The sequence below is a fragment of the Leucothrix mucor DSM 2157 genome, assembly GCF_000419525.1.
Lineage (GTDB): Bacteria > Pseudomonadota > Gammaproteobacteria > Thiotrichales > Thiotrichaceae > Leucothrix > Leucothrix mucor.
Window position 1 is genome coordinate 2,761,414 of record NZ_ATTE01000001.1, and the last position, 57,671, is coordinate 2,819,084.

At 47.3% G+C, this 57,671-nt stretch carries 52 protein-coding genes (2 of these 52 only partly in view); 15 read left to right on the forward strand and 37 right to left on the reverse strand.

The window, feature by feature from the left end; translation table 11 throughout:
* A protein-coding gene (locus LEUMU_RS0112475) for an ATP-binding protein (protein ID WP_022952620.1) crosses the window boundary here: on the forward strand, positions 1–1,881 show its 3' portion. It extends 969 nt beyond the left edge of the window; only the last 1,881 of its 2,850 coding nucleotides appear in the window; its start codon lies beyond the left edge, outside the window; it ends in the stop codon at positions 1,879–1,881.
* Positions 1,882–2,014: 133 nt separating this feature from the next.
* A complete protein-coding gene (locus LEUMU_RS0112480) occupies positions 2,015–3,643 on the forward strand; it encodes a glycerol-3-phosphate dehydrogenase/oxidase (RefSeq protein ID WP_022952621.1) in 1,629 nt (542 codons plus the stop codon).
* A 76-nt stretch (positions 3,644–3,719) separates the two neighbouring features.
* Here the strand turns inward: LEUMU_RS0112480 and LEUMU_RS0112485 are convergent, their stop codons facing one another.
* The 4 genes from LEUMU_RS0112485 to LEUMU_RS0112500 are packed head-to-tail and all read right to left on the reverse strand — an operon-like array spanning position 3,720 to position 8,625.
* Positions 3,720–5,267, reverse strand: coding sequence for a sulfatase family protein (locus LEUMU_RS0112485; protein ID WP_022952622.1), 1,548 nt, complete (start codon positions 5,265–5,267; stop codon positions 3,720–3,722).
* Between the two features lie 20 nt (positions 5,268–5,287).
* Positions 5,288–6,169, reverse strand: a complete 882-nt coding sequence (locus LEUMU_RS0112490) for a carbohydrate ABC transporter permease (protein ID WP_022952623.1) — start codon at positions 6,167–6,169, stop codon at positions 5,288–5,290.
* A 3-nt stretch (positions 6,170–6,172) separates the two neighbouring features.
* A complete protein-coding gene (locus LEUMU_RS25905) occupies positions 6,173–7,075 on the reverse strand; it encodes a carbohydrate ABC transporter permease (RefSeq protein WP_022952624.1) in 903 nt (300 codons plus the stop codon).
* A 35-nt stretch (positions 7,076–7,110) separates the two neighbouring features.
* Entirely contained in the window at positions 7,111–8,625 is a 1,515-nt protein-coding gene (locus LEUMU_RS0112500; protein ID WP_022952625.1) for an ABC transporter substrate-binding protein, read from the reverse strand.
* 108 nt (positions 8,626–8,733) lie between these two features.
* On the opposite strand from LEUMU_RS0112500, the gene LEUMU_RS0112505 reads away from it, so the two are divergent.
* Complete coding sequence (locus tag LEUMU_RS0112505; RefSeq protein ID WP_022952626.1) at positions 8,734–9,657, forward strand: LysR family transcriptional regulator; 924 nt, start codon at positions 8,734–8,736, stop codon at positions 9,655–9,657.
* Positions 9,658–9,696: 39 nt separating this feature from the next.
* On the opposite strand, the gene LEUMU_RS0112510 is transcribed toward LEUMU_RS0112505, so the two are convergent.
* Both LEUMU_RS0112510 and msrB read right to left on the reverse strand, forming a co-directional pair.
* On the reverse strand, positions 9,697–10,251 hold the full coding sequence (locus tag LEUMU_RS0112510; RefSeq protein ID WP_022952627.1) for a phosphoribosyltransferase: 555 nt from the start codon (positions 10,249–10,251) through the stop codon (positions 9,697–9,699).
* A gap of 82 nt (positions 10,252–10,333) precedes the next feature.
* Positions 10,334–10,852, reverse strand: coding sequence for a peptide-methionine (R)-S-oxide reductase MsrB (gene msrB / locus LEUMU_RS0112515; protein ID WP_022952628.1), 519 nt, complete (start codon positions 10,850–10,852; stop codon positions 10,334–10,336).
* A 224-nt stretch (positions 10,853–11,076) separates the two neighbouring features.
* On the opposite strand from msrB, the gene LEUMU_RS0112520 reads away from it, so the two are divergent.
* Positions 11,077–12,303: a glycoside hydrolase family 26 protein gene (locus LEUMU_RS0112520; protein WP_022952629.1), complete on the forward strand. Its 1,227-nt coding sequence runs from the start codon at positions 11,077–11,079 to the stop codon at positions 12,301–12,303.
* A gap of 30 nt (positions 12,304–12,333) precedes the next feature.
* Here the strand turns inward: LEUMU_RS0112520 and LEUMU_RS0112525 are convergent, their stop codons facing one another.
* From LEUMU_RS0112525 to LEUMU_RS25910, 3 genes are read right to left on the reverse strand one after another with little or no spacing between them, the layout of a single operon-like run.
* Positions 12,334–13,248: an ABC transporter ATP-binding protein gene (locus LEUMU_RS0112525; RefSeq protein ID WP_022952630.1), complete on the reverse strand. Its 915-nt coding sequence runs from the start codon at positions 13,246–13,248 to the stop codon at positions 12,334–12,336.
* Complete coding sequence (locus LEUMU_RS0112530; protein WP_022952631.1) at positions 13,245–14,051, reverse strand: ABC transporter permease subunit; 807 nt, start codon at positions 14,049–14,051, stop codon at positions 13,245–13,247. Before LEUMU_RS0112530 ends, LEUMU_RS0112525 begins: the two co-directional genes overlap by 4 nt.
* 41 nt (positions 14,052–14,092) lie before the next feature.
* Complete coding sequence (locus LEUMU_RS25910) at positions 14,093–16,201, reverse strand: glycoside hydrolase family 3 protein (RefSeq protein ID WP_084708096.1); 2,109 nt, start codon at positions 16,199–16,201, stop codon at positions 14,093–14,095.
* Between the two features lie 430 nt (positions 16,202–16,631).
* On the opposite strand from LEUMU_RS25910, the gene LEUMU_RS25915 reads away from it, so the two are divergent.
* Both LEUMU_RS25915 and LEUMU_RS0112545 read left to right on the forward strand, forming a co-directional pair.
* On the forward strand, positions 16,632–18,227 hold the full coding sequence (locus LEUMU_RS25915) for a peptidoglycan DD-metalloendopeptidase family protein (RefSeq protein WP_169446423.1): 1,596 nt from the start codon (positions 16,632–16,634) through the stop codon (positions 18,225–18,227).
* Entirely contained in the window at positions 18,220–19,341 is a 1,122-nt protein-coding gene (locus tag LEUMU_RS0112545) for an anhydro-N-acetylmuramic acid kinase (protein WP_022952634.1), read from the forward strand. The genes LEUMU_RS25915 and LEUMU_RS0112545 overlap by 8 nt, the downstream gene beginning before the upstream one ends.
* Here the strand turns inward: LEUMU_RS0112545 and panC are convergent.
* The 7 genes from panC to pssA form a co-directional block, all read right to left on the reverse strand.
* Positions 19,338–20,186, reverse strand: a complete 849-nt coding sequence (gene panC, locus LEUMU_RS0112550; RefSeq protein WP_022952635.1) for a pantoate--beta-alanine ligase — start codon at positions 20,184–20,186, stop codon at positions 19,338–19,340. The two genes, LEUMU_RS0112545 and panC, sit on opposite strands and share 4 nt — an antisense overlap.
* A gap of 31 nt (positions 20,187–20,217) precedes the next feature.
* Positions 20,218–20,709 carry a 2-amino-4-hydroxy-6-hydroxymethyldihydropteridine diphosphokinase gene (gene folK / locus LEUMU_RS0112555; protein WP_022952636.1) on the reverse strand — a complete coding sequence of 164 codons (492 nt, stop codon included), beginning with the start codon at positions 20,707–20,709 and terminating at the stop codon, positions 20,218–20,220.
* On the reverse strand, positions 20,706–22,007 hold the full coding sequence (gene pcnB / locus LEUMU_RS0112560; RefSeq protein ID WP_022952637.1) for a polynucleotide adenylyltransferase PcnB: 1,302 nt from the start codon (positions 22,005–22,007) through the stop codon (positions 20,706–20,708). Before pcnB ends, folK begins: the two co-directional genes overlap by 4 nt.
* 69 nt (positions 22,008–22,076) lie before the next feature.
* Complete coding sequence (rimI, locus tag LEUMU_RS0112565; protein WP_022952638.1) at positions 22,077–22,550, reverse strand: ribosomal protein S18-alanine N-acetyltransferase; 474 nt, start codon at positions 22,548–22,550, stop codon at positions 22,077–22,079.
* On the reverse strand, positions 22,550–23,434 hold the full coding sequence (locus LEUMU_RS28065) for a uracil-DNA glycosylase (protein ID WP_022952639.1): 885 nt from the start codon (positions 23,432–23,434) through the stop codon (positions 22,550–22,552). The genes rimI and LEUMU_RS28065 overlap by 1 nt, the downstream gene beginning before the upstream one ends.
* Before the next feature lie 9 nt (positions 23,435–23,443).
* Positions 23,444–24,991, reverse strand: coding sequence for a 2-isopropylmalate synthase (locus LEUMU_RS0112575; RefSeq protein WP_022952640.1), 1,548 nt, complete (start codon positions 24,989–24,991; stop codon positions 23,444–23,446).
* Between the two features lie 56 nt (positions 24,992–25,047).
* Positions 25,048–25,866, reverse strand: coding sequence for a CDP-diacylglycerol--serine O-phosphatidyltransferase (gene pssA / locus LEUMU_RS25925; protein ID WP_022952641.1), 819 nt, complete (start codon positions 25,864–25,866; stop codon positions 25,048–25,050).
* 160 nt (positions 25,867–26,026) lie between these two features.
* Here pssA and LEUMU_RS0112585 point away from each other — a divergent pair, with 160 nt between their 5' ends.
* The gene (locus tag LEUMU_RS0112585; protein ID WP_022952642.1) at positions 26,027–28,105 is read left to right on the forward strand and encodes a S9 family peptidase; all 2,079 of its coding nucleotides are present in this window, start codon (positions 26,027–26,029) and stop codon (positions 28,103–28,105) included.
* A 64-nt stretch (positions 28,106–28,169) separates the two neighbouring features.
* Here the strand turns inward: LEUMU_RS0112585 and LEUMU_RS0112590 are convergent, their stop codons facing one another.
* The 5 genes from LEUMU_RS0112590 to trhO all read right to left on the reverse strand — a co-directional run bounded on the left by LEUMU_RS0112590 (position 28,170) and on the right by trhO (position 31,791).
* Positions 28,170–28,715 (reverse strand): DUF937 domain-containing protein, encoded by a 546-nt coding sequence (locus tag LEUMU_RS0112590; RefSeq protein WP_022952643.1) that lies wholly within the window; start codon positions 28,713–28,715, stop codon positions 28,170–28,172.
* A gap of 80 nt (positions 28,716–28,795) precedes the next feature.
* Positions 28,796–29,317, reverse strand: coding sequence for a hypothetical protein (locus tag LEUMU_RS0112595; RefSeq protein WP_022952644.1), 522 nt, complete (start codon positions 29,315–29,317; stop codon positions 28,796–28,798).
* A 49-nt stretch (positions 29,318–29,366) separates the two neighbouring features.
* The gene (locus LEUMU_RS0112600; protein WP_022952645.1) at positions 29,367–29,864 is read right to left on the reverse strand and encodes a GNAT family N-acetyltransferase; all 498 of its coding nucleotides are present in this window, start codon (positions 29,862–29,864) and stop codon (positions 29,367–29,369) included.
* 103 nt (positions 29,865–29,967) lie between these two features.
* Complete coding sequence (locus LEUMU_RS0112605) at positions 29,968–30,708, reverse strand: TerC family protein (RefSeq protein WP_022952646.1); 741 nt, start codon at positions 30,706–30,708, stop codon at positions 29,968–29,970.
* 87 nt (positions 30,709–30,795) lie between these two features.
* Positions 30,796–31,791 carry an oxygen-dependent tRNA uridine(34) hydroxylase TrhO gene (trhO, locus tag LEUMU_RS0112610; RefSeq protein WP_022952647.1) on the reverse strand — a complete coding sequence of 332 codons (996 nt, stop codon included), beginning with the start codon at positions 31,789–31,791 and terminating at the stop codon, positions 30,796–30,798.
* Positions 31,792–31,976: 185 nt separating this feature from the next.
* Between trhO and LEUMU_RS0112615 the strand changes: the two genes are divergently transcribed.
* The 6 genes from LEUMU_RS0112615 (at position 31,977) to LEUMU_RS0112640 (ending at position 37,584) form a co-directional block, all read left to right on the forward strand.
* A complete protein-coding gene (locus LEUMU_RS0112615) occupies positions 31,977–32,819 on the forward strand; it encodes a CvfB family protein (protein ID WP_022952648.1) in 843 nt (280 codons plus the stop codon).
* Positions 32,820–32,821: 2 nt separating this feature from the next.
* A complete protein-coding gene (ylqF, locus tag LEUMU_RS0112620; protein ID WP_022952649.1) occupies positions 32,822–33,754 on the forward strand; it encodes a ribosome biogenesis GTPase YlqF in 933 nt (310 codons plus the stop codon).
* A gap of 240 nt (positions 33,755–33,994) precedes the next feature.
* On the forward strand, positions 33,995–34,561 hold the full coding sequence (locus LEUMU_RS0112625; protein WP_022952650.1) for a hypothetical protein: 567 nt from the start codon (positions 33,995–33,997) through the stop codon (positions 34,559–34,561).
* 11 nt (positions 34,562–34,572) lie between these two features.
* Entirely contained in the window at positions 34,573–35,967 is a 1,395-nt protein-coding gene (locus LEUMU_RS25930) for a hypothetical protein (RefSeq protein WP_157474331.1), read from the forward strand.
* A gap of 33 nt (positions 35,968–36,000) precedes the next feature.
* Positions 36,001–36,531, forward strand: coding sequence for a Rab family GTPase (locus LEUMU_RS25935; protein WP_022952652.1), 531 nt, complete (start codon positions 36,001–36,003; stop codon positions 36,529–36,531).
* 6 nt (positions 36,532–36,537) lie between these two features.
* Complete coding sequence (locus tag LEUMU_RS0112640; protein ID WP_022952653.1) at positions 36,538–37,584, forward strand: HD-GYP domain-containing protein; 1,047 nt, start codon at positions 36,538–36,540, stop codon at positions 37,582–37,584.
* A 3-nt stretch (positions 37,585–37,587) separates the two neighbouring features.
* Here LEUMU_RS0112640 and asd read toward each other — a convergent pair whose 3' ends face one another.
* Positions 37,588–38,433, reverse strand: coding sequence for an archaetidylserine decarboxylase (gene asd, locus LEUMU_RS0112645; protein ID WP_022952654.1), 846 nt, complete (start codon positions 38,431–38,433; stop codon positions 37,588–37,590).
* A gap of 82 nt (positions 38,434–38,515) precedes the next feature.
* On the opposite strand from asd, the gene prmB reads away from it, so the two are divergent.
* Positions 38,516–39,418: a 50S ribosomal protein L3 N(5)-glutamine methyltransferase gene (gene prmB / locus LEUMU_RS0112650; protein ID WP_022952655.1), complete on the forward strand. Its 903-nt coding sequence runs from the start codon at positions 38,516–38,518 to the stop codon at positions 39,416–39,418.
* 18 nt (positions 39,419–39,436) lie between these two features.
* On the opposite strand, the gene lnt is transcribed toward prmB, so the two are convergent.
* From lnt to miaB, 11 genes are all read right to left on the reverse strand, one after another.
* The gene (gene lnt / locus LEUMU_RS0112655; protein WP_022952656.1) at positions 39,437–41,014 is read right to left on the reverse strand and encodes an apolipoprotein N-acyltransferase; all 1,578 of its coding nucleotides are present in this window, start codon (positions 41,012–41,014) and stop codon (positions 39,437–39,439) included.
* 11 nt (positions 41,015–41,025) lie between these two features.
* Positions 41,026–41,868, reverse strand: a complete 843-nt coding sequence (locus LEUMU_RS0112660) for a CorC family transporter (protein ID WP_022952657.1) — start codon at positions 41,866–41,868, stop codon at positions 41,026–41,028.
* Positions 41,849–42,328 (reverse strand): rRNA maturation RNase YbeY, encoded by a 480-nt coding sequence (ybeY, locus tag LEUMU_RS0112665; protein WP_022952658.1) that lies wholly within the window; start codon positions 42,326–42,328, stop codon positions 41,849–41,851. The genes LEUMU_RS0112660 and ybeY overlap by 20 nt, the downstream gene beginning before the upstream one ends.
* A gap of 3 nt (positions 42,329–42,331) precedes the next feature.
* Positions 42,332–43,225, reverse strand: coding sequence for a PhoH family protein (locus LEUMU_RS0112670; protein WP_084708205.1), 894 nt, complete (start codon positions 43,223–43,225; stop codon positions 42,332–42,334).
* Positions 43,226–43,502: 277 nt separating this feature from the next.
* Positions 43,503–44,726: an NADH:ubiquinone reductase (Na(+)-transporting) subunit F gene (nqrF, locus tag LEUMU_RS0112675; protein ID WP_022952660.1), complete on the reverse strand. Its 1,224-nt coding sequence runs from the start codon at positions 44,724–44,726 to the stop codon at positions 43,503–43,505.
* A gap of 12 nt (positions 44,727–44,738) precedes the next feature.
* Positions 44,739–45,335: an NADH:ubiquinone reductase (Na(+)-transporting) subunit E gene (gene nqrE, locus LEUMU_RS0112680; protein WP_022952661.1), complete on the reverse strand. Its 597-nt coding sequence runs from the start codon at positions 45,333–45,335 to the stop codon at positions 44,739–44,741.
* Entirely contained in the window at positions 45,335–46,006 is a 672-nt protein-coding gene (locus LEUMU_RS0112685; protein WP_022952662.1) for an NADH:ubiquinone reductase (Na(+)-transporting) subunit D, read from the reverse strand. Before LEUMU_RS0112685 ends, nqrE begins: the two co-directional genes overlap by 1 nt.
* Before the next feature lie 2 nt (positions 46,007–46,008).
* Positions 46,009–46,809 (reverse strand): Na(+)-translocating NADH-quinone reductase subunit C, encoded by an 801-nt coding sequence (locus LEUMU_RS0112690; RefSeq protein WP_022952663.1) that lies wholly within the window; start codon positions 46,807–46,809, stop codon positions 46,009–46,011.
* Complete coding sequence (locus LEUMU_RS0112695) at positions 46,806–48,041, reverse strand: NADH:ubiquinone reductase (Na(+)-transporting) subunit B (protein ID WP_022952664.1); 1,236 nt, start codon at positions 48,039–48,041, stop codon at positions 46,806–46,808. Before LEUMU_RS0112695 ends, LEUMU_RS0112690 begins: the two co-directional genes overlap by 4 nt.
* Positions 48,041–49,390: a Na(+)-translocating NADH-quinone reductase subunit A gene (locus LEUMU_RS0112700; protein ID WP_022952665.1), complete on the reverse strand. Its 1,350-nt coding sequence runs from the start codon at positions 49,388–49,390 to the stop codon at positions 48,041–48,043. The genes LEUMU_RS0112695 and LEUMU_RS0112700 overlap by 1 nt, the downstream gene beginning before the upstream one ends.
* Positions 49,391–49,433: 43 nt before the next feature.
* Complete coding sequence (miaB, locus tag LEUMU_RS0112705) at positions 49,434–50,807, reverse strand: tRNA (N6-isopentenyl adenosine(37)-C2)-methylthiotransferase MiaB (protein ID WP_022952666.1); 1,374 nt, start codon at positions 50,805–50,807, stop codon at positions 49,434–49,436.
* A 160-nt stretch (positions 50,808–50,967) separates the two neighbouring features.
* On the opposite strand from miaB, the gene LEUMU_RS0112710 reads away from it, so the two are divergent.
* Entirely contained in the window at positions 50,968–51,648 is a 681-nt protein-coding gene (locus LEUMU_RS0112710; protein WP_157474333.1) for an SH3 domain-containing protein, read from the forward strand.
* 281 nt (positions 51,649–51,929) lie between these two features.
* On the opposite strand, the gene LEUMU_RS0112715 is transcribed toward LEUMU_RS0112710, so the two are convergent.
* From LEUMU_RS0112715 to LEUMU_RS25940, 4 genes are all read right to left on the reverse strand, one after another.
* Complete coding sequence (locus LEUMU_RS0112715; RefSeq protein WP_022952668.1) at positions 51,930–52,478, reverse strand: recombinase family protein; 549 nt, start codon at positions 52,476–52,478, stop codon at positions 51,930–51,932.
* A gap of 422 nt (positions 52,479–52,900) precedes the next feature.
* Positions 52,901–53,752 (reverse strand): Lcl C-terminal domain-containing protein, encoded by an 852-nt coding sequence (locus tag LEUMU_RS0112720; RefSeq protein WP_022952669.1) that lies wholly within the window; start codon positions 53,750–53,752, stop codon positions 52,901–52,903.
* 229 nt (positions 53,753–53,981) lie between these two features.
* Entirely contained in the window at positions 53,982–57,254 is a 3,273-nt protein-coding gene (locus tag LEUMU_RS0112725) for a type I restriction endonuclease subunit R (protein ID WP_022952670.1), read from the reverse strand.
* Positions 57,251–57,671: the 3' portion of a restriction endonuclease subunit S gene (locus LEUMU_RS25940; RefSeq protein WP_022952671.1), read on the reverse strand. The gene runs 917 nt beyond the window's last position; the window shows 421 of its 1,338 coding nt (coding positions 918–1,338); the start codon falls outside the window, past its right edge; its stop codon occupies positions 57,251–57,253. Before LEUMU_RS25940 ends, LEUMU_RS0112725 begins: the two co-directional genes overlap by 4 nt.

The following is a 57,671-nucleotide window of genomic DNA, read 5'->3' on the forward strand; positions in this document are numbered from 1 at the left end:
CTGGGTAAAAACATTAGAGTATTGGTGGGTGATGAGCACCGTGATAAACACGATGGCTACCTTGAAAACTATGTAAAAACTGGCGAAGCCCATGTCATTGGTATGCGTCGTGAGTTATTTGCCGTTAAAAAAGACGGCACCCGCTTCCCCATCGAACTCGCGGTGAATGATGCACGAGTAGATAGCCAGATTTTATTCACTGGTATCATCCGCGATATTACGCATCGCCGTAAAAACGAAGAACAAATTGCTAAAGCGCACAAAGCGGCTATTGAATCAGCCAATTTAAAGTCGGAGTTTCTGGCTAATATGAGCCATGAAATTCGCACACCAATGAATGGCGTTATTGGTATGACTGAAATGCTGCTGGACTCCGGTCTTTCACCCGAACAGCGCAACCTCACCCGCACCGTGCACGAAAGTGCTGAATCGCTGCTGGTAATTATTAATGACATTCTCGATTTCTCAAAAATCGAAGCTGGCAAGCTGACCATCAAGCCACACCCCTTCCGACTAGTGCATACGCTGGAAGCCGTGATGGATTTACTGGCTGAAGAAGCTTCGCGTAAACAGGTCAACTTAGCTTTATTTATCGATGGCGATGTACCGCAAGAATTAGTTAGTGATGCCGGCCGTTTACGACAGATTCTGATTAATTTACTGGGTAATGCGCTCAAATTTACCGAGCAAGGCTATGTGCTGCTGCACTTATCACGACTGGCCGATGGCAGTATTCATTTTGATGTGAAAGACAGCGGCTCAGGTATTCCGGAAGAAGCACAAGCGACCTTATTTGATGCATTCTCTCAAGTGGATGGCTCCAGTACTCGTGAACATGGCGGCACCGGGCTTGGCCTCGCGATTTGCAATCAACTGGTTTCACTGCTGGGTGGCGAGCTGTCGGTTAACAGTACTTTAGGCGAAGGCTCTTGCTTCTCCTTCACTATACCCGGTGGCCCAATCGATAAGGATGCCCAACCGTTTATTCAAGCCAATCAAATGTCGGTATTGATGTATAGCACCGATGTAACACTGAATCGCTATCACGAACATCAAATGCGGGAATGGAATATCCAACCTAAAATCGTTACCACATTAAACCAGTGCTTTAGCCAGATTGAAGCGCAAGATTATCAAATGATTGCGATTGATGCGGATAATCTCTACTACGACCCTGAGCATGCTTTGGGTGCACTGAGCTTAGTGCGTTCCATCCGCCAAACCACTGACACGCAAATTGTGCTGTATGGCAGTATGCAAAGCTTTATGAGCTTAGAGCTGGTGAAGCTGGGCGATAATGTGACGCTGATGCAAAAGCCACTTAAGCACTCCGAAATACAGTTAATGGTGGATCAGGAACAGCTTTCTGCTCAGAAAACGGCTCAGCTTAAACCACAACAAGTACCGGTTGCGCCCGCGCCTGAAGTTGCACCACCCGCTACTGAAGTAACTGCCAGCCCCATTATGTTTGATCTGCTGCTGGCCGAAGACAATAGTGTGAATCAAATGGTTGCCACTACTATGCTGAAGAAACTCGGCTATCAGGTTGATGTGGTCAATAATGGCCGTGAAGCGCTGGATGCCATTCAGGAAAAGCAATACGACTTAATCTTTATGGACTGTCAGATGCCGGTACTGGATGGCTATGCGGCAACTGGTGAGATTCGCCAACTAGACGGTGAGCAAAGCAAGATTCCAATCATCGCCCTCACCGCACATGCCATGATGAGCAATGATCAGAAGTGTTTTGATGCGGGTATGGATGACTATCTGGCTAAACCTGTTCGCATCAATGAGCTGAAAAACGTACTGCTAAAATGGCAACCGAAAATGCTGGAGCGTCGTCAGGCTCGTGAGGCAGAAACACGCAGTGATGGATAGTCAACCATGAGCTCGAATTGCGAATCCTTTAGCTGATACTTAAGGATTCGCAAGAAACGAAAATAATATTGAAAAAACGAAACAAACCGAAGATAATGATTTTCAGACGAAATAAATCATCTTCGGAATACTCATGGATTTAAGAAACAGCAATATCGAACGGCTTAAGCAGGAAGACCGCATTTTTGATGTGCTGGTCTTAGGTGGCGGAATTAACGGTGCAGTCTCAGCGGCATCGCTGTCGGCCAAAGGCGCAAAGGTAGCACTCATAGACCGTGGCGACTTTGCAGGCCTCACCAGCTCTAACTCCTCTAATCTGGCCTGGGGCGGCATCAAGTACCTTGAGTCGCATGAGTATCTGCTAGTCAACAAGCTATGCAAAAGCCGTAATCACTTAATGCGCAGCTATCCATCGACTGTTAAAGAGATTCGCTTTTTAACGACTATTGCGAAAGGCTTTCGTTTTCCTTCATGGTTTGTCTATCTCGGCACTCTCTTTTATTGGATGATTGGCCGCTTTTTCACTCAACGCCCCGACTATATGAGCGTGAAAGAAATTCAGTCGCGCGAGCCTGCGATTAATACCGACAATGCCGAAGGTGGTTTCGAGTATTCCGATGCCTACCTCTATGATAATGACGCGCGGTTTGTATTTAACTTTATTCGCTCCAGCATGAATTACGGCTGTGTGGCAGCGAACTATGTCGAGTCGCAAGGTGCGGTTCGGGAAAATGGCATCTGGACCATTTCTGCGCGTGACACCATTAGCGGCGAGACTTTCACCATTAAATCGAAAGTGTTGATCAATGCTTGTGGCCCATACGTTGATAAGCATAATCAAATGACGCATCAGAAAACAGATCATCAGCATCTGTTCTCTAAAGGTATCCACCTGATTATTGATCGGGTGACAGAGCAAAACCGCATACTGACGTTCTTTGCCAGCGACGGGCGCTTGTTCTTCGTTATTCCAATGGGAAACAAAACGTCAGTTGGCACGACGGATACTCAGGTTGCTAGCCCGGAGGTGACAGTAACAGAGGAAGATCGCGAGTTTGTATTGAGTAATATCAACTCCCTACTCAAGCTGGATAAGCCGATTACAAAAGATGACATTATTGCTGAGCGCTGTGGCGTACGCCCGTTGGCCCAAAAAGGCGGAGATGGCATCGCAAACTGGGTACAGCTATCCCGCAAGCACGCGGTTGACACCAACCATAAAGATCAGCACATCAGTATTTTTGGCGGTAAAACTACTGATTGCATCAATGTAGGTGATGAAATTGCTGGCTTGGTGAGCGAAATGGGCATTACCCTGCCCCATCGCAAATTCCAATGGTATGGCGAAGATGGCGATGCGGTACGTGATGAATTTTACCATCAGGCTAAGCTGATGGACTTGGACTCGTACACCGTGGAAGGCTCCTCAGAGCCATTAACTCAACGCTTATGGCGTCGTTATGGTGGCCGCTCTCTTGAGCTATTAGAAGATATTCGTCGCGACCCACGTCAGGCTAAACGCTTGATGAAAAATGCAGAATATTTGCGTTGTGAGATTGAATACACCGCGCGGCATGAAATGATTACGAAGCTTGAAGACTTCCTGCGTCGTCGTTCGAAGATCTCTCAGGTCGTACGTCATGAGGACATTATTGATGCGCCCGGCTTGAAGCAGGCTTGTGAGATTTTCTTTGGTGATCAGGCTGAGGAAAAACGGCAGGAATATATTGCGTCGGTTAGGAATGAAGGTCAAATTCAGTAAGTGATATAAAATGGCAACCGCTCTGAAACCTCAGGAGCGGTTGCCGTAACTTTCTAGTCTCTAATCAAACACAGTATCAGGCATGTGCTACTCGCGGCATTTTCATGGGCTCTGAAGCCATCATTCCCTGAATCATTTCGTACATTAGACGCTGCTTTAGTGGCTCCATCTCCGGCTTGTACCAGAGATTATTAACCTCATACTCATCCTCCAGCAGATCAAAAATCTCCCCATCCTCGCCCTGCTTATAAATCGTAATCTTATAGCGATCACTTATATACGTCGTCAAATGCGGCATATTAGGATTATGGCGATTTTCGCAGAACACAAATGAGCGTGCCGAGTCGGCTTTGCCACACCAAACATCCAGCTGAGAGACGCCTTGTACATGTGGCGCAGGCTCTGCTCCTGCAATATCTAACAGGCTCGGCATCACATCAATCAGGCTCTGCAATGCATCACTCGTACGATTCGCCGGAACCTTACCCGGCCAACGCACAATAAACGGAATTTTCAGCATATCCTCATAATGAAATGGCCCTTTAGCAATCAGTCCATGCTGACCTAAAAAGTGCCCATGGTCGGTAGTAAACACAATCGCAGTGTCATCCGCGATGCCCAGCTCATCCAAGTGATCCAAAATACGTCCGACTTGCTCGTCAACAAAGCTCATCATCCCATAGTAAACCGCCATATCTTCACGCAACTCCTGTTCATCAAACAGGTGACTTGCGCAACCATGTGCTTCAAAGGGCTTATGCCAAACGCCGAAGTCTGGGTTAGTTTCCTGCGTTTTCGCAAAATGCGGTGGATTTAATTCATGCTCACCCGCCACTAAACGACCGGGTACCATATCCTCCGGTTTATATTTAGACGCCCAAGGCTCCGGAACGGTGTACGGAGGGTGTGGGTCATGAAAGCTAGACCAGAGAAAGAATGGCTTTTCCTGCTTCACGCTGTCATCTAAAAACGCAATTGAGCGATCAGCCGTCCATTTACTGTAATGCAACTCAACAGGCAACTGCCAAACCCGATCATGCCGCGCCCAGTAACCACGCTCATGATTGACTCGTGGTGCAAACGCCGAGGTATCGCCAGGCAGTGGTTGAAAATAGTCACGCCAGTTATCCAATCCCTGCTGCTCCAGCCAGATGGCATAATGCTGCCCGACATGACTTTCATCCGCATGATTTCTGGATAACTCAATATGCTCAAAACCATACCAAGGGCCATGAAACTTTCTCCAGAAATCCAAATCTCTCAACTTAGGCTGAGCCTCTAATGACTCAGCACCCTTGCCAGATTTCAGCGGATGAAAATGCGCTTTACCAATCAAGCCAGTCGAATAACCCGAGGCTGTTAGGTGAGCACCGATGGTATCCACCGTTTTAGGCACCTCAACACCAATGGTCCACGCGCCATGCTGTGACGGGTATAAGCCGCTAATCAGGCTTGCCCGCGAAGGCGTACACACCGGACTCGGGCAATAAGCACGATCAAAACGTGTGCCTTCTTTGCACAGCCGGTCCAGATTAGGCGTGTCGATATTAGGATTGACCGAACCCAGCGCAGAAAAATGCTGCTGGTCGGTCGTAATCAGCAAAATATTAGTCGGTTTTTTCATGAATCATTACCTGAATGTTGTTAGCCTTTTACCGCACCGCTTAAGCCGTTAATGAAGTAGCGCTGCAATAAAATGAAAAGCAGAATAATCGGCAATACCGAAATCGTTGATGCCGCCGCCATACCAGACCAATCAATAATTTGTTCACCCTTAAACGCGTAAACACCGACGGACAAGGTACGAATCGCGGGGTTGGCCAGCGTGATAACCAATGGAAGTAAGAAGTCATTCCAGGCATGCAGTACTTGCATAATGATCACGGTCACCATCATCGGGCGCGCCAGCGGTAACATCACATACCAGAACACTTTCAGAAAACTGACCCCATCCATCACCGCCGCTTCTTCTAGCTCGTTAGGCATTTGACTGAAATAGCCTGCGAATAACAGCGTGTAAATCACAATCCCATGACCACTCGTGGCTAGCGTGAGGCCAAATAAATTACTGGAGATATCCAGAAACGTGAGGAGTTCGAAAATCGGAATAATAGTGAAGCCTTGTGGCATAAAGACTGCCGCCACAAAGATGATGAAAATCACTTTACGACCGGGGAATTGATAGCGACCTAAGACATAACCCAATAAGGCAGCCGAAAGGCTCACCATTGCCACCGAGCCAATTGTAACAATCAACGTATTGATGAAGTACTGCCCCATGTGCGCTTCAGTCCAAGCCCGAATATAATTCGAAAATGTTGGAGCCTCTGGAATTAATCCAGTCGCAGCAAACAGCTCTGAATTAGGCTTCAGACTGGTTGAAAGCATCCATAGGAATGGGTAAATCCAGATCGCACAAAAGATCGCAAGGCCAGCACTCGTGAGCGCAATCGTCCAGTTAGAACTACGATCTCCAAACACTAAATGCTTAAGTAAACTGAGCGGTGAGTAGTTATGAAGTTTCATGGCTTAGCTTACCTCCGAACGTTTTCTGATAATGGCTTGCATAATTGTGAGCACTAACACCACTAATCCAAACAGCACACCAGCCGCTGCGGCGTATCCTAAGCGAGGCAAAGAGCCATCTCCGGTTGCAAACGCAGTACGATAAATAAAGACCTCAATAACTTCGGAGGTAAAGAATGGCCCACCGTTAGTCATACTCATAATTAACGGGAATACATTCAATGCACTAACCGCCGAGATCACCAAAATCACAAAGGCAAAGGGCTTAATAATCGGTAAAATCACATGCCAAATTAATTGCCCGCCTTTACAGTTATCGAGCTTTGCGGCGTCATAAACATCGGCAGGGACCGTTTGAAGCGCCGCCATCCAATAGATCATGGTCAAGCCCAACCATTTCCACACATACACGAAGATCAGTGATGGCATCACGGTTTCAGATTCGCCCAAAAAGTCGATAGGGCTACTGATCAAGCCAATATCGAGCAACAATCCATTAATCGGACCATTGAAAGGGCTTAATAAAAAGGTCCAAACAATGCCGATGATGGCTGCCGGTGTAACCACCGGTAAAAAGACAAAAGTTCTGAATAGCGGTGAGAGCTTAAGCAACTGATTATTAAGAATGACCGCCAGCACTAATGAGATAAACATTTGTGCTGGCACGGTACCCAGCAGGAAAATCAGGGAGCGTTGAAATGCGCCCCAAAACAGGGGATCACTTAATAGCTTTGAGTAATTATCAAAAGCGACATAAACCAGTGCACTGTTAAAACCAGTCCACTCCTGTAATGAGAAAAACACGGCGGCAACCAGCGGATAAAAAACAAACAATCCACCAAGCAGCAGCCCGGGAACCATGGCCATGTAGCCATGAATGCCCGCAGCATCTGATAATTTACGCACGATAAGGCTCCGCTGAAAATAAACTAAGTTCTGAATTAGCTCGCTGAGGTATAGTCGACGTCAGGATTCCAATCAGCAAAGACCAAATCATCCCGACTGACATCGGCACCCGCTTTTCTGGCTTTTTCAAACGCCTTATCCATCGAATCGTTGTAGCGCTGTTTCAGGGCTTTCATCTCTTTACTAACGTCTTTGAGTTGTCCGCCGACTAAGCCTTGCACAGTTTGCGCAAAGCTCACATCCGGCGCTTGGAAACGATTAGCCACTTCAGCCAAAGCAGGCTTGCGTACCAAAGGATTCGGCCCGACTTTAATCGCTTCATCAAAGTGTTTAAGAATGGATTTAGCCCGAGGAGACATATCGGCTTTCTCAATCGCGGCAGACATAATGGGTGGGTCACCCGCGCCAACAATATTCGCCCATGCAATTTGCCCTTCCAGACTGCCAAGATAATGGAAAATATCACCCGCGATTGCGCCATTTTCAGAGCCACTGTACAGCCACATGGTATTGGGTAAAGAAGCTCCCTGACCAATACTCAGCTTACCAGCCGGCCCCTCATCGGGCACGGGTCCAGACACGATACCGAAGTCAAAGTCTGGATGGGCTTTCTCCCATTGCGGGATATTCCATGGGCCTTGTAAAATCATGCCAGCAGCTCCTTGAGGCACATACGCACGAGCTTGTGGCGCATTTAGCCCCATGGTTCCAGGGAAGAAGCTGCGGTCTTTCTTCATCGCAATAAATAGCTCAACCGCACCAATATACTGCTCACTATCAAACACATACTCGCCGGTACGGAAGTCAATATCAGAGTCCAACACACCATCACCACCGGCACTTGCGCCAGCCATACGGCCCATATCCCGCACGGCAAACGACCAACGGCCCAGCTGACTACCACCAATAATAAAACCGAAATAACGACCTTTGCCCTGCTCGGTGATTTTCTTAGCCGCACCTCTGAATTGAGACCAGGTTAGCGGTGAGCTATCTGGGTCAAAACCCGCCTGCTTCATGTACTTACGATTGAATAAAAGCTGTGTGGTGTAACGCTTATTAGACGTGAACGGCAAACCGTATGTTTTACCCTCGAACTCATTCACACCCGGCAAAAATGCACCGGCTGGAAATTTCGCTTTCCAAGCGGCCATATCTGGAATGAAATCATCAAAAGGCTGTATCCAGCCCTGAGCCATCGCATTGGCAGGATTGTCATTTTGAGGCAGCGCAAACACATCATGTGCCGTTTTATTGCGAACACCTAGCGGCACAACCTGCGCGATTTCTTTCCATGGCAGAGGGTCGTAAACCACATCGATATTTCGAGCCTTGGCGTATTCTGCAAAAAACTGCTTATAAAAAACGGCCTTTTGGTCGCCACTATCAACCCAACGTAATTTGGAACCTGCCTTGATGCTATTAATCGCTGAAGGTAGCTGGGAGTCGGCATAGGCAAAACGACTACCGAGCGCTAAACCAGCAATACCGCCCGCAGTCGTTTGTAAAAACCGTCGACGGGACAATGACAATCTTGGTGAATGGCTCATGATTTTCTCCTCTGGGTGTATTGCTACAGTGGGATTAAGCTTGCCATAGCTATAGCGATAATGTCTAATCAATGATTCTCAGTAATTCATGACTAAAGCTGATCACTCATGTTCTCAAATATTGAAAATCTTCGACGCTTTATCGTCATCGCAGAACATGGCAGTATGCGCAGTGCCGCAGAAGTGCTGTCGGTAACCCAGCCCGCCCTCAGCCGCACCCTGCATTTACTGGAAGAGCAATGTGGTTCGCCCTTGTTTGAGCGACATGGACGTGGTCTGCGCCTCACGCCAACCGGTGAAAGCGCCCTACGCCACTCCCGTCACTTGTTAAGAGAAAGCCAGATTGCTCGCGATGATATTGTCGCCTCGGCGATGGGTGATGTCGGCTCACTACGAATTGCTGCAGCACCTGTCTGGATGAGCGCCATCTTACCAACCGTCATTTTACAACTACGCATTGAGCACCCCAAACTGCATATTCGCTTGAGGACACTCAACTTTCCGGAAGCCATTGTCGGACTGGATCAAGGGGAACTGGATATTTTTTGTGGCGGATTTCAGGTAAAAGAAGAGCTACCAGGCTTTCTGATTAAAAAGCCAATGTTTATGAGTAAGTTGACTATTGTGGCTAGACAAGACCACCCGCTTTTTAAACAACCGCTGCAAAGTATGACTCCACTGATCGACTACCCTTGGGTATCATATCTTAGCAATCGCGCTTATTTTAATATGATTATGGAGCGTGTTCGCGAAGCCACTGGGCAACACTGCGAAGCCAGCATTCAGTGCGACTCGATGCTGACTTTACTCAACCTCATTCAGGAAGGTGATTACTTGTCGTATTTACCGGCCAGCTTTGTAAATATGCTGCCAGAGGGGAAAGTGAAAGTCCTGCCTTGCCCCGAAGCGGAGATACAGTTTCCTTCCGGGCTTATTTTCAGGCGTAGTTTAGCTGGGGTGAAAGCATTCAATAATTTTGTAATGCACGCAGAAGAGTATGTGGAGGGGTCAGGGTTTACTGCCCTGAGCTGAGCAGCATCAGAAAAGATGCTACTCAAGCAGAACAACGTGTTACAGCAAATCCAAAATCTCAGTCAGATCGGTTTTGCCTTCTTTAATTTCATCCGGCGTCAGGCCTGATAATTCATGCGGAAACACCAGCCATTCATCCGTCTCAGTGACAAAGTAATCCGGCGTCATAGTGACCGCTTTATTCGAAGGCTTATACCAAGGGCAAGCAATACGAATATCAGTCGGCATATTCTTACGAGACAGCTTGGAAATTTCTTTCATTAGCGCATCAATACTGCGGCCTGAATCAAACACATCATCCACGATCAGCAAGCCATCATCAGCATTCGCATTTTCAATCAGATAATGCAGGCCATGAACCTTAATTTCTTTGTGTTGCTTATTAATGCCGTAGTAGGACGAGGTACGAACCGCAATGTGGTCAGTCTGCACCTCTTTATAATCGAAGTACTCCTGCACTGCGATACCGATCGGTGCGCCACCGCGCCAGATTCCAACAATAAATTGAGGACGGAAACCGTCCTCATACACTTGCGAAGCTAATCGAAAAGAATCGCGAAGTAATTCTGCAGCGGTAATATACCGTTTACTCATAATAGGGCCCTGTGCGGATCATTTTTTAACGGGGACTATTATTTCACAGGAGCAACGGCATAACCACACGCGATATCAGGTACTAAGCCACCGGTTTAAAGGTAATCGCCAAACCATTCAAGCAATGACGTTTACCAGTTGGCTTAGGGCCATCGTCAAACACATGACCAAAATGCCCACCACAACGACGGCAATGTACTTCGGTACGTACTGAGAAGATCAATTTACGGTCTTCACGAGTGCCGATTGCATTGGGTAGCGCATCGTAAAAACTTGGCCAGCCGGTACCGCTCTCATATTTAGTTTTTGAAGAGTAAACCGGCAAATCGCAACCGGCACAGTGGTATGTCCCTTCGCGCTTCTCTTTCAATAAAGCGCTAGTACCCGGACGCTCAGTGGACTCTTCACGTAAAATCTTATAACGGTCAGGCCCTAACTGAGCCAGCCACTCTTTATCTGTCTTAATAATCTCAAAGGCTTTAGAGGTTTCCTTAGCGTATACCGTATGGCTCGCTAACAAACCGCCACCAGCGCCAGCCGCAGCCAAGCCCAAAGTATTTCTTAAAAATGCCCGTCGTGCCGGAATGTGTTGTGTGCTCATTTGGATGACTCCTAATATTTAGTATTTAATCGTGCGTTGTAGTGATATACGCAAACGCAGCCTGTTTAGATTTATTCAAACGGTTAAACGGTGCAATAACCCCTAGTAATTCTGCTTACTCTCCTATTCCGATAAACGGCAACGCTGGAGTGTAAGGAAGCTTGCATTACTGTTCGTTAATAATTAAAGTGGAATGAATAATTAATAAAAACAGGCACAACACTTTGAAGTTACCTCAGTATCAATCACTGATAGCCCTGCTGACGCTCGCCCTGCTCCCCATGATTAGCGGCTGCCAAGGCGGCAGTTCAAGCGAGAGCTTACCCGCCGTTAGCGCTTACTCTGTCGATAAAATACAACAACGCACCTTGCTCGGCGCTTACCTTGATCAGGATGCGTGGGACACTGACATAATCGATAACTACAACTCAGACACTGACAAAGCACTTTCGTTTGTTAACATTTTTTCAAGCTTTGATATGGACTGGAATTACTTGTCGATTCAAAGCAGCAATATCGTCGCCCGCGATGCCGTGCCGATCATCAGCTGGATGCCAACCATCAACGCCCGTCAAGATGACAGCCTGCTAATCGAGATCAGCAATGGTGAATGGGATGAATACATTGATGGCTGGATTAACGGCTTTCGAGTTTGGCGCAACCAATATGATGCTTCAGGTCGCCCTACGATTCTGATTCGCTTTGCACATGAGTTTAATAGCGATTGGTTCTCGTGGAGTAACCAGCCAGCAGCATTAAAACAAGCTTGGCGTCACCTACACCAACGTTTCGAATATGCGGGCATGGATAAGCATGTCGAATGGGTTTGGGCGGTAAATAACGTTGATGTGGATGATTACAATGATTTCACTGAATATTATCCCGGTGACGATGTGGTCGATTGGGTAGCAATTGATGGCTATAACTGGGGCAGTAATTACCATTACTCTCAGTGGAAAAGCTTTAATGAAACCTTCAGCAGCGCTTATGTGAAAATGGTCACCAGCTTTCCAAATAAGCCCGTGATGATTGCTGAAGTGGCCTCTGCTGAGCCTGCTGACCTCCCTGATGCCGAGCGCTACCAATACGGCGATGACACTGACAGCTTAGAAAGTAAGGCTGAGTGGGTCGCAGATATGATGCAAATCATTAAGAGCGATTACCCCGCAATCAAATCTGTGATCTGGTTTAACAGTAATAAAGAATTGAGCTGGGGCTTAAACGCCGACCACAATACCGGTTTAGCGGCCTACAACTCTGCTACTGAAGGCAGTCATTATATTGGTTTAGCTGATCTATCGATTGAGACAGTGCTAGCCGCTAAGCCAGAGCTTGATCAACGCCTGCCAACAGTGACTGGTGTGGAGTTGTTGAGATTTGAAGCTGAGTCGTTAAAGCAGCTCAGCCGCGATGAACGCCGTGCTCTTCGGATATCACGCTTTACTCAGTAAGTGAAACTGCTCCTTTCTACAAGGGAGCATTTAGAAATACAGTTGGTCTTCCAAGCTGCGGCCGTTAATTAATTGGCGGTATACCCAGCCTTGGGAGGCCAAATGTTGCAGCAAGACCAAATCAAGCCCCGCATGATTAATAGCATCGTACTCGATCACAAATCGCGATGGCGCACTAAAACTTACCTGTTTAACACCCGACAAACTCGCCAGTGATTGACTAATCATCGTTTCAGGTTGATCTAAACGCCCCATTATCAGCGTCAGGTAACTAGCCGCATCAGCAGCCTGCGACTGAGAAATATCAACGACGGCTTTTAGCTTGCCGTGCTCCAGATGCACCACGGTTTGGCACACTTTTTCCAACTCATCCAGATTATGAGAGCTGATAATAAAGGTTGCCTGTGTCGCCGCTTCACCAATCAATGCTCGCATCTGTTTTACATTTGGCGGATCAAGGCCTGCGGTTGGCTCATCCAGCAAAATCAATTCAGGACTGCCCATTAAGGCTTGCGCCAACATAACGCGCTTACGCATACCATGACTCAGCGCTTCAGGCTTTTGACTATAGGTTGCAGCCAGATCGACTTGCTCAAGCACTCGCATCACTTCTTTGTGAGCTGCGGCTTTGGAGAAGCCCTGCAAGCGAGCAAATAACTGCAATTGATGCCCGACACTAAAACGCGGGTCCAGTTGCGCATCTTGAGGCAATGCGGCTAAACGCCCACGTAGCGCCGTCGACCCCGGAGCCTGCCCTAATATTTTCAATTCGCCCGATGACGCTCGAAGATACCCACAGAGCAAACTAAATAAAGTCGTTTTACCCGCACCGTTTGGCCCGATTAGCGCAATTGGCGCGCCTGCTTCTAAACTTAAATCAACACCATCCAAAGCCAACGTACTGCCATAACGCTTGGTGAGGTTGTTACAGGTTAATAAGCTCACCAGTCACTCCGTTGCATCATGGTTCGACCCAAGCCGAGTAACACCAAGGTCTGAATTATCGGGATGGCGGCTAAACTCAAGGTATTCCATCCGGAAAGTTGTAGTAAAGCCGGAATCTGTGCGCCCGGTAATACCATGTCTAACAGCCATAACCCCGGAAACTGCACAGACAACCAACGGGTTGCAATAGAGAAAACAATCCAGATAATCACCGCATATAACGTGGCTTGACGAGCTGATTTAGCCATGGCGGACACCCAGGCCATTAGCGCGGTGTAAGGCAATAAAACCAAGAGTAAATTGACGAATAAGACACTGGCTAACTCAAGTCCCGGCAATAACAGGTTACTTTGTCGCGACCGGACTAATAAGAGCGTACTCGCGAGTGCCAAGATAATTAAGATTGCCAGAATCAACATCTGCCCCACAAAACGGCCAAGGAAAATACCATCCCGACTGGCTCGTAAATGTAGTAATCGCAATGTGCCCCGCGCTCGATCAGAGGCGGTTTGATCAGCAGTTAGCAGCACACAAAAAATGGGGAGCAAATACAAAGCAACTACCCAAAACACGGCCAACTCAGGAATCTGCCAAGACAGCAGATTATTAATTATTGTCGAATTAAAAAAGCTGACAATAATACCGCCCGGCGCATCGGCTGTGAAAAACTGCGCGGCACCATAAATGGCATAACGCAGTACCAAGGCCCACACCAGCGCAAATGCAGTCAGTGACAGCAGTCCACGTCTGGTTAAAAATAGCCGAGCTAGCTCATAGCGAGCAATAATTGCAATACTGTTCAAGGCTTCACCTTAGGAATTATCTGCTCGCATCATGCCGTGCTTCAGGGCTTACCGCAACCTTGAGGCATGGTGTTCACAGGCAAAGTAGCCAACGGTTTGTTCGACTGATCGGCATAGCTTAAACCGTAGCCATATTCAAATAAGGGCTTATTCTTACCTGTTAGTGCTTGCTCAAAGGCTGGCAATTTAAACTGTTTGATATGACTAGGCACACGGTTAATTGTGGTGGAACAAGGATGTCCCGGCCAGCTATACGCTAACCTGCCCTTAAAGTCATAACGCACTTTGCCATTCGCATTCTTAAACATAACATCACTGATTCCATCGGCTTCGGTGCCCGGTAACCAGGCCGCGATAACGGCGTCAGAGGCATTCAGGTAGTCGTTAATATATAAGGGTCTACCAGAGTACAGCACCGTGACGACCTTAAGCCCTTTTTGCTTGAGCGAGCGAATCAGCGCCAGATCTTTCTTATGAGTATCGCTTAGGGTAGATAACTGCAGTGTTTTCTTGCCCTTGATGTCACCAAAGAACTCGGTATAAGGCCTCTCACCAATCACAACTACTGCCGTATCAACACCATTCAGTTTTTCAGTGTCAGTCACAACTTTTGATTGCCCTACTAGTTTTGTCACGGCTTGTTTTAGTGTTTTAGAGCCGGGGAAATCTTCTTGTGTATTCTTGGTTCCCTGCCATGTCATGCTCCAGCCGCCGGTTTGCTTGCTGATATCTTCGAGCGCACTGCCAGCCAGTAATAGCTTATTATCTTGCGCCAGTGGTAGTACTGATCCATTGTTTTTCAGCAGCACCAATGATTTACGAACAGCTTTACGAGCCAGAGTTCTATGCTCGGCAGCTCCTATCAAAGCCTGATTACCTGCCAATGTGCGCTTTGATGGGCGTGACTTATTCCACATGCCCGCTCGTAGCTTCATTCTCAGGATACGGCTGACTGCATCATCAATTCGACTCATCGGGATTTCGCCAGTAGACGCTTGCTTAATCAAGTTCTCACGAAACGCTTTCCAGTCCTTATTGGCAGTCACCATCACAATATCAATACCAGCATTAATTGCCGCTGCGCAGGATTTAACGCTACACCCCTTGAGTGCCTCATGGCCATTCCAATCTGAAATCACCACGCCATCGAAACCCATTTTTTCTTTTAGTACTTCTGTAATCAAATAATGGCTACCATGAATCGGCAAGGCTTTCGCAGGTGAGGTGTTGTCAGCTTTCGAGTTATCGGGATGTACCCACTTATTAAATGACACCATGACCGCTTGCGCACCAGCATCCAATCCCGAAAAATAGCCTGAGGCGTGAAGGTTTCGGAGCAAATGTTCGTCGTAACGATTATTGCCTCGGTCTTTACCGAACTCAGTGCCGCCATCGCCAACCCAGTGCTTTACCGTCGCCAATAAACGCTGATCAGTTTTTAACTCTGCCGGCGTGCCTTGAAAACCTTCCACGACTTTTGAAGCATACTGATACACGCGCTGAGGGTCTTCAGAGTAACCCTCATAAGTACGCCCCCAGCGGTCATCCCGAGGAACGGCAACTGTTGGCGAGAAAGTCCAATCTAATCCCGTTGCCAAGACTTCTTTAGCTGTCGCTCGTGAAATGCGATACACCAAATCAGGGTCATTAGCGGCACCTAAGCCGATGTTATGTGGGTACAGCGTCGCACCATAGACATTATTATGACCATGCACCGCATCGGTCGCCCATAACAATGGCACACGGAAACCGCGCCCTTGGTAACCCTTCTCCAAGGCCAACCAATATTGATCGGCAAGGCTCACCCAATCGGCTGCTGAAGCATGCTTATTTTTACCCGGCCAGCTTCCGCCACCACTTAATATGGAACCAACTCGATATTGTGCTGCCTCACCAGGGGATATTTGCTGCAACTCTGGCTGAATCATTTGCCCGACTTTGTCATCAAGCGTCATTTTTTTAAGCAAGACTGAAACAGTCTGTTCAATTTTAAGATCCGCATACAACGATTTGTCCGCAACAGGCCAATCAGCATACTCCTTAAGGATCGGCTGATCGGGCTTACTGATTTTATCCAAGGGACGTTTTGGAAGAGATCCACACGCTGCAACGGATAATCCTAAAAATACGGTAATAAACGGTCTTAACATTTTCAGCCCTGATTAATATAGTTTTGTTTATCATTCGTTCTACCATCAGGGCATTAATACACGATGAATAATTGATGCTTGAGATGTTTTTTGGATTTTTTAAGGCAAACAATGAACCTTAACGCGTCCTTGTACGGGAATCTCCCCACTGACTAAATCGAATTTACGCCCAGCTGTCTAATGAATAAACAATGCGTCGAGGGAAATATTTACTTCCTCGAAACATAGCTTTATTATGGCATCGCTTGTGTAGGGAGTAGATTCGATGAACACTAGTTACAAGGTGATTTCGGATTATTAATTTTTTTATGGAGCGTGTTAAATTGCACAGCTGATTTGATTCATATTATGAGTCATTCCGGCGTTGTACTTGGTATTTGTAGATGCCATAGCAAACAATACGCTTTAAACTAATATGGAGCTGCCGATTTTGATTTCTCGATCAACAGAATCGTCAATCAATAACAAAAGCTGGGATGATGTTTTAGCTCGTTTTGATATTCAAGACCAAGAAGTTGGCCAAATAGGTATCAATGACACTGAAACCACAGACTCGGTTATTACTGACAAGGAGGGAAAGCAATCTCCTCGTTGGGCAGCACGTGCTATAGTACTGGTTGGTTGTACCGCCGCATTGGGAAATATCCCGTTGCAGTCGTTCATTCCAGGTGCCCCTACTGGCAATCACTTCGAGATAACTCTCGGCGACGAACAAGCGATTGCACCTCAAGCTGACACTAAAGCAGCTCCGGCTATCCAGCAGGCTAGCATCGCTATGCCTCCTCAGAGAACGCCGGTCTCCATTGCTTTGTCAAAAGAGCTTCCGGTAATTGACAGTGCTAAAGAGCTGGCTTTGCCAAGCAAAGCACTGGAAACTTATGTCGGACATGAGCTAATTAATACTCAGAGCGTTTGGCGTACATATACCGTGCAACGCTATGATGACCTGAACAACATCTTCACCAAGCTAAAACAGCGCAAGGCTCTCAGCACTCTTAAGAAAGATAAAGAAATTGCTAAAGCCCTTGAAGCGATGAAGCTTGGTACTATCGTTCGTGCTAAGTCACACAACGGTAAGCTTGAAGAGCTAGCATTCACTCCAGACAACAAGCAAAGCTTTGTTGTGATGCCAGACGCCGAAGGCAACTTCACCGGCAAGTGGCAAGAAAAAGTATTTGAAGTTCGTCAGGCCCGCGCTACGTTTGTGGTTAGACAGGGTTTATTTAATGACGGACGCAAACTGGAAGTACCTGACAATATTATTCGTCAAGTCATCAGCGTATTTGACTGGGATATCGATTTCTCCAAAGACGTACGCACTGGCGATCAGGTGACGGTTGTTTTTGAAAACATCTATCACCACGGAGACTTAGTGGGCAGCCAAAATTTATTGGCCGCAGAATTTATCAATAAAGGTAAAATTCACCGCACTATTCGTCATACCACTGCTCGTGGCTTAACCGACTACTTTACGCCGGAAGGCCGTGAAATGAAGCGTGCATTTATCCGGACTCCGGTTGCACATGCTCGCGTTTCTTCACGCTTTAATCCAGGCCGCTTCCACCCTGTATTGCATAAAATTCGTGCTCATAAAGGCACAGACTTTGCTGCAAAGACTGGCACCCCGATTATCGCAACAGGCGATGGTGTGATTCAGTTTAAAGGCACTAAAGGCGGCTACGGTAGAACAATTATCCTTAAGCACCGCGAAGGCTACAAAACGCTTTACGCACATATGTCTCGTTACAAAGACAGTCTAAAGCAAGGCCAAGTGGTTGCTCAAGGTGACATTATTGGCTATGTTGGCGCCAGCGGCTTGGCGACCGGCCCTCACTTACATTATGAGTTCAGCCATAACAACACACCGGTTGATTCAATGACCGTTGAGCTGCCCAACAGCATGTCACTCACATCTAAAGAGTTAATACACTTCAGAGCCGACGCGATCAATATGAATCTGCAGCTGGATGTTTTACACCGCTTCGCGATGGAAAACTTCGATATAAACAGCGCTACAGGTGGCTGAACAAGCTAATACCGACTACTTCATTGGCATCATGTCTGGAACCAGCATGGATGCCATTGATGCGGTGTTAGTCGGTTTTAACGAACAAGGTCACCCTCAAGGTCTGGAGGCTCACTCTCAGACCTTTCCGCCCGAGTTAAGAAATCAATTAATTGCCTGTATTCAGCCAGATTGGCAAGGGCCGCTTAGCGAGCTTGCCAGCCTACATGTCACCTTAGGTGAGCTGTATGCAGAAGCCAGCAATCACTTAATTAAAAAAAGCAAAATCCCACCAGAAGCAATAAGCGCTATTGGAAATCATGGGCAAACTGTTTGGCATCAACCTGATCAACCGCCCTACTTTAGTTGGCAGTTAGGCGATGCGAACCGTATCGCAGAACTCACTGGCATTACCACCGTTGCTGATTTTCGCAATCGCGACATGGCAGCGGGCGGCCAAGGCGCTCCACTAGTACCTGCATTTCATCAAGCCGTCTTTGCTCACTCCTCTAAGAATCGGGTAATCGTTAATATTGGTGGCATTTCTAATATCAGCGTACTTTGCACCGACCAACAGACCTTCGGATTTGATACTGGCCCCGGTAATGCTTTAATGGATGCCTGGAGCCTGCGCGAGCGTGGATTAGCTTATGATGAGTCTGGCAACTGGGCTAGAAGTGGCAAAGTGATTCCTGAGCTATTGAGTGCGCTTTTAGAAGATCCGTATTTTAAGCGAGGCTATCCTAAGAGCACCGGAAAAGAACACTTCAATTTGCACTGGTTAGACTCCAAGCTCAACACATCCATGGATGCAGCTGATGTGCAAGCCACACTGGTTGAGCTAACTGCACAGACTATTGTTGATAGCAGCACACAAGCCTGCAATGCAATTGATGAAGTGTATATTTGTGGGGGCGGCGCAAAGAATGACTATTTGATGCAACGTTTAAATGCGCTATTTTCACCCACAGTAGTTGGCACGACAGATGATTTAGGTGTGAATACAGATTGGGTCGAAGCAATGGCCTTTGCTTGGCTAGCAAGACAAACACTACTTGGACTGCCCGGAAACTTACCTGCCGTAACGGGCGCTTCCGGACTTAGAGTCTTGGGTGCGATTTATCCCGCAGGCTAGCCAAGCGATACCGGAATATTATCAATCAAGCGAATATCACCCAGATAAGCTGCCGCCAGAATCACTAAATCATTATCTTCTTCAGTTGCCGGCATCAGCGTTTTTGCAGCGCATACCGTAATGTAATCCGGCTTCAAACCTGCACGCTCCAAATCTGCCATAGCCTGCTGCTGTAAAGCTTCAAATGCCTTCTCGCCCGCTTTAAGCTTGGTTTCAATTATTCGTAGCACCCGATTAACATTGGGCGCTAATGAGCGCTGGTCCGGTGTCAGGCGATTATTACGGGAACTCATGGCTAAGCCATCCGCTTCTCGCACGGTTGGCGCACCGATAATTTCAACGGGTAAATTTAAATCAGCAACCATCTGACGAATAACCATCAGCTGCTGAAAATCCTTCTGACCAAATACGGCCACATCTGGTGCGACAATATTAAATAGTTTGCACACGACAGTCGCCACTCCACGAAAATGTCCGGGTCGCGAGCTACCTTCCAGCAAACTACTTAAGGATGGAATATCAACCTGCGTAACCAAGCCACCTTGCGGATACATCTCAGAAGCATTGGGATAAAACACCAAATCAACACCTTGCGCTTCCAGATGCTTAAGGTCGGCTTCTAGAGTACGGGGATAGGCATTAAGATCATCTTCACGATCAAATTGAGTGGGATTAACAAAGATAGATGCGACAGTGCGATCACAAATCTGCCCTGCTCGTGAAACTAAGTCCAGATGCCCTGCGTGCAGATTACCCATGGTAGGCACAAAACCAACGCGTTCACCTGAGGCTTTAAATGCCTGAACAGCTTCCCGAAGCTCTGCAATATGACTAATTACACGCATTGACACATCCTCAAATAAACGGCTTCGGCTGCTATTTAGCTAAGCGAATTAATGACTCATCTGACACCACATCCAGACACTCTGCTAGCGAAGTCCCATCTGGAAAGGTTATTTCTGGCGCAATTTCAAACAGCGGGTATAGCACAAACTCACGGTGCCGCATCCAGCGATGAGGCACCAGCAGGCGCTCGCTATCAATTTCCTGATCGGCATACAGCAGAATATCAAGATCCAGCGTTCGGGCCGACCAGCGCTCACCATTACGAACACGACCATGCTCATTCTCAAGCGACTGCAATAGATCAAGCAGTGCTTCTGGCTCAAGCAGCGTCTCAAAACCAGCTACCGCATTGATGTAATCCGGCTGATCCTGAGGGCCATGCGGCTTGCTCTGATAAAACGATGATACCGTCATGTCACGAACGGCCTCATTCGCCGTTAAAGCCTCAATCGCAGCAGCCAAGCTCTCTTCTGAACGACCGAGATTACTACCTAAACCAATATAACAACGCTGCCAACTCATTCCGACGCTGGGCCTCTACGCTTATTACGACGACGCTTCTTTTTCACATGCGGTACGGCTTTGCACATATCCAATTGGCGTTCGGTATCAGCTTTCTGGAACTCTTCCCACCACGCGGCACTGGCTTGCAGATTGACATCATTTTCAGCGACTGAACGCAGACATAAAAAGTCAAATGCAGCCCTGAAACGACGATTTTCTAGGAACGACGTCGCGCGACGGCATGACTTATAATCAAAGCGAGACTGCAATAACCAAATCTCACGCGTCACATTACTAAAGCGACGTGGCACGGCGGTAAAACGAACTTGATTGGCCAGCACATCACTAGCAGCCAACTGCATGCCCTGCGGGTCAGGATAAGACTCCTCCCGATAGCCTGCCTCAAGCTGCTTCATGGGTAACCACAGCATCACAGCAAATAAGAATGCCGGCGTTACCGACATACCAGCATTGATGCGCTTATCAGTATTCGCTAACGAATCCTCAATCAAGCGCAAAAAATGCCCTGATTGATCAGACTGCAACGCTTTTTCAGTCGCAGGGAATAAGCTATGAAATAAGCGATAGTCACGCAGCAATTGCAGCACTGGCAATGCCTGACCGCTATGAAATAACTTCAGTACTTCATCGAATAAGCGCGCAGAGGCGATATTCTCAAGCAATGGCGCTAATTCACGAATTGGCGCCTCACTGCTGGCTTCAATGCTTAAACCCAACTTACCTGCAAAACGAATGGCTCGCAGCATACGAACCGGATCTTCGCGATAACGTGTTTCCGGATCACCAATCAGACGTAGCTGACGCTTCTCCAAGTCATCCATTCCGCCCACAAAGTCGAGCACTTCGTCGCGGAAAATATCGTAAAACAGGGCATTGATGGCAAAGTCGCGGCGTACGGCATCTTCTTCGATATTGCCATAGACATTATCATGCAGAATTCGCCCTTCATGGCCAACCTGACCATGGTCAGAATCATTATGTGGCGCACGAAATGTGGCAACTTCATAATATTCACGGCCAAAATGCACATGCGCAAGCCGGAATCGACGCCCGATAATTCGGGTGCTCGGCAATACCGCTTTAATTTGCTCAGGGTGAGCATTAGTCGCGATATCGAAATCTTTCGGCTCTACTCCCAGCAACAAATCCCGCACGCAGCCACCCACCAAATAGGCGTCATAATTTGCCTCGTGCAGCGCACGCAGAATGGTTAGGGCTTTCGGATTGATGGATTCCTTTGATATTCCAAGCTTTGAGGCCGAGATAACAAGGGGGTCATGGTGTGTATGCTTCAAATTATAATTCCTATGGGTCGCATTTCCCTCGCTCTTGCAAGCAGTTTTGCGCCGGATAATAACACAATTCTAAAGGATAATACTCTTTGCCATAACAATAGCATCTTCCCTGCCTTTATCAGCCGGATAATAGCCACGGCGCAAGCCAATCTCATTAAATCCTTCGGACTCGTACAGTGCCAGCGCCGACTGATTTGAAGGACGAACCTCCAGAAAACACATATTGGCATCATAGTCGCGAGCAGCCAGCTTGAATACGCAATGCAACAACTGGCGCCCCCATCCCTGCCCCTGCCACTTTGGATTTACGCACAAATTCAAAATATGCGCCTCGCCCACCACTACAGACAGAAATAAATACCCGACAATATCCTTATCTTCCGAGGACTCCAACACCCAGCCGTGGTAATGAGTAGTATGCAGACAATCCCGCATAATTTTTTCAGTCCATGGGTGTGGGTAAGCTGCCAACTCAATAGGCATAATGGTTGAGATATCTTGCGCCAACATCGGGCGAAAATGAGTTTTGGGCAAAGCTGACATTACTCCATAGCCTGAGCGGCAAATAGCAGATCTTGCCAAGCATACGCTTTGAAACGCGGCTGGCTTAATAGGTAAAACGGGTGATAAGTGGCAACCATCGGCGCGTTAAAGCCGGGCTTACGATGTACTTTTTTGCGGAGTCTAGCCATTGGCTCTCGTGAACCCAATACACGCTGTACGGTATCGCGCCCCATTAACACCACCATTTCAGGCTTAATTAATTCGATTTGTCGCTGCAGATAAGATTCACAAGCTACAACCTGTAGCTCAGTGGGCGAGCCATCTAGCGGGGTACGGCATTTGAGCAAGCTGGTTACATAAACCTCGCTTTTGTCGACGCCCAAACTGCTCAGCATATTATTGAGAAGGATGCCACTTTCGCCGCTCATGGGCTGGCCTGCAATTTCATCTTCCAAACGCGGTACATCACCAACAAATAGCCACTTGGCTTGACGATTGCCGTCACCAAAGACCACCTGCTGACGGCCACGCGATAGATCGCAATTTTCACATTGCTCAACGGTCTGCTGCAAGTTAGCCCAATCCATCTCATGCAAGCCTTGAACAGGCACTGGAGTGATGGGCTTAACCACGGGCTTATCATCAAGCTCAGCAACCAGTTCAGCGATATTCGCACCAACCGAGCCTTGCAGCCCGCGAATCAAATCACTGGCAGCTGCCATGCCGGCTTGACGTTGCGCCTTTTCGACGACTGGCGCAGGAGCGGATTCATTAGCTGCCGGACTAGCATTTGATTCCAGCGGCCCTGCAACGGCTTGAGCATCGGCGAGCACTGAAGGATCAGGCACCGCCATATCACGGGAAATCCAAACCGGAATTCCCATCGCATTAAGGTATTCTATTTGCTGCTGGCTAACCGCCATGTAGCGAAGTTACACGCCGCTGAGCTGGGGATGTTCCCGCTCAACTTGAGTTGCAATTTTATTGAGCGCATCGATATACGCTTTGGCTGATGCCACAATAATATCGGTGTGCGCACCATTACCGTAAATCAGCTTGCCATCTTTCGCCAAACGTACCGTCACCTCACCTTGAGAGTCAGTCCCTTTGGTCACTGCATTCACTGAATAAAGCTCTAGCTTGGCGTCACTTCCCGTTATGGATTTAATCGCTGAATAAACGGCATCTACCGTGCCATCGCCAGCCGCTTCGGCTTTCACTTCTTTACCGTCAACCGATAGCGTGACGGTTGCCACAGGCGTTTCACCGGTTTCGGAACAAACGTGTGAGGAGACTAAAACATAACGCACTTTTTCAGGCGCTAAGCTAGTGTCATTAGCGATGATCCGTAGATCTTCATCGAAGACTTCGTGCTTCAGATCAGCAAGGTCTTTAAAGCGCGCAAACACTTCATTCAATTCAGACTCGGTTTCGATTTCAATACCTAACTCAACTAAACGACTCTTTAGCGCATTACGCCCAGAGTGCTTACCCAGCACGATTTTATTGTCTGACCAGCCCACATCCTGCGCGCGCATGATTTCGTAGGTTTCGCGGGATTTCAGCACGCCATCCTGATGAATGCCGGACTCATGCGCAAAAGCATTTGCCCCAACAATCGCTTTGTTTGGCTGAACCATAAAACCCGTGACGGAAGAGACCAAACGCGACGTTGGTACAATCACTGTGGAATCAATATTGGTATCGCAGCTAAACACGTCACGGCGGGTTCTGATCGCCATCACAACCTCTTCTAACGCCGCATTACCCGCACGCTCACCAAGGCCGTTGATTGTACACTCGACCTGACGCGCGCCATTTAACACCGCAGCCAGCGAGTTACTGACCGCAAGGCCTAAGTCGTTATGGCAATGCACTGAGAATATGGCTTTATCGGAGTTGGGGATATTCTCAATCAAACGCTTAATCAAGTCACCAAACTGGAATGGAATGGTATAACCCACTGTATCCGGAATATTGATAGTCGTCGCACCGGCATCAATGACCTGCTCGATTACACGGCATAGAAAATCAAATTCAGAACGACCAGCATCTTCCGGTGAAAACTCGACATTATCAGTAAATTGACGGGCATATTTCACCGCCTTAACTGCCTGCTCAACTACGGCATCCGGCTCCATGCGTAACTTGTCACGCATATGAATCGGTGAAGTCGCTAAAAAGGTGTGAATTCGTCCGGAGGCAGCGGGTTTAATCGCCTCTGCTACGCGCTCAATATCACGCTCAATGGCACGCGCCAAACCACAGATAGTACTGTTCTTAACCGCTTTAGCCACCGCTTGCACGGAAGCAAAGTCACCTGGGCTTGCTGCCGGAAATCCTGCCTCGATAACATCCACGCGCATCTTCTCAAGCATCTTGGCAATGCGGACTTTTTCTTCCAAAGTCATTGAGCAGCCGGGGCTTTGCTCGCCATCACGTAAGGTTGTATCAAAGACTATTAAACGATCATCGGACATGGTTCTCTCCTTGCCATTGCCGCGCTCATTGGCACGGCAATTAATATTATTTATTGTTAGTGCTTGTCGCCAGATTTAGCCGGCGTGTCATCCTCGTCATCGTCCAGCGTCAGGCTGATCGTGGGAATGGTTTTCACATAACCAAGCTTTCTAAGCACCCAATACACTGGGCCGGATAAGGCATAAACCAAGAATGCGGCAAACAGGACTTTCGGTGGGTCAATCGCTGCCAAAGCAAAGGCCAGTACCACCGCTAAAATTGCCAGATAAGGCACTTTGCTGCGGTAATCAAAATCTTTAAAACTGGTATAGAGCACATTGCTCACCATCAGCAAGCCCGCACTAATAGTTAGAATTAATGCAGGGATTTGTACCGAGCGCCCGGTTACATCCAAGTCATCAAAGAACCAGACCATACCGACCATAATTGCGGCAGAAGCAGGACTTGGTAAACCCACAAAGTAGCGCTTATCCACCTCTTCGATCTGCACATTAAATCGCGCTAAACGTAAGGCTGCACACGCAACATAGATGAAAGCCGCCATCCAACCCAGTTTGCCCCAAGCGGCTGACTCAACCGCCATGTGAACCAGTGCCCATTGGTAAATCACCACCGCAGGTGCTACACCAAAAGAGACTAAATCAGACAGGCTATCGTACTGTGCCCCGAAGTCAGACTGCGTATTGGTCCAGCGTGCAACGCGACCGTCCGCGCCATCCAGCACCATTGCCACAAACACAGCCACGGCAGCCACTTCGAAGCGGCCATTCATCGCTGCCACAATGGCATAAAAACCGCTGAACAGAGCCGCGGTTGTAATTAAGTTCGGTAATATATAGACACCTTTAGGCGGTGCAGACTTTTCAGTATTCATGGGCGCTATTATTAGCACAATTGCTGCTAAAAAAAAATCACTTCAATGAGGATTTGTCGGGTTTGTGGCAATGGTTCTTTTTGCCTGCCTGCTCCGGTATAGTAGCTCCCCCTTGCCGATCAAATAGTAATCACCTTAACCGCAAACACTGAGTTCATACATGGATACAAACAATGCAATGCAAGCGCCGGTAGCCAAGCGTCAAGCGGTGACCACGGAAATCCACGGCCATCAGCGCGAGGATGACTATGCTTGGTTACGAGAGAAATCAAATCCCGATGTAATCGCGTATCTGGATGCTGAAAATCAGTACACCCAGCATTGCATGCAACACACGACTGCGCTACAGACTTCACTGTATGAAGAAATGCTCAGCCATGTTGAAGAAAATGATGACTCAACACCGGTTAAAGTTGGCAACTATTACTACTATCACCGCATCAATGCCGGCCAGCAATATTGGGCACATTACCGCAAACCAATCGCGCCTGATGCCGTCGAAGAATTGTTATTGGATGAAAATGAGTTAGCAGAATCTGGTGGCCATGATTACTTTGAGCTGGGCGCATTAGAAATTAGCCCCGATCACCAATGGCTAGCCTACGCCACCGATACGACGGGTGCAGAAACCTACACCGTGCACGTCAAAGACTTAGCCAACGATAAATTACTGCCCGATACTCTGGAAAACTGCTCTGGCAATATTAGCTGGGGCGATAGCAACACGCTGTTTTACACGGTCGAAGAAGAAGAGACTAAACGTAGCGATAAGCTCTACCGCCACTATCTCGCGACCCCTCAAGCAGATGACGTTCTAATTTTTCATGAGCCAGATGTGCTGTTTGGCGTTTCTTCGCAACTCAGTAAAGATGAGCAATACCTGTTTATCGGCACCGATAGCATTGAAACCAGCGAATATCACTTTATCCCGACAGCCAATATTGATCAGCCAGCAAGATTAGTTCAGGCCCGCGAAACCGGCATGCGTTACTCCGTCGAACATCATCGTGATCAATTCTACATTGTCACCAATGCCGATGGCGCCACTCAGCAAAAGCTGATGACCTGCCCAGCTGCCACCCCAGATAAGGCATATTGGACAACATTGATTGCTCATCGCGACGACGTGCAATTAGAAGACATTGAATTGTTTGATGAGTTTCTAGTATGCAATGAACGCGCTAACGGCTTGCATCAACTGAATGTGATCCAGCTAAGTGACCAAAGCAGTCATTTAATCAGCTTTCCAGAGTCAGTATATACCGTTGGATTTGGTGCAAACCCTGAGTTTAATACCAGCACGCTACGCCTTGTTTATACCTCATTAGTCACGCCGCTATCGGTTTTCGATTACGATATGGCGAGCCGCAAACGGGTGCTGATGAAGCAAAAAGAAGTCCCCAATTACACGCCAGAGCATTACACCACCGAGCGCATTTATGCCACGGCAGACGATGGCACCCGCATTCCGATTTCATTGGTGTATCACAAGGATGCATGGAAGCAGCAAGCGACGTTCTGTCATTTATATGGCTATGGTTCTTACGGCATTACAGTGGAGCCTACCTTCTCGCCCACTCGCCTTTGTTTACTGGATCGTGGCATGGTTTTCGCCATTGCACACATTCGCGGCGAAGAAATTCATGGTCGTAGTTGGTATGAAGATGGCAAGTTTCTGAATAAACAGAATTCATTCTCTGATTTTATTAGCTGCGCCAAGCACCTGATTAGCGAAGGTTACACGCAGCCGAAAAAATTATCGATTGAAGGCCGTAGTGCCGGTGGCTTGCTAATGGGTGCGGTGCTAAACCAAGCGCCAGAATTATTCAGCGTCGCCTTAGCGGGCGTACCATTTGTGGATGTGGTCAATACCATGCTGGATGAATCGATTCCACTGACTACAGGTGAGTTTGAAGAATGGGGAAACCCTAAGGACGAGACTTATTACCACTACATGCTCTCCTACTCGCCCTATGACAATGTCGTAGCGCAAGACTACCCCACTATATTAGTTACAGCGGGCTTAAATGATCCACGGGTTCAATATTGGGAGCCGGCGAAATGGGTGGCTAAATTACGCGCCACTAAAACGGATACCAATCCACTGCTGCTACACATGCACATGGGAGCCGGTCATTTTGCTTCATCCGGACGCTATGCTTACTTAAAGGATCTGGCATTTGATTATGCCTTTTTGCTGGATCAGCTGGGAATCGCGGACGCGAGAATCGAAGGCTAAAAAGCAATTCGGGCAGTGGTGCGAAACACCCTGCCCGAATTTGTCATACGGCTAGAACTAAAACTTAACGAAAAGCCGCTTTAAACGCCATTCCTAATACATCATCAATGATGGAACCATCACCGTCAGAATCCAGCAAGCTGCCTAAAATTCCGGGAGATGCTTTTTGAGTCGCTGCCGGCGCAGAACTACCACCGAAAATTTGCTTACCTAAAGAGCCCATTACCATCGTCGCGACAACTGGCAACATCTTCTTTAATAAGCTCGCACCTAAACCGGTTTCCTGAGCAGCATTGGTCGCCACATTGCGGCTAACATCTTTGCTACCAAAGATATGGCCTAATATTGAGTTACCATCTTTAGTTGTTTCTTCACGACCCAGCACACCTGGGTCATCAATGTATTTAGCGTGATTACCCGTGCCTAATGCATTGATCAAACTATCAAGGCCAGCACTGTCTTGAGTGTGGTGCTTCATACCACGGGTTAATGATGGCGCTAAAGACGCAACTGCATCACGCGCTTGCGCTTCACTCACACCAAACTGACGCGCCAATGCGCTTACTGCATCATTATTTTGGCCGCCTAGTAGCAAATCTGTAACGTTCAAATTTCCATCTCCTTAACAGTTTTCTTATGCATCACCAGCCTATGTGACCGGCGATGTTCCTACGATAATATTATACTAACTTAGTAGCAGTTGTAATTAATGCGGCAGTTGCGATTATCGCGGCCTCGACGATTATCTCGACCACCACCAATACTCACACGGTTATTACTGTCGTTGTTACGGACACGATTATCATTGCCGTGATTATGCACTCGAACGTCATTCGGGGAAATTCTTACCCGACTACGGTCATAGACAGGTGGACGGTAGTAACGCTTGTACAAACGATTTGGCACATTACGCTGATTAGCCCCCGACCAGCGACGGTAATCACGCGAATACTGCCAACCGTTGTTGTGGTAACGGTAGTAGTTTCCATTATCCCAGTACACATTCGACAAGCCGATTAGGGCATATAAGCCCAGCGCTGAATCGTAACGTACGCGGTGATTATGAGGCGTGTGACTTAGATAGTGATGGCCGCTATGGTAGTTGTTACTACTGGCAGAAACCCTGACTCGTGTATCGTCACATGCGACCAGAAACACGCTGGACAGGGCAATAATTGCTATCATCTTCGCTGGAAGTTTTTTAATGTTCATTATATGGACACTCTGTTTTATGGTTGTACTCTTTTGAGTCCAGAGGCATTCAGAAGTTCAGTTGATAGATGTCGACATTGGAGTTACTGAGGTCCGGCTTTGTATAGCGCCAGCCGTGTTTTTTATAGAATGCGACACCCCGTTCATTGGTCGAACTCACCGGAATTCTGGCGCCATTACAGCCCAATTCGCGCAAGGTATGCACCAAGTAATCGTGCATTTTAGAGCCGATACCACTACCACGCTTTTCACGGATAAGATAAAACAAAGGAATGAAGGTTTTATCGGTGAATAAGGTTTCTACATGAAACTCAATCTGCCCGACAATCTGCGAGCCTTCCCAGACATGAATAACGCCGTAGGGATAGGTTTTCTGAAAGGTTTTGAGTCGTTCAAGGTAGTCTGCGCCGCCCTCGCCCATAACGGACTCAAATGACTTTTCGGCGCCATAATTAATCAGGAAAGAATCCCGACGAAAGGCAATGCAACTGTCCTGATCATGCTCAATATCAGCTAGTCTGAACTCAATGGATGATGGATTAACCACGCTTACGCTCCCCACTGCAAAATAAGAAAGCCTGCTTAACAGGTCTTGTTATCTCTGAGTGCATCCAACCCGCAAAAGGTTCGATGCACTCATCGATTAAGCATCATTCATATTTTTTATGCAACTTCAGCGGCTCACTGCGCTTACGCATACGAATATTCAGTGCTTCCACACTCAGCGAGAACAGCATCGCAAAGTAGATGTAACCTTTTGGTACATGAACATCTAAACCTTCCAACAACAAGGTCAGCCCAACTACGATCAGGAACGATAAAGCCAGAATTTTGATAGTGGGATGTGCATCTACAAATTCACCAATCGACTTAGATGCCAACAGCATAATGCCGACGGCAATAACAATCGCAATTGCCATGATCGACACATGATCAACCAAACCAACAGCCGTAATAACCGAATCCAGTGAGAACACAATATCCAGAATCGCAATCTGAATTAGCACCATCATAAAGCCATTGGCTTTACCGGAAGCGGTTTGCTCTTCTTCAGCACCTTCAATGCTGTTGTGGATTTCATGCGTCGACTTGGCCAACAGGAATAGTCCACCCAGAATCAGAATAAGATCCCGTCCGGAGATCTCCTGCCCGAAGACACTAAACCAAGGATCAGTAAGCCCCATGACCCAAGAAATAGAGAACAACAAGGCTAAGCGCGTGAACATCGCCAGCATAATACCCAAGCGGCGGGCTCGGTCGCGTTGTTCATCCGGCAGACGCGCCACCAAAATCGAAATGAAAATAATGTTATCGATACCCAGCACAATTTCCAGTGCGGTTAACGTTGCCAGAGCAACCCATGCCTCCGGGCTGGCGATCCATTCAAACATTGTAACTCCTGCTTATTATTCGAGATTCTTCGTTATGGATCATTCGCCAAGACCAAAGTCACCTTCAGTCTTGGCGATAGCGAATTCTTAAGAACTCGCCTTCTTGTTATTGAGTTGCTGGCGCACACGGGCAGCCTGTTTACGTGCCTTATTAATCTCAATGCGCTCAGCAACCGCGCCACCAATATGCGCTTCGCCACGCTGATTCGCCAGCTGAATTTGCTTTTCACGCTCGGCAAAACGCGCTTTTTTATCATCAGTGACTTTATCGAAACAGGCAGGACAACTCACGCCTGGAATATACTTTTCATTGGCTTTGTCTTCATCGGTAATGGGCAAGCGGCAAGCATGGCATTGGTCATAACCACCGCGCTCCAGCTGATGGTTGACCGTCACCCGATCATCAAACACGAAGCACTCGCCTTCCCACAAGCTTTCTGCCTCATCGACATTTTCCAGATATTTTAGAATGCCGCCTTTCAGGTGATACACCTCGTCGATGCCCTGCTCTTTTAAGTAAGCCGTGGATTTTTCACAGCGAATACCGCCGGTGCAAAACATGGCCACTTTTTTAGGTTTCTTTGGTAACACATGATCAGCGATATACGCTGGGAATTCGCGGAAACTATCTGTCTTAGGATTAATTGCATCCTTGAAAGTACCCACCTGATATTCATAATCATTGCGGGTATCAATCAGCAATACATCGGGGTCACTAATCAGCGCATTCCAGTCTTTAGGATCAACATAGGTGCCGACCACGCGTCGAGGATCAATCCCCTCCACACCCATGGTGACAATCTCTTTTTTGAGTTTGACCTTGGTGCGCTTAAACGGCATCACATCAGAAAGCGACTCTTTGCTATCCAACTCTGCCAATCGTGGGTCTTGGCGTAGCCAGTTTAAAACGGCATCAATGCCTTCACGACTACCGGCAATGGTTCCGTTGATTCCTTCTTGTGCCAGCAGCAAGGTACCGGTTACGGCATTGTCCAGCATTACATCCAATAATGGCTGACGCAGGTCTTCGAATTTTTCCAGCGTTGCAAATTTATACAACGCGCATACAACAGTTTGAGGCATAACAATTTCCTGTGCGGTTCGAATCGTAAATCCGAAGCATTAAAAAGGCGCATTATACAAATAATGTCAGGAAAATCACCCTGTTCCGTGCTAAGCCTATGAATTTAATGGTGGATGAGCCCAATCAACGGTAGAATGACGCGCTTGCAGGGAACCCTGCGCGAATTACATTACAGGATTAAGCGATGCTGGAAATCGGGCGCATCAATACATTACAAGTATACAAAGAAGTCTCTTTTGGCCTTTACCTAGACGGCGGTGAAGCCGGTGAAATTTTACTGCCAAAACGCTACATACCAGAAGGCACGCGTGTGCAGGACTGGCTAGACGTTTTCATCTATCTGGACTCTGAAGACCGTCTGATTGCCACCACTGAAACACCTAAAGTGATGGTGGATGAGTGCGCGTTTCTGAAAGTGGTTTCAGTCACCCCAGTCGGCGCATTTTTAGACTGGGGCTTGCCTAAAGACTTACTGGTTCCGTTCAATGAGCAAGACCGCCCGATGGTTGTCGGACGTTCCTATGTCGTTGTTGTCGCGTTAGATGATGCCACCAATCGCATTATCGCCTCATCACGACTGCAGGACTATTTGGATGAAGAAGCGGATGAGCACATCAGCGTCGGACAAAAGGTCGACTTGCTAGTGAGTGGCCATACGGACTTGGGCTATAAAGCCGTCATTAATAGCGATTACATTGGCCTTATTTTCGCCAATGAAACCTTCCGCGAGCTACGTCCGGGTACTGAGCTAAGTGGCTATGTAAAAACCATTCGCCCCGATGGCAAAATTGATTTGCGTATTGATCCTGGCAAAGAAACGGTTGTTGATACCCTTTCCGAAACCATTTTGCGCCACTTAAGCAATAATGGCGGAACCTCGCAATTAACGGATAAAAGCCCACCAGAAGCGATTTATCGCAGCTTTGGTGTGAGTAAAGCCAATTACAAACGCGCACTAGGCCGCTTGTATAAGCAGAAAAAAATCCTGATTACTGCTGAAGAAATTAGCTTGAACGAGGCCACCTAAGCATGCAAATTCAATGGTTCCCCGGTCATATGCACAAAGCCGCCAAAGCTGTGCGCGAAACCTTACCGTCGGTCGATGTTCTGATTGAAGTACTAGACGCACGTATTCCGTTTAGTAGTCAAAACCCAATGATTGCGCAATTGCGTGGTCATAAGCCCTGCATCAAATTACTCAATAAAAGTGACTTGGCTGATCCTGAGATGACTTTGGTTTGGCAAGAGTACTTAGAAAAGCAGCGTAATATTCGCACCTTGGCCACCGATGTGACTACTCACGATAGTCTGCGCCAGATTACTGATCTCTGCCATAAGCTAGTGCCTGCGACCGGCTTGGACGATGAGTACCGCAATGTTCAGGCGATGATTATTGGTATTCCCAACGTTGGAAAATCCACGCTAATTAATGCCTTGGCAGGTCGCACAATCGCCAAAACCGGTAACGAACCTGCTGTTACCAAAAACCAGCAACGGATCAAGCTGGACTATGGTATTACGCTAATCGATACACCGGGCATGATGTGGCCCAAGATTGAACATGAAAACAGCGGCTATCGTCTGGCAGCAACCGGGGCCATTAAAGAGACGGCGACCGATAACACTGAAGTTGCCTTTGCGACTGCTGAGTATTTGTTAGAAGCTTATCCTGAGCGCCTGATTGAGCGCTATCAACTGGAAAGCTTGCCGGCAAACGATCTGGAGTTAATCGAAGCCATTGGCCGATTCCGGGGATGCTTACGTTCGGGTGGCGATGTACTGCTTGAAAAAGCCAGTAATATCCTGATTTCAGAATTGCGTAGCGGTGTATTAGGCCGTATTACCATGGAAGACCCTGAACGCGTCGAGCGCGAGCAAGAAGAAGTATTAGTTGCCCGTGAAGCCAAGCGCCTAAAAGATGAAGCCCGCAAGCAAGGCTTCAAGAAAAAACGTAACCGTTAGTCTCTTCCCTCTCTCCTCAAAAGCAAAGTTCATAAGCTGTTCATTCTAATAAGGTTAATATTAGACCAACACGCTTGTGAACTATTGCTTCATTAACACCGACAAACGGTGGTATCTTCTGAATGGTGACATACCCCATCACAGAATAATCAAGCTCTAATATAATTATAAAATAGCGCATAAATTCTTGTCCCCAACAATAATTTAACTGTGCAGCCAATAACTGAACGGTAGTTTAAAATGACAAAAATCATCAAAGATCATCAAGAAAAGTCTGCTTTGAGCCCAGCCCAGCAAGCACTTGAAGACTCATTAACCATCCCCGATGAAGCGAGCAGTTTAGCGACTATCCGCGATATTTTATTTGGCGAGCAAGTTCGCGAAGTCGAGCAAAAGCGCCAACACTTACAACACGAGCTTCGTGAATCAATTGATGCCTTACGCCAGTCATCTACTTCACAGTTTGAGCGCTTATACGATGAGCTCTACAAACTTCGTGATTTACTTGGCGAAGAGCGCGAAGAGCGCAAATCTGATACTAACGATGGCAATGAGCAGTTATCACAACTTAGCGACTCAGTTGCTAAGATTGATCAGAAGCATACGGATGCTGAAAAAGCCCTTCGCGAATCAATTCTACAAGAAACCAACAAACTCGATCAGCAAGCGCGCAGCTGGCATCAGGAAGTTTCAGAAAAACTGGAACGTGCTTCTAAAGAACTCAAGTCGGACAAAACCGATCGTGGTGATCTGGCTAAAATGTTGCGCGGCGTGGCAGAGCAATTATTGGACGAACCCAAGGCATAACGGCTTTGTTGATGAACTCTCAACCGTCTACAGCTAGTCTTTCAGAGACTGAACTTGAAACCCTGCGGCTTTTGTTGCTAGGGCCAGAGTATAAGGAATTGCTCAAGCATAAGCAGATGCTGGAGAATCCTGAGCGACTTTCTGAGCACCTGTCCCCAGCTATTTCTCAGGCATTGCAGTTGAGAGCGAAGCAAGATGGCAGCTTACAGAAAGTCCTCAATCCTCTGATTACTGGCGCACTGCTTGATTCCGTCTCAGAAGATCCAAAGCCGATTGCGGATGCCTTGTACCCGGTGATGGGTCCAGCCATTCGAAAATCAATCAACAGCACCATGAGCCAAATGCTCAACACCTTCAACGAGTTGCTTGAGCAAAGCGTCTCTCCGAAGGCATGGCGTTGGCGCTTCGATGCATGGCGCACCGGCCGCAGTTACGCCGAAGTGATGTTGATGAAAAATCTGGTGTATCAGGTTGAGCAAGTCTTCCTCATCCACAAAGATACCGGATTACTTCTCCAGCATCTGGTGGCTGAGACCGCTATCAGTAAAGATCCCGACATGGTGTCTGGCATGCTGACGGCGATTCAGGACTTTATCAGTGACTCCTTTTCAGTCGAGCAAAATAGCGGCCTTGATTCGCTAAGACTGGGAGACCTGACAGTACTCATTGAGCACGGCCCCTCCGCAGTACTCGCAGCTGTTGTGCGCGGCCCTGTTCCACAAGGCCTGCAAGAGACACTCAGTGAAACCATTGAAGAAATTCACCAGCAAGAAAACCAGAAACTTAAGCAGAAACTTAAGCAGTACGATGGCGACCCGGCGCAATTTGAACATCTACGCCCTACACTGACGCGCTGCCTGAAAACTCAAAAACGCGACACCCCAGAAGCTGAGCAAAAGAAGAGCAAAGCAGCTAAAAACACTAAACTAACGATGCGGTTATTATGGGTTTTCCTACCATTGTTAATGCTAGCGTTAGCTTATGGTGTTTATTATAGCAGCAACAAGCAAGCGAACTGGGAAGCATTACAGCACAGCATCCAAAGCGAGCCAGGGCTAATACTCACCCAAGCAGTCAAGCAAGATGGCGAATACCATTTGTATGGCTTGGCTGACCCCCTTGCGATGAAACCTGCGGATCTCGTTGCCAAAAGTGCCTTGAGCGATGAAGCTCTTCAACTCGCCTTTAAACCGTATCTGTCACTTGAGTCAGATATTGTTCTAAAACGGTTGAATCAGGCACTGCTTATCCCAAACAGCGTGAATTTAACATTACAAAACGGCATACTGACCGTTCAAGGATCTGCAACAACACAATGGATTGCGGAGTTTAAACAAAAAGCTCCAATGCTTGCAGGCATAAATATAATTAATATCAATCAATTACGTGCTATTAGCGGCTCATAAAATGATAGAGAAGATAAACACAGGACGGACTCCGTGATACAAAAAAAAATCTGTTTATTAGGAGCGTTTGCCGTTGGCAAAACCAGCCTGATCGTTCGGTACGTTGATAGTTTATTCAGCGATAAATACCATACGACAGTTGGCGTAAAAATAGACAAAAAGCAGTTAACCGTTGATGATCAAGATCTCACACTGATGATTTGGGATCTCGCTGGTCAAGATGAGCTTACCCGAGTAAAGACGTCTTACTTAAGAGGCGTCTCCGGCTACATTATTGTGGCTGATGTGACTCGCCCTCATTCTCTGGATATTGCAATCAATATGCATAAAGAGACCCGCGAATTTACGGGTGACGTGCCATTTATTCTGGCACTTAATAAATCAGACCTGACTGACAAATGGCTAATTGACCGCGAGGCAGTAGAAAAGCTACGCCAAGAAGGCGTTACCGTTATCAATAGCAGCGCAAAGACAGGCGAAGGTGTTGAAGACATTTTCGAACAACTGTCGCACCAAATGCTGGGATCAACATCAGCCAATACAACCAAAGCAGCAGGGAACTAAGATTCCATGAGCCAGATACTGTCAAAAGTTTACCAGTCAATGAATATCGCCGTACTAGAACGGCAGAGCGAGCGCACGTTTAATCTATTAACGGATGCGCCGAAATGGCTTGAGCACTTCTGTGGCCCCCAACCAGGGATCAACCAACCACTAAATTTAAGTGGCACATTCCCCTTCCTTGATTGTTTTATGGAGGAAGCGGAAGAGTTTTGGGCATCTAAAGTGAACACGCCTCAACGCTCAGGCGCTTGGATTGAGTTCAGCCCGAGTGGCGAAGAGATTCCATTAGAAGCTACTGTAATGTGGCAAAATGACCAGTGCTTGCTAATTATTCAGGATTTGGGTGAAGAGTATTATAACGAAGTGGTCCGCCTGCAAAGCTTCCGCGATCACTCATTAACGCAGGAAAGTCTGCAAGCTGAAGTTGAGGCTCAAACCAAGGAAATTCGCTCGCGTGAAGAAGCGATTGCCATGACCCTGCTCACCGCTGCGGGTCACCGCGATCATGAGACAGCCTCTCATGTCCGACGCATTGGTTTATATGCCGAAGTGATGGCCAAGTCCTTAGATTGGGACCCTTCTGAAACGGCTGATATCCGTATCGCAGCACCCATGCATGACATCGGTAAGATTGGTATTCCTGATCGGATTTTGCTGAAGCCTGGCAAGCTGGACGAGCAAGAATTTGAGATCATGAAAACCCATGCGGCGATTGGCGCAGATATGCTCAGCGGCACCGATATTCCGCTGCTGAAAATGGCGTCTGATATTGCTCTTTGCCATCATGAGCGCTGGGATGGCACTGGCTATCCACGCGGCTTAGCAGGCAAAGACATCCCAGAATCTGCACGCATTGTAACCATTGTGGATGTGTATGATGCATTAGTACACAAGCGGGTTTATAAAGAAGCCTCTAGCGAACAAAGTGCGCTTAAACTCATGTCACAAATGGTCGGCAAGCATTTTGATCCGGAACTATTCAAAGTATTTTTGGCGAACCTGCCTACCTTGAATAGCATCCGTATGACCCATGTCGAACCCGTAAAAGCCTAAAACTTAAGAGATGGCCTGACCCATTCTAAGTGTCAGGCCTTCTTTTAAGGCTTCAGATAATGCCGGGTCGGAAGACTCCATTAGCAAGACCACGGTTGACCCCATATTAAAGCGCCCCATTTCCTCGCCCTTCTCCAGTACAACCTGACCCGCATCATATTGCTTGCGACCAACCTGCTTACCTTTCGGTGGCGTTACCAAACCATCCCACACCGTTTCAATCGCAGCCACATTAATTGCGCCTACCAGCACCATAATCATCTGGCCATACTCCGTTTGGAAGCGTGCGATGACTCGCTCATTGCGGGCAAAAATACGGGAGACTGTTTTAACGGTATGTGGCGCCACACTAAATAAGCGCCCCGGAACATGGACTTGCTCCAGCAACTCACCTTTTAATGGCATGTGCATACGGTGGTAATCACGAGGTGATAAGTAGATGGTTGCGAACTGGCCTTCATCAAACACTTCAGCGGTTGCACCATCACAAGCCAGCAATTCACGAACCGTATAGTCCTGCCCTTTCGCTTGAAAGATGCGACCTGCTTTGATTCTGCCTGACTGACTTACTGTGCCATCCACCGGACTCACCAATGCGCTATCGGCAATTGGCCGCAACTCTGGGTTAATCGCTCGGGTGAAAAACTCATTGAAAGTTTTATAGTGCGCTGGGTCAGTAAATACAGCCTCGTTTAAATCAACTTTGAAGGCTTTGCTAAAAAGCTTAATCGCAGGCGTAACTAGTGGCGACTTAATACGCGTCAGCTTATAAACCACTCTTGAAATAGCGTGGTGTGGCAAAGCGTACAAAGATCCGGATTTAATATAATCAAACAGTGAAGCGTTCATTTTTGCCCTTATTAACCTATCTGACTATTCAGAAAGCGTAAATTAAGCGATGATACGCGATTCAGAATCAGGAAAACAGCACATGCACCCTTTTGAAGAATTTCAGCAATTGAACACGGCAAAAGACGTCATTCGTTGGGCGGCGAGCCGATTTGGCGAAGCACAACTCGATTTCGGTCATGGCCTGCCAGGCGCTATCGATGAAGCCGTTTATCTTGTACTGAGAGGCCTTCACCTACCGACCGACACGCCAGCTGTTTACTGGGACGGCATGCTGACCTCACCTGAAAAACAACACTTATACAACATGCTGACGCGTCGTATTGATGAGCGTTTACCAGCGGCTTACATCACGCAGGAAGGCTGGTTTGCAGGCATCCCATTCTTTGTGGATGAGCGCGTACTGGTGCCCCGCTCTCCAATTGCAGAATTGGTTGAAACCCAGTTTGAGCCTTGGGTAGATCCGGAAGAAGTGGTTAACATTCTTGACCTATGTACTGGCAGTGGTTGTATTGGTATTGCGTGCGCCTATGCATTCCCAAATGCCGATGTTGATCTAGTGGATATTTCTGAGGATGCCTTGGAAGTCGCCAATATTAATATTGAACGCCATGATGCCGCCAACAGAGTGGCAGCAATCGCCTCTGATGGTTTGCGAGCACTTGATGGTAAGACCTATGACATTATCGTGAGCAACCCACCGTATGTGGATGCTGAAGATATGGATGCATTGAGTGCTGAATTTAAACATGAGCCAGAACTCGGTTTAAGCTCAGGGCACGACGGCTTAGATCTGACTCGCCATATTCTGACTGATGCCGCGAAACACTTAAATGAAAATGGGATTTTGGTGGTGGAAGTGGGTAACAGCCAATATGCCTTGCAAGCCGCATTCCCTGAAGTGCCGTTTCAATGGTTGGAATTTGAACGTGGTGGTGATGGCGTGTTTTTGCTAACTAAAGAACAGCTGGAACGCTTTTTCTAAGCGCCCCAGCCCAGCAAATTATCCGATACGACGGTTGAAGCGTACAAGTAGCAACATCAGTAATAAGATACTGAAAACGCCGACCACTACAGGATAGTTTCCAAAGCGCACATAAGGTGTACTGCCGGCATAAGCAACGATTTCGCCGGTGACTACACCTTGTGTATAAGGTGCGACCGTTTCAACAATCTCGCCTTGTGGGTTCACAATGCCAGAGACGCCAGTATTGGTTGCTCGCAGTAAATAACGCCCTGTCTCCAAAGCGCGCATACGAGCAATCTGCATATGCTGATAGGGCTGCAGTGAATTGCTAAACCAGCCGTCGTTGGTGACATTCAATAGGAAATCCGCTTCCGGTAAGTCCTGAATAATCTCCTCGCCAAAGGCATCTTCATAGCAAATACTGACTTGCGCTTTTAGCCCATTAATATCCAACAAACCATCTTCGGTACCGCGAGTCAAATTATCGTAAGGAATATCCATCCAACGCTCTAACCAGCGCAAATACTTCAATAAGGGAATGTACTCACCAAGCGGGACTAAATGGCGCTTAGAGTAGCTATCAGGGTACTCGGTGTTATCACCTAACACGATCACACTGTTCTCAAACTGACCCTTCTCATTTTGTAAGAAGCCGCCCAATACTAAGCGACTGTTATTAGCTAAGGCTTCGCTCTGCATCGGTGCCATCACTAAGTCATTAAACTGAGTAAACATGCCCGGAATCGCGGTTTCCGGCCAGATAATCAGATCGCTATCCCAGCTTGCACGCGTCATATCCATATAGCGCTCAACGGAAGGGGCGCGCATCTCTGGAAGCCATTTTTGATCTTGAGCAATATTTCCCTGTAATAAGCTGACGGTAATGCGCTTATCCGTAGCGGTAGTCCACTGCAAGGTCGAGGCATACCAAGAAACGCCTCCCAGTGCTGCAAGAAACAACACACCGACGATACGATTCCAGTGCGCCATTGGCTCTGAAGTTCTCACATAATTAGCCGCAGGCAAGCCCACTTGATGATAACGCTCTATCAGAGGTGAGTTAGTTAATGCCACCAAGCCCGCTGCGACTAATGCACCAACCCAACTAACCAGCAAAGTGCCACCAATCGGTGCTAGGTACGCAAGCCAGGTATCACTTTGGGTATGGCCTAGATACAGCCATGGGAAACCTGTCAGGAACCAGCCCCGGAACCACTCAACCAGCACCCACGCTGCGGGATACACCAATATCAACCGGAAAATCAGCAAGCTTCTAGTGAAGAAAGAAATAATCCAACCGAACAAGGCGATTTGCAGCGCTAGCACCATAACAAATGCCAGCGTTAAAAAACCCGCTAATACGGCAGGCGCTTGGGCAAAGCTGTGCATGCTTTGATAAACCCAAGAGGCACCCACACCGAATAAACCGACACCAAAGCACCAACCAAGCATGACCGAATGCAGTCGTCGGGTAGACAGAGACACCAGATAAAACAATGCGGCAAGCGAGAGGAAGGCAAGAGGAAAAATATTCAATGGCGCGAAAGCCGGCACCATACAGGCACCGGCAATTAATGAATAAAGGTAGTTGCGCCTTTTAAAATCAGACTGCATTAATCAATTCCTTAAGCGGCTTTAGCGGTTTGCACCTCTAACAGCTGAATTCTGCGACTATCACTTCGCAACACCCTAAATGTGATATTCCCAATCACTAAGCTTTCATCCTGCTTGGGTATTTTACCGAATTCATTGGTGATAACCCCACCGATAGTATCGAATGTACCATCTGGTAGTGCCGTTTTAAAATAATGGTTGAATACCTCAACCTCAGTGCCCGCCAGTACGGTGAAACGCCCGTTACCGTGTTGACGGATATCTAATTTATCATCGATATGATCATGCTCATCGTCGATCTCTCCAACGATTTGCTCCAACACATCTTCGATAGTGACGAGGCCAGAAGTGCCGGAATACTCATCCACCACCACAGCCATGTGATTGCGGCTACGACGAAAATGAGCCAACAAGGTCTCCAGTTTTTGACTCTCTGGCACCACAATAGCCGGGCGCAGAATATCATCGATATCAAACTCTTGCTCGCGACCCACATATTTAAGAAGGTCCTTTGCCAGCAACACTCCTTCGACATCATCAAGGTCCTTATCCAACACAGGATAACGCGAGTGACCGGACTCTAATACCCGATTTAAAATACTGTGAAAGCTATCATCGTGGTAAACAAACTGAATATTAGCGCGAGGAATCATAATATCCCTCACCTGCAAGTTATCAACCTGCAACACCCCTTCCAACATACTCAAAGAGTTGGGTGCAATAATATTTTTTTGTTGTGCAATTCGTAGTCGTGATACTAGCTCATCGGTGTCTTTTGCCGATAAATCAACATTTCTTAACAGCCAATTCTTTAACCACGACGGTGGCTTTATTTTAACCTTCTTGTGTTTCATTGTATGGATCGGGAATTCCCAACTCTCCAAGTAGTTTGATTTCAATCGCTTCCATTACAGCCGCTTCGTCTTCAGTAATATGATCATACCCCTGCAAATGCAACACACCATGAATGAGAAGGTGAGCCCAATGCTGGTCTTTGGTCTTTTTTTGCTCTAAGGCTTCTTTTTCAACCACCTCAGCGCACACAACCAAGTCACCCAAATACGCCGCATCTTCTTCATCTAAAACCTCTGGAGGCAGATCAGAAAAGTCGCTGGGAAATGACAGGATATTGGTCGCGTAATCTTTCTCACGGTAGCTGTTATTCAACGACCGCCCTTCTTCTGCACCCACAACACGCAGCACCGCAGAAGGAGTATCAAACTCCCCCTGATAGGCGCTAGCGGCACATTGTGTCAGCCATTCAAGATCAGGCAGCTCCACCTGATCAGGGTTTTGAATTTCAAGCTGTAACATCTATCAGCTCCCAAACTCATCGTAGGCTTCTACAATGCGCTGTACCAAAGCATGACGCACAACATCTTTGGACTCAAAGAAGCAAAACTCAACCCCTTCAACGCCCTGCAGAATATTGGCAACGTGCTTTAATCCGGATGTTTGATGCTTCGGTAAATCGATTTGCGTGATGTCGCCGGTTACTACTGCCGTCGAGCCAAAGCCCAAGCGCGTCAGGAACATCTTCATTTGTTCAACAGTGGTGTTTTGCGCCTCATCCATAATAATAAAAGAGTCATTCAAAGTACGTCCACGCATGTAGGCTAGCGGCGCAACCTCAATAACCTGCTTCTCGATGAGTTTATTCACCTTCTCAAAGCCCATCATTTCAAACAAAGCGTCATACATAGGGCGCAGATACGGATCGACTTTTTGCGACAAGTCACCCGGTAAGAAACCAAGCTTTTCACCTGCCTCAACCGCGGGGCGCACTAAGATAATCCGGCGAACTTCATCGCGCTCCAACGCTTCAACCGCACAGGCAACCGCCAGATAGGTTTTACCGGTTCCCGCAGGACCAATACCAAAGCTCAAATCGTGGGTTTGTACCGCATGGATATAGCGATTCTGATTCGGTCCGCGACCTTTAATCACACCTTTCTTGGTACGAATGCTGGATAGGCCGGGCGATTTACTGCGATCTTCGCCAGTAGACTCATGAAGGTGAAGGTGAATAGCCTCAGGGCTAAGCTCTTCACTCATGGTCAGTTGATACAGGTGCTGGATAAGGTCAACCGCACGATTAACGTTGGCAGGTAAACCGCTCACCGTAAATGCAGGTCCGCGATTACTAATCCCGACATCCAGGCCAGATTCTAGCTGGCGGAGGTGCTGGTCAAGCTGACCACAAAGATTCATTAGTCGGGCACTATCTGCCGGCTCTAAATCCACAGAAACTGAATGCAGCTCTGCAGTATCATTATTTGAATTTTTCAAACAGTAAGGTTACTCCGTTAGGGTAAATATCAACTATTGTGTCGCTTAAGCATAATAGAAAGCGCGTCATAATGGGAATAGTCTATTCGTTTATTTTACCTGATAAACCCACTTTCAGATGCCTTAAACCAACAAAGGCACCAACCGCGTTAACAGTTAGTGCCTTTGCTTAGATCACGTTAAGTGGATCAGACCGGGTTTAGCCCCCGAAATCATCCAACATAATGTTATCTTCTTCAACGCCAAGATCATCCAGCATGTCGATAACCGCCGCATTCATCATCGGTGGACCACACATGTAGAACTCACAATCTTCTGGAGCTTCATGGGTATTCAGATAGTTCTTGTACAAAATATCATGAATAAAGCCCGTGTAACCCGTCCAGTTATCTTCAGGTTGTGGGTCGGATAAGCCAAGATGCCAAGTGAAGTTTTCATGCTCAGCAGCCAACTTGTCAAACTCTTCAACATAGAACGCTTCACGTAAACTACGTGCACCGTACCAGAAGCTGATCTTACGCTTACTAGCCAAACGACCTAACTGATCGAAGATGTGTGAACGCATTGGCGCCATACCAGCACCACCACCCACAAACACCATCTCAGCATCGGTTTCTTTCGCGAAGAATTCACCGAATGGACCAGAGATCACAACTTCATCACCTTCTTTCAGGTTGAAGATGTAAGACGACATGATACCAGCCGGAATATCCGTGCTTCCCGGAGGCGGAGTCGCGATACGAACGTTCAGCATGATAATGCCGCGCTCTTCAGGATAGTTCGCCATGGAGTAAGCACGCAATGCAGGCTCTTTCACATGTGACTCATAATCCCAGATCTTGAACTTGTCCCAGTCACCGCGGTACTGCTCTTCAATATCAAACTCTTTGTATGACAAGTCATAGGCTGGAGATTCGATCTGAATATAACCACCCGCGCGGAAGTCAACATTCTCTCCCGTTGGCAGTTCCAGTACTAATTCCTTGATGAAGGTTGCTACGTTGTTATTTGAGCGAACTTTACAAGTCCACTTTTTAACACCGAACACTTCTTCAGGAACTTCGATTTCCATGTCTTGCTTAACCGTTACCTGACAAGCCAGACGGTCGCCGTGAGCAGCTTGCTTACGGTTAATGTGTGCTTCTTCAACCGGTAGCAATGATCCGCCACCATCATGAATCTGTACACGACATTGCGCGCAAGTACCACCACCACCACAGGCAGAAGCAACGAACAAGCCATTCTCAGATAAGGTACCAAGTAGCTTTCCACCAACCGGTACTTTGATCTCTTTCTCGCCGTTAATGCGCAGTGTAACGTCACCGTCTGGCACTAACTTTGAACGAGCAAACAGAATGACGTAAACCAGTGATATTACAATTAGGGTAAACAGCAGAATACCCAAGATAATTTCGAGTGCCATGATTGCTGTCCCTTACAGTTGTACGCCGGAGAATGCCATGAAACCCATAGACATCAGACCGACCGTAATAAAAGTAATACCCAGACCTTGCAGACCTTTAGGTACATCGCTGTACTTGAGCTTCTCACGCACACCCGCCAAGGCAACGATCGCTAACGCCCAACCCAGTCCACTAGAGATACCGTAAACCGCACTCTCGCCAAACGTGTAATCACGCTCAACCATGAACAGCGATCCACCAAGAATCGCGCAGTTAACCGTAATCAACGGCAGGAATACACCCAACGCGTTATATAAAGACGGCAGGTACTTATCCAGAATCATTTCCAGAATCTGTACCATGGCGGCGATAACACCGATATAACTGATCAAACCCAAGAACGTCAGGTCAATACCTTGCAATAAGGCATTTTCCTTTAGGAAAACGTTCAGGATCAGGTTGTTAACCGGAACGGTGATTGCTTGTACAACTGCAACCGCGATACCCAAACCAATCGCCGTTTCAATCTTCTTAGAAAGTGCCAGAAAGGTACACATTCCAAGGAAGAACGATAACGCTAAGTTTTCTACGAATACCGCTTTAACAAATAAACTTAAATAAGCTTCCATTAGTGTGCCTCCCCTGTGCTGTGCGCATGGGACTCATGAATTTTAAAGTCTGGCGCTTCATTTTGCTCAGGCTGCCAAGTACGGATTGCCCAAATCAACAAGCCGATGATGAAGAACGCACTCGGCGGCAACAGCAACAAACCGTTTGATTGATACCAACCACCATCAGTAGTCAGCGGCATGATTTTGTAACCCAACAATGATCCGGAACCAAACAACTCACGGAAGAAGGCAACCACAACCAGTACTAAGCTATAGCCCAAACCGTTACCAATACCATCCAGGAAGCTTAAGCCGACCGGGTTCTTCATGGCATAGGCTTCAGCACGCCCCATAACGATACAGTTAGTGATAATCAAACCAACGAATACCGACAGCTGTTTCGCCGTATCATAGGCAAAGGCCTTCAGTAGCTGATCAACCACGATTACCAACGATGCGATGATCGTCATCTGCACGATAATACGAATACTACCGGGGATGTGATTACGGATCGCACTGATCGAAGCATTTGAAAATGCCGTAACCAGTGTTAATGCCATCGCCATCAACAAGGCGGTCTTCATTGACGTAGTAACCGCCAGCGCCGAACAGATACCAAGGATCTGTAAGGTGATCGGGTTATTACCGATCAAAGGACCAAGTAAATTATTTTTTGCTTCAGGGCTCATGATTAATTGCCTCCTGTTGCGCGAACTTTATTGAGATACGGTGCAAAGCCCTGATCACTCAGCCAGTAATGCAGCATGTTAGTGACACCACGGCTCGTCAGTGTTGCACCTGACAAACCATCAACTTGGTGAATAGCATTTGCATTGGCAGGATCAACCGCGCCTTTAACTACGTCGATCTTAATTTGACCGTCGTTGCCATAGACTTCCTTACCAATCCACTTAGCCTTCCAGTTTGGGTTATCAACCTCACCACCCAGACCTGGTGTTTCAGCGTGCTCGTAGTAGCCAAGGCCAACCACGGTTTTTGCATCACTTTCCAGAGCCAGGAAACCATACAGCGTAGACCATAGACCGTAGCCTTTGATCGGTAGAATGTATGACTTCACGTTCTCGCCATCCATAACCAAATAAACAGACGCGTATTTCGCACGACGTTTAATGGAAGCAACATCGTATTGCTTAGGAATCAGCTCGCTTTGAGCAGGATCTGAAGACGCTTTACGTTGATCATAAGTCGCCGTATCAACATCAGTGACATACTCGCCGGTATCAACATCAACAATTCGCGTTTCGATTTGCTCAAACAACTCATCAACGGATTTGCCCGGTACCATCAAGCCTGCGATTTCCAGGATGTTACGCTTCTTATCAAACGCCTTGTTCTCTTCCTGCATCGGCTTTAGCGCAACTGCCGCAGCAGATACTAATACCGAACAGACTAAACAAGTCGCCAACGCCACAAACAGCGTTTTCTTCGTGCTGTCATTTGGCAGTGCCAAAATATCTTTAACCATACTCATGCTTGCTCTCCTGTCATCACACGCTTCGCACGGCGACGCACATTAGCGCGTACCACGAAGTAGTCAATCATCGGAGCGAAGATGTTAGAGAACAGAATCGCCAACATAATACCTTCTGGGAATGCCGGATTGATTACACGAATCAGTACCGTCATAAAGCCGATCAAACAACCGTAGTAGAAGCGACCGGTGTTGGTCATGGATGCAGATACGGGATCTGTCGCCATAAACATCATACCGAAGGCAAAACCACCCAGTACCAAGTGCCACCACCATGGCATTGCGAACATCGGGTTAGTATCACTACCAATCATATTGAACAGGAATGAAGTCGCCATCATACCCGCGAACACACCCAGCACGATGCGCCAGGAGGCAATGCGAGTTGCCAGCAATACACCACCACCAATAAAGATAGCGAGTGTTGATGTTTCACCAATCGAACCTGGAATGGTTCCGACAAAGGCTTGCCACCAAGTAAATTGCTCTTGAACCGCTGCCATACCACCAGCTGCTGCTAAACCAAGTGCAGTTGCACCCGTGTAGCCGTCAACCGCTGTCCATACCGCATCACCAGACATTGAAGCTGGGTAAGCAAAGTAAAGGAATGCACGACCAACCAAAGCTGGGTTCAGGAAGTTTTTACCGGTTCCACCAAACACTTCTTTACCGATAACCACACCGAAGATGATACCAGCGCCCACCATCCACAATGGGATATCTGGTGGTAGAGTCAGAGAGTAAAGGATTGAGGTAACGAAGAAACCTTCATTAACTTCATGGCCACGAACCAGTGAGAACACCGCTTCCGCAATACCACCGACAATAAACGTTGTCAGGTAGATGGGAATGAAATACGTCATTCCGTGGAAGAAGTTCGCAAAGAAACTACCGGGATCATAGCCAATGCCGTTCAGGAAGAATCCACGCAGACCATCAATACTGGTTAAACCCAGTGTCTGCATCGCTTCATTGGCTTGTAAGCCCGTGTTAAAACACGCCATGAACATAATCGGGAACGTACACATCCACACATAACCCATCACACGCTTCAGATCGAGCGCATCACGGACGTGAGGACCACCAACAGTTTTGTTTGGCGGGCTGTAAAACAGTGTATCCACCATTTCATACAGCACATAGAACCGCTCATATTTACCGCCTTGGGTAAAGTGCGACTCTGCGCCATCTAATAGCCGACGTAAGCGGCTAGGACTAGATGAACCTTTCATTAGCCATCCCTCTCAATCAGTTCAAGACAAGCACGCAGTGCTGGGCCGTATTCATATTTGCCGTGGCAAACAAACGTACACAGCGCCAAATCTTCTTCATCCAACTCCATGCAGCCTAACTGCTTGGCCGCTTCAGTATCACGAACCAATAAAGCACGTAGTAGCTGAGTAGGAAGAATATCCAGCGGCATCACATGCTCAAAGTTTCCGATTGGAACCATGGCACGTGGTGAACCGTTCTGAGTACTGCTCATTGGGAATAATTGCTTGGTGCTCGACAAGGCGTTGACGAATACATTCATCACAGAGAACTTGTTCAGCGTTGGGTTAACCCAGTGCAATAACTGACGTGGCTCACCTTCTGCAATCACAGAAACCTGCACACTGTAACGGCCTAAGTAAGCACTCCAGCCAGCAGCACGGAAACCACCCAGCACAGAACCAGAGATCACACGTGCATCACCTGATTGCAGCTCACCAGCCACCAATTCAGAAGTGCAAGCACCCATGCGAACACGCAGTAAACGCGGGTTTCTCACCATTGGACCAGCCAATGAAATGACACGATCAACACAACGACGGCCAGAGGTAAACAAGCTACCCAGCGCCATCACGTCTTGATAATTCATGTGCCACATTTCACGATCAATGCCCGCAGGTTCGATCATGTGCATGTGAGTACCAACTAGGCCCGCAGGATGCACACCCGAGAAATCCCGAGGTAACACATTGCGAAGTGGGCTTTGTGGAATGTTTTTGCCCGTCTCGTGACACACATAAACGTGCCCGCTAGTCAGTTTTGACAATAGCGTAAGACCGTCTAAGAAGTCTTGCTCACGTTCAGCAATGATCAGCGCAGGATCAGCCGCCAACGGGCTGGTATCCATCGCGTTCACATAGATATGAACGGGCTCGGCATCTGCTGCCGGTACCTTGCTGAATGGGCGTGTGCGAAATGCAGTCCAAGCGCCGGATTCCTGCATATTGCGACGGATCTCGGAAGCCTCAAGCTCATCAAGCTGACTTGCATCATACTTTGGTGAGTTGATGGACTCTTCGTTGTCATCCAGTTCAACAATAATTGACTGGAGAACACGCTTAGCACCACGGTTGATTGCAGACACGACGCCTGCCCCCGGTGAGGTGAAGTTCACACCAGGGTTTTTCTTATCAGTAAAGAGGGTTTGGCCAATCTTAACCTTATCACCTACCTTGACATGCATCGAAGGGCGTAGACCGTGAAAGTCCCGTCCAAGTAATGCTACCTTGGTAATTTTTGGTGATACTGAATCGATCGACTGTACAGGACGGCCCGAAATGGGAACGTCTAAGCCAGTTTCAATCTTCATCGTCTATTTTCACTCAAATATAGAAAGCTTAATCTGCCGACAATTACGCCGGCTCCTTAGTGATAGGAGACATTTCACGCGCGTCATTTTCCACGGCAACAACCTCTCCCCTCAGAGAATTTCTGAAACTATCAGTAATCTTTACATCCACAAAGTTACCAATTAAACGTGGGTTTGCCACGAAGGTCACTGTGCGGTTGTTTTCTGTTTTACCGGATAACTCATTGGCATCTTTACGTGACACCCTTTCTACCAACACACGTTGAACGGTACCCAACATGTTCTGACTAATCTCGGTCGCCATCTCATTAATGCGAGTCTGCAGTCGTTGCAGACGTTCTTTTTTGACTTCTGCCGGAACATCATCGGCCAATGATGCGGCGGGTGTTCCGGGGCGCTGACTGTAGATGAAACTAAAGCTATGATCATAGCCCACATCTTCAATCAACTTCATGGTTGCTTCAAAATCCTGATCCGTTTCACCAGGGAAACCAATAATGAAGTCTGACGAGATACTAATGTCAGGCCTAATCTCACGCAAGCGGCGCAATTTAGACTTGTATTCAATCGCCATGTGTCCGCGTTTCATTGCAGCCAGAATGCGGTCTGAACCACTCTGTACCGGCAAATGTAAATGGCTCACTAGCTCAGGCACTTCGCCATAAACACGAATTAAGCTATCGCTAAACTCAACCGGATGAGAGGTAGTGTAACGAATGCGATCAATTCCATCAATCTGTGCAACGTAGGTAATTAACATGGCTAAGTCGGCCATCTCACCATTATGCATCGGACCGCGGTAAGCATTAACGTTTTGACCTAGCAGGTTAACCTCGCGCACACCCTGCTCTGACAATTGCACAACTTCAGCAATAATATCATCAAATGGGCGCGAAATCTCCTCACCACGCGTATAAGGAACCACGCAAAATGTACAATATTTACTACATCCTTCCATAACTGAGACAAATGCTGATGGCCCATCTGCTTTTGGCTCTGGCAGGCGATCAAATTTCTCAATTTCAGGGAAAGAAACATCCATTACCGTTTTGTGGGTACGGCGGGTTTCGTTGATCAATTCTGGTAGGCGATGCAGGGTTTGAGGACCAAAAATGACATCAACAACCGGTGAGCGCTTACGAAGGTTATCGCCCTCCTGACTCGCTACACAGCCGCCAACACCAACAATTAAATTGGGATTTTTTTCTTTTAGTTTACGCCAACGCCCTAGCTGTGAATAAACTTTATCCTCAGCCTTCTCTCGAATTGAACAGGTATTTAGTAACAGTACGTCCGCTTGCTCCGGATCGTCAGTGAGCTCCAAGCCATCGGAGTCCTTCATAACCTCAGCCATTTTGGCTGAGTCATATTCATTCATTTGACAGCCGTGAGTCTGTACGTAGATTTTGCCGGGCATAGTGTGACCTGTTTAGCGGTGAACAACATTTTAACCGCGGCATTATCTCGGATTGTGCGTACCTTGTAAATAAAGCCCGCACAATACCCCACATTCCTAGCTTGAAATTGTACACTCCAAGGAGTATCCTGTTGTAAAATAAATAAAAAGAATGCAGATCATGAAAAAACTAAGAATAAGACACCTTGCAGCGTCAGTGCTTTTAATGAGCCAAAGCGCATTCGCTATGCCCAATTACTACGCAGTAAGCGGCGTTCCTGAAAATAGCACCATTACTTTACGCGCCTGGCCTAGCCCAATATCAAAGCCATTAATGGCTATTCCTGCTACCTCTCCACCGATTGAAGCAACCGGCAAAAGCATTATGGTTAACAGCCAACCTTGGCTGCAAATTAACTATCAAGAGCGCACCGGCTGGGTTGAAGCGGCTTATCTGGAGCCAACGACTGTTTCCGCATCTGAGCCGCAACAAGCAGCAAACACAGCGCCGAATTATTTCACACCGCCAGAGGCTCAAGCACCTCAGGCCCAAGCCACCCAAGCTGAAATAGCAAATAATGCAGAAGTGTTTAGCTACGGGTCTCAACCCAATGCGCCGCAACCCTCACCAGTTAGCGCAGCCGCACCTGAGCAAAGCGAAAATATTAATGGGTATCCGTGGAGTGCGACTGCCGACACTATTTATGATGACCCAAATGCAGATCGCAGAGCGTACCAGCCGAAACCAGCTGACACAGTGTATAGCGCACTAGCACCTGCAAGCGCTGAAAGAATTATCGACCTGCGTGCTGAAAATATTGCGGGCAATCGCTATGAAAGCATTGAGCCGATAAATCAGTAATTCAGCTGAAGGGCTTCATTATTTGGGGTATCTCTGCGGACAACTGCCAGATACCCCATCAAACACCCTACCCAGAACGATCCAAACTAAATTTACCTCATTTATTGCAGACGAAAAAAAACCCTTAAGGCTTTCACCTTAAGGGTTTTTCATTTTCTGGTACCAGATGTGCAGTGTATTGGTGGGACGGCGACAACCGAACATAAATCCTAAGTTATTATTTTAAATAACTTTTAATTGTGGATAAATAACGATACCCCCAGCGATACCCCCACCTAAAATTAAACCTTTAGCACGTTGTAAACACTGGCAACCGATACCCCAACCGCTGCTGCTATCTTTGGTTTGCTCATGCCTTGCGCCAACAATTCTAGAATTTCCGGCTTCTTAGCTTGCGCAGTTGGTTTGCGCCCGGTGTATGCTCCTTTTTCCTTTGCCGCCGCAATCCCTTCCAGCTGGCGTTCTTTGCGGATATTGGTTTCAAACTCTGCAAAGGTCGCCATCATGCCTAAGAATGCTTTGCCATGCGGTGTGCTGGTATCTATGCTCTGATCCAGTACCTTTAAGCTGATCCCGCGATTTTCCAGATCATGCACAATGTTATGAAGGTCACGCGCCGAACGTGCAAGCCGGTCAATCTTGGTGATTACCAACACATCACCCTCCCGCATATACTCCAAACAATCGGCTAATGCTTCACGGCCTGCCGTAGTGGTTCCGCTCTGCTTTTCAGAGAATACCTTTTTACAGTCGGCAGACTTCACCCGGTTTAGTTGGGTAGTGCTGTCCTGATCTAATGATGAAACTCTGACATAGCCGACTAATGACACTTCTAAAACCTTCTAAATAGACTCTAAGAGGTTTTTAGAATACCCTCTAAAAACTATAAAAACAACCCTATTTAGACTTGTTTAGACTACCTTAGAGCTATCTAACTAGGGTGTACCCTATTTATATGAAAACCAATTCAATTTCAGGAGGTACCAAAACGCCTAGAAGCCAACTATAGCAACGATGTAGAAAAATCCTATGTCGCGTTAAGTACCTTTGTTGGGATGTACCCTGCCCTCGCGAAAAATAACTAAAGTCCAAACTCTTCCGCTATCATTCTCTGTGTTTCAGATTCGTAATATGGGTGGGTAACTGCTAATACGTTGCATGAAAGAAAACCTACCACCTTCATGATAAACCGCCTTTAGGGTACATCCCAGATGTTTGACAGTTCGTATAATGCCCCTTGTGATTATTAAGTTTATTCGGCATTTAGGGTTTCAGCAACACGTTCACAATCTTCAATAGCGTCATCCGAACATGTAACGCACGTAATTACCTCAATAGATGCCACCCTTAAGTGATTAAAGTATCTCGTTGAGAGTTCCATTGCTTCCGACCTGAGTGCTTTTGCCTTAGGCAAATTATCCCGCATCATTTCCCCACAAGCTCTCATTCCAGTGTTAGTGTTTCTATATCGTTCCATAGCGCGGCCATTCTTAAGCAGTTGCTCTATCCTTAACCTGATATTGGAAGCTATTTGGAGTTCTGATTGTTGCGGCTGAGTAAGCTCCTTGGAATCCACGACTTCATTAACTTTTTCACCTTCTGCTCTTTGAGCTGCTTCTTTTGTTTTAACCAGCAGGACAGGAGCCTTACCATACTGGCCAAATGTGGTTATCCCCCAATCAAAATTAACAACATGGTGATCACCATGTTTGTTGAAAACGGTTGATGTCCAGTAGTATTCCCGTCGAATATTTGGAAAATACTTTTGGTTGATAGTTGGCGTCTCATGACCACTACCTTCATTACTACATCCCTTTACCCAAGGTTTATCTGTGGGGCCATTGCTGCAAAGCATTAAAGTACGTAGCTCTTGAATGGTTGGAAGGCGCCAGCTTCCACTAGTCAGCGATAACGCATCTGGAAGTGAGTAATCCTTAGCAGATCCATACTGGCAAGAATCACCTGATAATCCCTCCGAGCATTTTTTCCAAATTAAACCTGTCTTATTATCAGTAATCGACCCGTCTCCATTATCTACAAAAGAATCTCCAGAAAATGCATTTGAGTAAATAAATAAAACGAATATCGATAGAATATATTTCATTAACTAACTTCCATATTTTTAGGTCATCCAATGAGTAACCAAGGTTATCATAGTTCAGTAACTGCAGACGCAACATAACACCGATTATGCGAACCACCGCTGATCTGGTCTTGGGGCCGTAGGCGGCTTAGTTTGAGCCGCTGCCCGACATCTAGCTAGCGCTTACCCTAGTTAATCAAGCACCCCCCTGCAATCAAGCCGGTCAATACAAATACAATGGCTAGGTATTTCATCTCGCTTGTCCTCCAGCCGTCAACAATTCAAGAATGAGCCTTGAAAACGCTTGGCTCCGCTCTGGATTCGATAACAGCTGCATCATCTGATTCTGATGGGCAGCACTGCTATCCAAGATGGCATCATCAATCGCTTGGGCAAAGTCTCCCAGCATTGCCTGCTCTGCCGTATTATGTTTAAGCTGGTTCATCACCTTCACGTTCTCTCTCATCTTGTCCCGGATCGTGTAAGCATAATTCACCATATCTTTCTCACTCAGCCCATCCGTCACAAAGATCTCATTCAGCTTCTCAATAATCTGAGATAGGAACTCCGCTTTCTTATCCTTCGGCTTGGCAGCACCCAAGCTATCGCCCGGTATAATCTTGTAGTCTTCAGCATCCTCTTTGAGCTTAATGTGTTGTTGGCGTATTGCAGACAGCCGGTAATGACTCAGCACCACATTACTCAAATCAACGTCATCATCCTCAACGACCGTCTCCCGCAGCATGGGCCGCAAGTTACGCGCATACAGGCTGAGCTTTTCCAGATCCTTATCGTCGTAGTCCACAATCTGAGACATAAACTCATAGAAGCGCACAAAGCTACCCAAGTCCTTTTTGAATATCTCCAGCTCGTCCTTAGCCTTCTTGCAATCCTTCAGGCTGTTCTCAGCATTAGCGGTCACCACGGGGTCATTGAATTTCTCAACGCGATCAAACATATCCTTAGCTTCTTTATAAGCCTCAATCGCCTGCTTATAACGCTTCTGCCAACGCTCCACCGCAGGTTTACAGATATTGGCAATCGCGGCATTGCTTTTGCTTTTAACAAAGAACGCCTCACAAAACTGCTCAACTTCATGCCAATAAAAAATCTTGGCACTGCGCAACTTCTGTGACAGATCAAATATCAAGTCAGGGTCAGACACATCGGCTAATTCAGCGGTTTGGTAATACGGCTGGAACGCTTCCAGTATGTCATCCGGCTCATTAAAGAAGTCCAACACAAACGTGCCGCTCTCCGCTTTACCAGGGAACGTACGGTTTAAGCGCGACAAGGTTTGCACACACTCCACACCGCCCAGCTTTTTATCCACGTACATGGCGCACAGCTTGGGTTGGTCAAAGCCGGTTTGAAATTTATTGGCGACGATCATCACTTGGTAATCATCACTATCAAAGGCTTTGCGCATATCACGCCCTTTGAGATTAGGATTCATGCCATGCTCTGTAAACTTCTCACCCAGTAAGGCCGCCGCGTTCGGGTCTTGCTCGTTAAATTCCACCTCACCAGAAAAGGCCACCATGGCAGTGATCTTGTCATAGCCTTTTTCGGTAATGTATTTGTCAAAGCCTAACTTATAGCGCACGGCTTCTTTACGCGAACTGGTGACCACCATCGCTTTGGCTTGCCCACCCAGCAGGCCCATGATGTTGTCTTTGAAGTGCTCAATAATGACCTGCACCTTCTGACTGATGTTGTAGTCATGCAGGCGCACCCACTGATTCAGCTTTACCTTGGCCTTTTTACTTTCGACTTCCGCATCACTTCCGGCAATCTTCATCGCCAGGTTATAAGCGACTTTGTAATTGGTGTAATTCTTCAGAACATCGAGAATAAAGCCTTCCTCAATCGCTTGGCGCATACTGTATACATGGTAGGCCTCAGGCTTATTGGTCTTGGACGGTGGTTCATCTGGCTTGGGTAGGCGGCCAAACAATTGCAGCGTTTTATCCTTCGGGGTTGCGGTAAAGGCTAAGTAACTGAGGTTCTTCGAGGCACGACGCGAGGCCACGGCGGCATCTAAAATATCCTCCGTCGTTAGTTCCTCATCATCCGCTTTGCTGTCAACCATCAACACTTCTTTTAATTGCCGTGCGGTACTGCCGGTCTGTGAGCTATGCGCCTCATCGGCAATCACCACATAGTTACGTTCTTTCAGGCTGACACTGTTCTCAATCGCTTTTAGCACAAACGGGAACGTTTGAATGGTGACAATAATGATCGGTTGCGAGTGCTCCAACGCTGAGGCCAATTGCTCTGATTTGGAGCCTTCACCCTCTTTACGATTAATGCGCCCGACCACCCCATCGACTGAGGTGTACTGTGAAATCGTTTCTTGTAACTGGTCATCCAGTACCGTTCTGTCGGTCACCACGATCACCGACGCAAACACCTTACTGCCATCCGCGTTATGGAGTGCCGATAACTGATGCGCAGACCAGGCAATGGAGTTGGACTTACCCGACCCGGCACTGTGTTGTATTAAATACTTTTGACCAGGGCCTTCGGTTTTAGCCGCCTCAATCAGCTTACGCACCACATCCCACTGGTGATAGCGCGGGAAAATTAGCGTCTCTTTTTTGGTTTTACGGCCTTCCCAGTCTTCCTTTTCCTTAATTTCAAGGTGCATAAACCGCGCAAGGATATTTAACAGGTTGTCCGGCAGTAACACCTCATTCCATAAATATCCCGTTGCGTATTGCTGCTTATCTTCTGGGACTTCATTACCCGCGCCACCGTCTTTGGTGCCTTTATTGAACGGCAAAAAGAACGTGTCATCACCTTCTAAGCGCGTCGCCATAAAAACCTGATCTTGGCTCACCGCAAAATGCACCAAGGCACCGCGTTTAAAGGTTAATAAGGGCTCAGGCTTTTTGGTCACCGGGTCAATAGCAAAGCGCGTGGTTTTATATTGCTTAACCGCATTACTCACGGGCTGCTTAAACTCAGACTTCAACTCCAGCGTGGCCACCGGTAAGCCATTCACAAACAATACCAGATCAATGCGCCACTGCTTGGCCCGAATGCCGGTCTCGGCTTCATGCGCATCGGTTGCCCACGGGCTATACACCAGCTCTGGCACCAGTCGCAGACGGTTCTTGTTGTAACGCGCTAAGGTATCGGGATTTAGATCATGCTCTGGCTTGAATTGGCATAAGCTGAAACGGGTGCCACGGTCGCGCAGCTCATTACGCAGTACACCCAAGGTGCCAAAGGTTCGGATCTCTCGATTGGCCGCATTAGGGTCGGCTTTATTGAGCTGTGAGGCGACACGCTCCAAAAACTTCTGCTCTGGATTATTAGGGTAAAGCGCGCAAAATTTTTGCCATTGCTCGTCTTGGGTGTCTTTAACGAACCCGAGTACATCTTCGGAATATAAAGCCAGCTCACGATTGTAGTGGTTGGAATTGCCGAGTAACCAGCCGTTTGCCAGCATTTGGCGGATCATGTCATTTTGGAAGATGTATTCTGTAGACTTGTCTCCACCATAGAGTGCATTCATGCAACTGCCCCCTTGGTTTCGCTAACTGAAGGCTCTGGTGCTTGCCAGTCACGTACATCTATCTTCCCAGTAACTGCGGCTGAGATTAGGGCTGTGCGACGTTCTTTCATCAGTTCTATCGCTGTTACTGCTTTATTTATCAAATTGTCAAATACAGGGATTTGAGACTCAATAAAATTAATGATATTAATCATTTCTTGCTCAACTGGAGCAGGGAAAGACAAATTAGCCAAAGTGCCTAAACCTAAGGTCTGTTGGGTTCCAAAAGTCCATGATAATTGAATAGCATCTTTTACCTGTACTGATTGAAATAAGTAAAAAATATATTTCGAAGGTATACCTTTTCGGCTTCTAATTGTAGCCAAAGGCACCCAAACATTGAAAATTTTATCTGTTTCTACAATAGCAGCTACTCCA

Bases quoted from the DNA above. Each gene is read 5' to 3' on its own strand.
- prmB (WP_022952655.1), top strand. From the start codon at position 38,516: ATGCACCCTTTTGAAGAATTTCAGCAATTGAACACGGCAAAAGACGTC.
- LEUMU_RS0112690 (WP_022952663.1), bottom strand. From the start codon at position 46,809: ATGAGTATGGTTAAAGATATTTTGGCACTGCCAAATGACAGCACGAAG.
- LEUMU_RS28065 (WP_022952639.1), bottom strand. From the start codon at position 23,434: ATGGCGGTTAGCCAGCAGCAAATAGAATACCTTAATGCGATGGGAATT.
- lnt (WP_022952656.1), bottom strand. From the start codon at position 41,014: ATGCAGTCTGATTTTAAAAGGCGCAACTACCTTTATTCATTAATTGCC.
- nqrF (WP_022952660.1), bottom strand. From the start codon at position 44,726: ATGGCACTCGAAATTATCTTGGGTATTCTGCTGTTTACCCTAATTGTA.
- LEUMU_RS0112505 (WP_022952626.1), top strand. From the start codon at position 8,734: ATGTTCTCAAATATTGAAAATCTTCGACGCTTTATCGTCATCGCAGAA.
- folK (WP_022952636.1), bottom strand. From the start codon at position 20,709: ATGAGTTGGCAGCGTTGTTATATTGGTTTAGGTAGTAATCTCGGTCGT.
- LEUMU_RS25930 (WP_157474331.1), top strand. From the start codon at position 34,573: ATGAACTCTCAACCGTCTACAGCTAGTCTTTCAGAGACTGAACTTGAA.
- LEUMU_RS0112640 (WP_022952653.1), top strand. From the start codon at position 36,538: ATGAGCCAGATACTGTCAAAAGTTTACCAGTCAATGAATATCGCCGTA.
- LEUMU_RS0112575 (WP_022952640.1), bottom strand. From the start codon at position 24,991: ATGTCCGATGATCGTTTAATAGTCTTTGATACAACCTTACGTGATGGC.
- LEUMU_RS0112710 (WP_157474333.1), top strand. From the start codon at position 50,968: ATGAAAAAACTAAGAATAAGACACCTTGCAGCGTCAGTGCTTTTAATG.
- LEUMU_RS0112670 (WP_084708205.1), bottom strand. From the start codon at position 43,225: ATGAATCTTTGTGGTCAGCTTGACCAGCACCTCCGCCAGCTAGAATCT.
- ybeY (WP_022952658.1), bottom strand. From the start codon at position 42,328: ATGTTACAGCTTGAAATTCAAAACCCTGATCAGGTGGAGCTGCCTGAT.
- pssA (WP_022952641.1), bottom strand. From the start codon at position 25,866: ATGAATACTGAAAAGTCTGCACCGCCTAAAGGTGTCTATATATTACCG.
- LEUMU_RS0112695 (WP_022952664.1), bottom strand. From the start codon at position 48,041: ATGAAAGGTTCATCTAGTCCTAGCCGCTTACGTCGGCTATTAGATGGC.
- LEUMU_RS0112485 (WP_022952622.1), bottom strand. From the start codon at position 5,267: ATGAAAAAACCGACTAATATTTTGCTGATTACGACCGACCAGCAGCAT.
- LEUMU_RS25910 (WP_084708096.1), bottom strand. From the start codon at position 16,201: ATGTTAAGACCGTTTATTACCGTATTTTTAGGATTATCCGTTGCAGCG.
- LEUMU_RS0112725 (WP_022952670.1), bottom strand. From the start codon at position 57,254: ATGAATGCACTCTATGGTGGAGACAAGTCTACAGAATACATCTTCCAA.
- panC (WP_022952635.1), bottom strand. From the start codon at position 20,186: ATGCGTGTAATTAGTCATATTGCAGAGCTTCGGGAAGCTGTTCAGGCA.
- LEUMU_RS0112700 (WP_022952665.1), bottom strand. From the start codon at position 49,390: ATGAAGATTGAAACTGGCTTAGACGTTCCCATTTCGGGCCGTCCTGTA.
- asd (WP_022952654.1), bottom strand. From the start codon at position 38,433: ATGAACGCTTCACTGTTTGATTATATTAAATCCGGATCTTTGTACGCT.
- nqrE (WP_022952661.1), bottom strand. From the start codon at position 45,335: ATGGAAGCTTATTTAAGTTTATTTGTTAAAGCGGTATTCGTAGAAAAC.
- LEUMU_RS0112480 (WP_022952621.1), top strand. From the start codon at position 2,015: ATGGATTTAAGAAACAGCAATATCGAACGGCTTAAGCAGGAAGACCGC.
- LEUMU_RS0112605 (WP_022952646.1), bottom strand. From the start codon at position 30,708: ATGTTTGAATGGATCGCCAGCCCGGAGGCATGGGTTGCTCTGGCAACG.
- LEUMU_RS0112625 (WP_022952650.1), top strand. From the start codon at position 33,995: ATGACAAAAATCATCAAAGATCATCAAGAAAAGTCTGCTTTGAGCCCA.
- miaB (WP_022952666.1), bottom strand. From the start codon at position 50,807: ATGCCCGGCAAAATCTACGTACAGACTCACGGCTGTCAAATGAATGAA.
- LEUMU_RS0112500 (WP_022952625.1), bottom strand. From the start codon at position 8,625: ATGAGCCATTCACCAAGATTGTCATTGTCCCGTCGACGGTTTTTACAA.
- rimI (WP_022952638.1), bottom strand. From the start codon at position 22,550: ATGTCAGCTTTGCCCAAAACTCATTTTCGCCCGATGTTGGCGCAAGAT.
- trhO (WP_022952647.1), bottom strand. From the start codon at position 31,791: ATGCCTCAAACTGTTGTATGCGCGTTGTATAAATTTGCAACGCTGGAA.
- ylqF (WP_022952649.1), top strand. From the start codon at position 32,822: ATGCAAATTCAATGGTTCCCCGGTCATATGCACAAAGCCGCCAAAGCT.
- LEUMU_RS0112720 (WP_022952669.1), bottom strand. From the start codon at position 53,752: ATGAAATATATTCTATCGATATTCGTTTTATTTATTTACTCAAATGCA.
- LEUMU_RS0112510 (WP_022952627.1), bottom strand. From the start codon at position 10,251: ATGAGTAAACGGTATATTACCGCTGCAGAATTACTTCGCGATTCTTTT.
- LEUMU_RS0112615 (WP_022952648.1), top strand. From the start codon at position 31,977: ATGCTGGAAATCGGGCGCATCAATACATTACAAGTATACAAAGAAGTC.
- LEUMU_RS0112595 (WP_022952644.1), bottom strand. From the start codon at position 29,317: ATGAACATTAAAAAACTTCCAGCGAAGATGATAGCAATTATTGCCCTG.
- msrB (WP_022952628.1), bottom strand. From the start codon at position 10,852: ATGAGCACACAACACATTCCGGCACGACGGGCATTTTTAAGAAATACT.
- LEUMU_RS0112585 (WP_022952642.1), top strand. From the start codon at position 26,027: ATGGATACAAACAATGCAATGCAAGCGCCGGTAGCCAAGCGTCAAGCG.
- LEUMU_RS0112490 (WP_022952623.1), bottom strand. From the start codon at position 6,169: ATGAAACTTCATAACTACTCACCGCTCAGTTTACTTAAGCATTTAGTG.
- LEUMU_RS0112660 (WP_022952657.1), bottom strand. From the start codon at position 41,868: ATGAAACACAAGAAGGTTAAAATAAAGCCACCGTCGTGGTTAAAGAAT.
- LEUMU_RS0112685 (WP_022952662.1), bottom strand. From the start codon at position 46,006: ATGAGCCCTGAAGCAAAAAATAATTTACTTGGTCCTTTGATCGGTAAT.